The following is a 57485-nucleotide window of genomic DNA, read 5'->3' as shown; positions in this document are numbered from 1 at the left end:
GATCCGGGTGGTCATGCCGACGAGCATCAGCCGGGCGACGAGATCCGGGTAGTGCTGGGCGAAGCGCACCCCCACCGCGCCGCCGTAGCAGGCCGCGATCAGATTGACGCGTGGCACGCCGAGTTCGGTGAGCAGATGGCGGACGGTGGCGGCGAGGAAGTCGATGCCGTAATGCGCGGGCAGGAAGTCGGCGGTCCCGTAGCCCGGCAGATCGACCGTGATCACCTGCCCCAGCGGACTCAGCCATTTCTCGTGCCGCACCCACGAGTTGCGGTCCTGCGAGGATCCGCCGAGCACGAGCATGGGCTCGGTCAGCGGTTCCTCGTGGTGCACGATCCGGCAGGTGTAGCGGAAGCCGTCGAACGTCAGGTCCCGCTCCTCGACCGGGCCGTCCGCTCCGGCGCTCCGCCCGTCGGCGGCCTGCCCCGGGATGACGGGGCGTGCGGCGGGCGGTGTCTGTTCCTGGTCGAGGACGGTATCGATGGACATGCTGACTCCAGAGGCTCCGGTACGTACAGGAACGTCCCTGCCTAGCAGTTGGTCACTTCGGGGCGGACATCAATGACCCGATCGTGGGCGCGTCGCGTCGCGTGGTCCGCTGGCGGATTCGGCCGTCGTACAACCGGACGGGAGAGGTCGGCCGCGACGGCGCCGGGGGAGCGGTGGCCCCGAACCCGGGCCGCACCCGCCGCCCGGAGGGGACCCTGTCCAGGGGCGATCACACGGGTGAAACCCCGGAGAGGCGGTCGGCGCGGTTGACTTCGAGCGCACTCCACTTCGTAGCCTGCGCCACATGACTACTGCTCAGCACAGGATCGGTTCGGGGTTCGGCGCCCGGAGCACGGCGGCGGAGGTACTGCGCGGCATCGACCTCACCGGCCGGCTCGCCGTCGTGACCGGTGGCTACTCCGGTCTCGGCCTGGAGACCACCCGGGCGCTCGCGGGCGCGGGCGCCCGCGTCGTCGTACCGGCCCGGCGGCCCGAGGTGGCGGCGAAGGCGCTCGACGGCATCGAAGGGGTGGAGGTCGACGAGCTGGATCTCGCCGATCTCGACAGCGTGCGCGCCTTCGCCGAGCGGTTCCTCGGCTCCGGCCGCACCATCGACATCATGATCAACAACGCCGGGATCATGGCCTGCCCCGAAACCCGGGTCGGCCCCGGCTGGGAGGCGCAGTTCGCCACCAACCACCTCGGCCACTACGCGCTCGTCAACCGCCTCTGGCCGGCGATCGAGCCCGGCGGCGCACGGGTCGTCTCGGTGTCGTCGTCCGGTCACCGGATCTCCGGCATCCGCTGGGACGACCCCATGTTCGAACAGGGCTACGACAAGTGGCAGGCGTACGGCCAGGCGAAGACGGCCAACGCGCTGTTCGCCCTGCGGCTCGACGCGCTCGGCGAGGAGATGGGGGTGCGGGCCTTCTCGCTCCACCCCGGTGGCATCCTCACCCCGCTCCAGCGTCATCTGACCCGGGAGGAGATGGTCAGGTCGGGCTGGATCGACGAGAACGGTGCCTTGGTGAACACCTCCTTCAAAACACCGGAGCAGGGAGCTGCCACCCAGGTCTGGGCGGCGACCTCCCCCCGGCTGGCGGGCGAGGGCGGGGTCTTCTGCGAGGACTGCGACATCGCGGAACCGCATACTCCGGACGGCCCCGTTCCCGGTGGGGTCAGCGCCCACGCCACCGACCCCGAGCAGGCGGCCCGGCTGTGGCGGATGTCCGCGGATCTCACCGGGGTCGACGCCTTCGCGCCGCCGGCCTGACCCCCCGGCTCGCGGGCGTGCCCGAGCACGCCGCGTCCCGCCGTACGGTGCGTCCCCGTCCCCGTCCGCTCCGTACGGTACGCCCTCGCCCGTACGGAGCGGACGGGCGCGGGCGTACCGTACGACCGGCCCGTCGCGCGCGGACGGCGCCGCGGGGGCCGGCGCTCATGTGGTGCTGCGGTGGGTGAGCGTGGTGGGCAGGGTCAGCGAGCGGTGCGCGAGCGCGGGCTCGTTGATCTCATCCAGGAGCAGCCGGGTGATCGTACGCCCCAGCTCCTCCGTCGGCTGACTCACACTCGTCAGCGGCGGCACCGTGTGACGGGCGACGATGGAGTCGTCGAAACCGATCACCGCCACATCCTCCGGCACCCGCCGGCCCCGCTCCCGCAGCACGGTCAGCGCGCCCGCCGCCATCACGTCCGACGCGACGAAGACGGCGTCGAGCCCCGGCCGGCGTTCGAGAAGTTCACGCATGGCGGCGCGCCCGCCCTCCTCGGTGAAGTCGCCCGGGGCGACCAGCGCTTCGTCCGGTGCGGGCGCGCCCCTCTCGGCGTGGGCGTCGCGCCATCCGCTCAGCCGGCTCCGGCCCACGTCCATGTCGAGCGGTCCGGTGATCGTCGCGATGATCCGGCGCCCCCCGTCGAGCAGATACCGTACGGCCTGCGCCGCGCCCCCCGCGTTGTCGGAGTGCACATGGCTCAGCGCCTCGTCGCTCGTGCGCCGCCCCGCCAGCACCGTCGGTATCCGTGACATCTCCAGGAACGCGGGCAGCGGGTCGTCGCGGTGGACCGCGACCAGCAGCACCCCGTCGACCCGGCGCGCCTCCACGAACCGGATGAGCCGGTCCCGCTCGCGCTGGTCCCGCACGAGGATCAGCAGCAGCTGCATGTCGGTGTCGGCCAGCTCCGTGCTGACTCCCCTGATGACCGCCGAGAAGTACGGCTCGGACGCGAGCCGGCTCTCCGACTCGGGGATCACCAGCGCGATGCTGTCGGTCCGGCTGGTGACCAGGGACCGGGCGGCCGGATTCGGTACGTACTTGAGTTCCGCGATGGCCGCCTCGACGGCGGACCTGGCCCTCGCGCTCACCCCGGGAGCGCCGTTGACGACGCGCGAGACGGTGCCGCGGCCCACGCCCGCCAGCTGGGCCACGGCTTCAAGAGTTGGCCTCTGGCCTGGCTGTTTACGGCTGCTCATCGCGTCTCCTGACTCTTGCTCTCCCACGGCGCCAGAGCGCTCACCAGGAGATTGTGCCGACCGACCGGTGTACCGGCGGCTCGGAGCCGGCGCCCGGACACATTCCCGCAACGGAACCGACTTCGACTCTTGACACGACCCTGTGTCTACGGAGAGTCTTCCACAACCCGTTGGGAGCGCTCCCATTTTCATCCCGGGGCGGGTCTCTCATCCAGTCGATCCTGAGCCGCAGCGGGCGCACGCCGGGGCGCCGCTGCTAGGAGGAAGCACCATGGGCATGGCCCGTCATCGCTTCGGTTCCACCCTCGCGTCCGCGACAGCGGCCGCGGTCTCGCTCGTACTCGTCGCCGGCTGTTCCAGCGGCGGCGACGCGGACAAGGCGACCACCAAGGACGGCAAGACCGTCATCAGCATGGGCCTCTTCGGGGTCATGGGGTACAAGGAGAGCGGCCTCCTCGACCGCTACATGAAGGAAAACCCCACCATCAAGATCGAGGCCGATGTGGCCGGTGACGAGCAGACGTACTACACCGCGCTGCAGACGCACCTGGCGGCCGGCAGCGGTCTCAAGGACATCCAGGGGATAGAGATAGGCCGCGCCAAGGAACTGGTCGACACCCAGGCCGACAAGTTCATGGATCTCTCGAAGACCGAGGGCATCGATCACTTCCTGCCGTGGAAGCTGAGCCAGGTCACCGCCAAGGACGGCAAGCTGCTGGGGCTGGGCACCGACATCGGCCCGATGGCGGTCTGCTACCGCAAGGACCTGTTCGAGCAGGCCGGGCTGCCGACCGACCGCGAGGAGGTGGCGAAGCTGTGGGCGGGGGACTGGTCCAAGTACGTGGAGACCGGCCGGACCTTCAAGCAGAAGTCGAAGGACAAGAAGGTCTCCTTCATGGACAGCTCCAGCGGGCTGTTCAACGCGATGATCTACGGCGCTGAGAAGCAGTTCTACGACGAGGACGGCAAGCTCATCTACCAGGACAACCCGGTGGTGAAGGACGCCTGGAACCTCGCGGTCTCGGCCGGCAAGGACGACCTGACCGCCAAGCTGCCCCAGTTCCAGGCCGGTTGGGACCCGGGGCTGGCCCAGTCGACCTTCGCCTCCACCGTCTGCCCGGCCTGGATGCTCGCCCACATCAGCGAGAAGGCCGGACCGGCGAACAAGGGCAAGTGGGATGTCGCCCGGGCGCCCAAGGGCGCCAACTGGGGCGGCGCGTTCCTCGGCGTGATGGAGAAGAGCCCGGTCAAGGAGGAGGCCCGGAAGCTGGTCGCCTGGCTGACCGCGCCCGAGCAGCAGGCGTACGTCTTCGAGAAGCTCGGAAACCTTCCCTCCTCGAAGACGGCGATCGACCTCCCGGCGGTCGCCGACGCCAAGTCCGAGTACTTCAGCGACGCGCCGATCGGCCAGATCTTCGGCGAGGCGGCGAAGGAGATCCCGGACAAGCAGGTCCTGGGACGCAAGGACGGCAACATCAAGGACACGTTCTCGCAGGGACTTCAGCTGGTCGACAAGGGCAAGGACGCCGACGAGGCGTGGAAGACGACCGACGAGCGGATCAAGAAGCTGACGCGTTGATCTGAGCCTGCCGCCGGAGCCCTCCGGCCGACGCGCTCCGCTCCGGCGGCCGGTGCCCTCCCGGCCCGGCCGCCCGGGCGGAGGCCACCCGGCAGGCTCACCGGGACCCGCGGCCCCCGCCGGTCCCGCGCACCACCGTCACCGCACCACCGTCACCGCACCACCGGTCAACTCCACGGAAGGAAGCCCTTGTGGCCACCTCCACCCCGGCAGCCCCCACGGGCGGGCAGCCGCACCTCGCGCCAGCCGGTCCCCCCGGGAAGGGCGGCGCGGGCGGCGGTTCCTCCCGGCAGTCGCGACGCACCCTCATCCACCGGCTCGACCTCGGGGCGATGCCGTACGGATTCATCGCCCCGTTCTTCCTGATCTTCGGCGCCTTCGGTCTCTACCCGCTGCTCTACACCTTCTGGATCTCGCTGCACCGCGTCGAGCTGTCCACGATGCACACGCGGGAGTGGCGCGGCCTCGCCAACTTCACCGAGCTGATCCAGGACGACCTGTTCTGGAACGCGCTGGCCAACACCTTCACCATCGGCGTCATCTCCACCGTTCCGCAGCTGCTGATGGCGCTCGGCCTGGCCCATCTGCTCAACTACCGGCTGCGGGGCTCGGTGTTCTTCCGGGTCGCCGCCCTCGCTCCGTACGCCACGTCGATCGGCGCCGCCGCGCTGGTCTTCACCATGCTGTTCGAGCGCGACTTCGGGATGGTCAACTGGGCTCTCGGCACGGTGGGGATCGACTCCATCGACTGGTCGAGCGAGAAGTGGCCCGCCCAGTTCGCCATCTCCACCATCGTGATCTGGCGCTGGACCGGCTACAACGCGCTGCTCTACCTGGCCGCCATGCAGGCCATCCCGAGGGACCTCTACGAAGCCGCGGCGATCGACGGGGCCTCGCGCTGGCAGCAGTTCCGTACCGTCACGATCCCGGGCATCAGCGCCACGATCATCTTCACCATCGTGCTCTCCACGATCGGCGCGACCCAGCTGTTCGGCGAACCGCTGATCTTCGGACAGGGGCCGAACGGTGTCAGCGGCGGCGCCGACAACCAGTACCAGACGCTCGGCCTGCTGCTCTACGAGGAGGGCTGGAAGAACTACCAGATGGGTCGGGCGTCGGCGATCGCCTGGGCCATGTTCCTCATCCTCGTCCTCGTGTTCGTCCTCCAGCGCGTCATCGGGCGCGTCACATCCCGCAAGTCCTGACCAGGGAGCCAGCAGCCCATGACCACCGATATCGCACCGGTCCTGGCGGACGCGCAGGACCGGACCTCGCCCTCGCGCCCCGCCGAGCGCCGGTTCGGCCGCGCGCTGCGGCCGGGCGCGGGCCGCCAGCACCACGCCGGTCCGCTCGCCTACGTCCTGCTCGGCTTCGCCGCCCTGGTCTCCCTCTTCCCGCTGTACTGGACGATGGTGGCCGCCTCCACCGACAACACGCGGGTGACCCAGAGCCCGCCGCCCTTCCTTCCGGGGCCGAACCTGTTCAAGAACCTGGGCCGGGCGTGGACCGAGGCCGCCATGGGCCAGGCGATGCTGAACAGCCTGATCGTCGCGGGCGTGATCGCGCTCTCGACGGTCTTCTTCGCCACCCTGGCCGGATTCGCCTTCGCCAAGCTCCGCTTCAAGGGCCGCAACGCCCTGCTGATGCTGGTCATCGGCACGATGATGGTCCCGCCGCAGCTCGGGGTCGTCCCGCTGTTCATGATGATGGCCGACCTCGGCTGGGGGCAGAAGCTGCCCTCCGTGATCTTCCCGACGCTGGTCAGCGCGGTCGGGGTGTTCTTCATGCGGCAGTACCTGAAGGAGGCGCTGCCCGACGAACTGATCGAGGCGGGGCGGATCGACGGCGCGCACTCGCTGCGGATCTTCTGGTCCATCGTGCTGCCGATCGCCCGGCCGCCGATGGCCGTCCTCTTCATGATCACGTTCGTGCAGGCGTGGAACGACTTCTTCTGGCCCTTCATCGCCCTCGACATGACGAATCCGACGGTGCCGGTGGCCCTCACCCAGCTCAGCGCGGGCTATGTCAGGGACCAGTCGGTCATCATGGCCGGCGCGCTGCTCGGCACGCTGCCCCTGCTCGCGATGTTCATGGTCTTCGGCCGTCAGATAGTCGGCGGCATCATGCAGGGCGCCGTCAAGGGCTGACCCGCCGTCAGGGCGTTCGCCCGTCACCTTCTCCCACGCTCCACCGTTCCCCGTACACCGTCACAACTCTGCGGAAGGACCCCTGTGGCCACCTCCACCTCCACCGCCGCGCTCCCCTCCGGGCAGCTCCCGGATCCCGCGGCGCCCCTCACGTTCCCCGCCGGCTTCCTGTGGGGCACCGCGACAGCCGCCTACCAGATCGAGGGCGCCGCCCGGGAGGACGGCCGTACCCCGTCCATCTGGGACGTCTACTCCCACACCCCGGGGCGCGTGCGCAACGGCGACACCGGTGACATCGCCACCGACCACTACCACCGCTGGCCCGAGGACATCGAGATCATGTCCGGCCTCGGCGTCGGCGCGTACCGCTTCTCGGTCTCCTGGCCCCGCGTCCAGCCGACCGGCAACGGGCCCGCCTCGGTGAAGGGCCTCGACTTCTACCGGCGACTGGTCGACGGACTGCTGGAGAAGGGCATCCAGCCCGTCGCCACCCTCTACCACTGGGATCTCCCGCAGGAGCTGGAGGACGCGGGGGGCTGGCCCGAGCGGGACACCGCCTACCGGTTCGCCGAGTACGCGGGTCTCGTCGCTGACGCCCTCGGCGACCGGGTCGCCACCTGGACGACGCTCAACGAGCCCTGGTGCAGCGCGTTCCTGGGCTACGCCTCCGGTGTCCACGCCCCGGGCCGCACCGACGCCGCCGATTCGCTGCGCGCGGCGCACCACCTCAACCTGGGCCACGGTCTCGCGGTCACGGCGCTGCGTGAGCGGCTGCCCGCGGAGGCGCAGGTGTCCGTCACGCTCAATCTGCACCACGTACGCCCGCTGACGCCGAGTGAGCGGGACGCCGACGCGGTGCGCCGGATCGACGGCACCGCCAACCGGATCTTCACCGGCCCCATGCTGGACGGCGCGTACCCGGCGGACCTGATGGAGGACACCGCGTCCGTCACCGACTGGTCGTTCGTCCGGGACGGCGACCTCGCGCTCATCCACCAGCCGCTCGACTTCCTCGGCGTCAACTACTACTCGCCGACGCTCGTCTCCCACCACGAGGGCCCCGCCGTCCACGGCTCCGACGGGCACGGCGCGAGCGAGCACAGCCCCTGGCCGGGCGCCGACCACGTCGCCTTCCACCAGACCCCCGGCAGCAGGACCGCGATGGGCTGGACGATCGACCCGAGCGGGCTGTACGAGCTGCTGACCCGGGTACAGCGGGAGCACCCCGGGCTGCCCCTGATGATCACGGAGAACGGCGCGGCCTTCGACGACTACGCGGGGCCCGACGGCGAGGTCCGCGACCCCGAGCGCATCGCCTATCTCCGCGACCACCTCGCCGCCGTCCACCGGGCCATCGAGGCGGGGGCCGACATCCGGGGCTACTTCCTCTGGTCGCTGCTCGACAACTTCGAGTGGGCGTACGGCTACGGCCGGCGCTTCGGGATGGTGTACGTGGACTACGCGAGCCAGCGCCGCACCCCCAAGGCCAGCGCGCACTGGTACGCCGAGCTGGCCCGTACGGGCACGCTGCACACCCGGTAGCGGGTGGAGCACGGGAGCGGCGGGGCCGTACGCGGGGCTCCGCCGCTCCGGCGCGTCCGGAACAGGGGCGCGCCGGAGCGGCAGGGGGCGGGCGGCGGGCGCGGAAGCGTACCGGGCCCGGAGGTTGATCCGGGCATGACGAGTCTTTGAGTCTCCCTTGGCCAACGCATGTCCCCTTGATGAACGGTTGGCCGAGAGAGTGAACCCTTGCGTGTGGCTGCCAACGACCCTTCCCGCCGCACCCGTTCACTCACACCGCAGGGGGTTCCATGAGATCCAGCCGACCGCGCCCGCGCGCCGGACTGACCTGGGCGGCGACACTGCCGATGGTCGTCGGCGCTCTCGCCCTCGCCATACCGTCCGCGGGCGCCGACACCGGCCCCGCCGGACGTGACACGCTCGTCGGCACCAAACCGCTGTGGGCCACCGCGCAGGCCGACCGGGGCAGCGCGCCCGACTCCGGCCGGATCACCGCCCGCGTCCATCTCGCCGGCCGGGACGCCGCCGGGCTCGCCCGGTACGCCGAGGCGGTGTCCGACCCCGCTTCCGCCTCGTACGGCGAGTACCTGACCGCGCGGCAGGCCGAGGCCCGCTTCGGCGCCACGGCGGCTCAGCGGGCCCGCGTCACCTCCTGGCTGACCTCGGCCGGGCTGAGGGTGACCGGCTCCGCACGGCACCACCTGACGGTCAGCGGCACCACCGCCGCCGTGGAGAGGGCGTTCTCCACCCGGCTCCACACCTACGCCAAGGACGGCCACACCTACCGCGCGCCCGAGACCACGCCCTCGGTGCCCGCGTCACTGGACGGCGCGGTCCTCACCGTCACCGGTCTCGACAACGCGCCGCACAAGGCGCGCCACGACGACACGCTGCCCCCGCCCGACGAGGTCTTCCGCAACGCGGGGCCCTTCTCCACCTACTACGGCTCGAAGACCGACAAGAAGCTGCCGTCGGCCTACGGCACCAAGGCCCCCTACGCGGTCAAGGGCTACACCGGCAGGCAACTGCGTTCCGCCTACGGCGCGAAGAACTTCACCGGCAAGGGCGTCACCGTCGCCGTCACCGACGCGTACGCCTCGCCCACCATCGCCCGCGACGCCGCCACCTACGCCCGGCGCAACGGCGACCAGGCGTACCGCAGGGGCCAGTTGACCCAGGTGCTGCCCGCCGACTACCGCGAGACCGAGGAGTGCGGCGCCGCCGGCTGGTACGGCGAGGAGACCCTCGACGTCGAAGCCGTCCACGCGGTCGCGCCCGACGCCGGCATCGTCTACGTCGGCGCGGCCTCCTGCTACGACGACGACCTGCTGGACTCGCTCTCCGGAATCGTCGACGGCCGGCTCGCCGACATCGTCTCCAACTCCTGGGGCGATCTGGAGTCCAACGAGACCCCGGCCTCCGCCGCCGCCTACGACCAGGTCTTCCAGCTCGGCGCCGTCGAAGGCATCGGCTTCTACTTCTCCTCGGGCGACGACGGCGACAACGTCGCCTCCACCGGCACCAAGCAGATCGACATGCCAGCGAACTCCGCGTGGGTGACCGCCGTGGGCGGCACCTCGCTCGCCGTCGGCAAGCACGACACGTACCGGTGGGAGACCGGCTGGGGCACCCTCAAGGCCGGCCTCTCCGCCGACGGCCGCGCCTGGAGCGGCTTCCCGGGCGCCTACACCTCCGGAGCCGGCGGCGGCACCAGCGCGACCGTCCCGCAGCCGTACTACCAGCGGGGCACCGTCCCCGACGCCCTCGCGAAGGCGAACGGCGCCACTCCGATGCGGACCACCCCCGACATCGCCGCCGTGGCCGACCCGAACACCGGCTTCCTCGTCGGCCAGACCCAGACACTGCCCGACGGGACCCAGGGGTACGACGAGTACCGCATCGGCGGAACATCACTGGCCGCACCGGTCGTCGCGGGCGTCCAGGCGCTCGCCCAGCAGGCCCGCCGCGGGCTGCCGATCGGCTTCGCCAACCCCGCGATCTACCAGCGATACGGCACGTCGGCCTACCACGACGTGACGGACCGGCCGCTGGGCGCGGGCCGACGGCTCGCGGTCGTACGGAACGACTTCGTGAACGGTCACGACGGCGCGGACGGGACCGCCACCTCGCTGCGCAGCCTCGGACAGGACAGCTCGCTGTCCGCCGTCGTCGGATACGACGACGTGACAGGCGTCGGCAGCCCGGCACCGGGATACGTGACCTCGTACCGCACCCGCTGACCGGACCCGGGACGGCCGGGGGCCCCCGGCCCCCCCCCCGGGGGCCCCGCCCCCCCCCCCCCCCCCCCCGCCCCGCCCCCCCCCCCCCCCCCCCCCCCGGGGCCCCCCCCCCCCCGGCGCAGGAGCCGCCCCCGCCCTGGCCCCCCCCGCCGCGCGCGCCCCCCCCCCCCCGCGCCCCGCCCCCGCGGGCCCCCCCGCCCCCCCCCCCCCCCCCCACGGCCCTGCCCACAGCCCCGCCGGGCCTGCCCCGCGCACCCGCTCTACGCTGGTCGGACCGGACAGCGAGAGGAAGAGGCAGACCTGTGACCACGACCCCGGTCCATCCGCTCAACGACGGCAGCGCACTGCCCGCCATCGGCCTGGGCACCTACCCGCTCGACGACACCGAGGCGGAGAAGGCCGTCGCCGGCGCGCTGGGGCTCGGCTACCGGCTGATCGACACCGCGCTGAACTACGGCAACGAGACGGGCACCGGACGCGGCGTCGCCGCGAGCGGGGTGGCACGCGAGGACATCGTCGTCACCACCAAACTCCCCGGTCGCCACCACGGCTACCAGGAGACCCTCGCCTCCTTCGAGGAGTCCCGCGCGCGGCTCGGACTCGACTACGTCGACCTCTACCTCATCCACTGGCCACTGCCGCGCCTGGACAAGTACGTCGCGTCCTGGAAGGCGATGATCAAACTTCGCGAGGACGGACTCGTCCGCTCCATCGGGGTCTCCAACTTCACCGCCGAGCACCTCGCGCGGCTGGAGGACGAGACCGGCGTGCTGCCCTCCGTCAACCAGATCGAGCTGCATCCCGGCTTCCCGCAGGAGGACCTGCGCGCCACGCACGACGCCAAGGGCATCCGCACCGAGAGCTGGGGCCCGCTGGGCCGGGGCCGGGGACTGCTGGAGCGGCCGGAGATCGTGGCGATCGCCGCCGCGCACGGTGTCGCCCCGGGACAGGTGGTGCTGCGCTGGCACACCCAGCTCGGCGCGGTGCCGATCCCGAAGTCCGCCGATCCCGGCCGGCAGCGGCAGAACCTCGACATCTTCGGCTTCCGGCTGAGCCGGGACGAGATGGAGACGATCTCGGCCGGTCCGCACCGCAGGCTCGGCGGGGACCCCGAGGAGCACGAGGAGTTCTGACGCCACGGGGGTCCGGCCCTGCACCGCCCCTCACCGCCCGCGCCGCTCCCAGGCGCGCCGCTCGTCCTCCCGGGGGGCGCGCACCAGGGCCGGCCCGTCGGGGCCGTACGTCATGACGGGCCGCGAGCCGTCCCAGGCGGGCCAGCCGGGGTCGCCCGCGACGGCGAAGTCCACCCAGGCGCGGTGCATGGCGGCGGCGAGCGCCTCCGGCGCGTCCGGGCCGGTCAGCCGCCGTGTCGCCGGGGCCCGCAGGGTGTCGAAGACGAAACCGATCTCCAGCCCGTGGCAGGCACCGAGCCCCTGGACCGGCGACGGCCAGCCGAACTCGTAGAACCAGGTGGCGGCGGGGGCCGTACGGCGGGCGTCGGCGAGCCGGTTGAGCGGGACACGCAGCAGCAGATCGGTGGCGAGCGCGCCGAGGATCTCGCCGGGCGTCGCACCCGGCCGGCCGGCCCGGTAGACGGCGGCGGTCCGGCCGCTCACCCCGAACCTGAGCAGGGCGAGACGCAGGGTGAACGGGGTGATCCGGTCGACCAGTCCGCCGGGGACGAACCACAGCCGGTACTCGTCGGTGTTGGTGCCCAGCAGCAGCTCCACCTCATGGCCCCGCCCCTCGCACAGCGCCCGCGCCGGGTCCTCGGGGAGCACCTCCCCGTCCACCACCAGATCGAAGGCCGCGCCGCCGCCCAGCGGACTTCCGCCGACCGCGTCGGCCTGGGCGCGCAGCAGCCGCGCGCGGTCCACGGCGGCGAACGCGGCGGCGGTGGCCGGGACACCCAGCCGCGCGGCGATACGACGGGTGGTGCGGCGGCCCCGCGCAGGGGGCACGGCCGAGGGGACCCCGCTCTGGAGCACCGCCCGGCGCAGCAGCCCGGCCGAGTGCGGCGAGGCCAGTATCCCGGCCGTGGAGAACGCGCCGGCGGACTCCCCGAAGACGGTGACCAGGCCGGGATCGCCCCCGAACGCCGCCACATTGCGCCGTACCCAGGCGAGGGCCGCGAGCTGGTCGCGCAGCCCCAGGTTGGCGGGCGCGTCCGGGAACAACCCGAAGCCCTCGATCCCGAGCCGGTAGTTGACGGAGACCAGCACCACCCCGTCCCTGGCGAAGGCGGCGCCGTCGTAGGTCTCCACGGCCGACGAGCCGTACCGCAGCGAACCCCCGTGGATCCAGACCATCACCGGCAGCCCGGCTCCGCCCGGATCGGGCGTCCACACGTTGAGGTTCAGACAGCCGTCGCCCGCCACCTCCGGATCGGGCAGCAGCCCGTCCAGCGGAGGCGGGTACGGGTTCTTGGGCGCGGTGGGACCGAAGACGGCCGCCTCCCGTACGCCGTCCCAGGGCGGCGGCGCGGCCGGTGGGCGGAACCGGTGCGGCCCGACGGGCGCCGCCGCGTACGGGATGCCGCGGAAGACGGCGACACCGCCCTCCGTCCGCCCGCGCACCCGCCCGTACTCGGTGGTGACCGTGGGTTCCATGGCGCTCCTCGACTGTCGCGCTGCCGGTGCCGTCGGCCGCCCGGGGGAGCGGACGGGCCGACGCGCCCGCCGCTCGGGCGCGCCCCTGACGCCACCCTTTCCGCCCGCGGCGCCCGCGACACGTGCCGGCCGGGGTCTTCCGTCCGGATCGGGCCGGACCGGGGCACGACGCGGGCCCCGCGCGCCCGGCGGGATCCGGACGCGGGGTGCTACGCCCGGGTCACCCGGGCGCTGGCGCCGACCGGGCCGCCGGGCCGGGGCCGGGGCGAGCGCCACTCGATGAGCAGGAGGGTGGCGTCGTCGCGCAGCACGTTCCGCTGGAGGTCGAGGATCGAGTGGATGATCCGGCGCAGCGCCTCCGGCGCCAGTTCGCCGGCGGCCGCGCCCCGGATGATCGAATCGGTGAAGCGGTGGAGTCCGAACTCCGCGCCGCCCTCGATCCGGGACTCGGTCACCCCGTCCGTGTACAGCAGCACCCGGTCGCCGGGTTCCAGCGCCACCTCGTAGGCCGCCCGCGGCTCGGTGGCGAACTGGGCGGGCAGCCCCATCGGCGGCTGCGGAGTACGTTCCAGCGCCGCGTCCACCACCTCCTTGCCGCGGATCAGCAGCGGCGGCGGATGGCCGCAGTTGCACCAGCGGAAGATCCCCTCCGTCAGGTCCAACTGGGTGACGATGCCGGTGCAGTACTGGTCGGGCAGCCACTGGCCGAGTGCCTGGTCGATGGTGTCGACCAGCTCCGGCAGCTCGGCGCCGGCGCGCCGGGCGTTGCGACAGCCCGCCAGCGCCACCGCCGTGGTCAGCCCCGACGCGAGGTTGTGGCCCATCGCGTCGAAGATGGCGGCGTGCAGGGTCGACTGGGTCAGGGAGTGGTCGAAGGCGTCGCCGCCGATGTGGTAAGCGGGCTCCAGCACGGCCGTGGAGACGGCGTGTTCGCTGCCGATGGTGCGCGGCGGGAGCAGGGCGCGCAGCATCTCCGCGGGGACATCCATCGGTTCGGTACGCGAGTGCCGGGCGAAGCTGTCGCTGTACGCGCGTTTCGAGGTGATCGCCATGGCCAGCACGGAGCCGAGCATCCGGCAGCGGCGCAGCCTCACCGGGTCGAGCAGGACCGTCCGCACACCGAGGATCCCGAGCCGTTCCACCCCGTCCACCAGCGGCAGCCAGGCGGTGAGCACCCCGTTGCCGTGTTCCTCGACCCGCATGTCGAGCGTGCGGTAGGCCCAGCCCGCGGTCGAGGCGTCCAGGTCGATGGTCGGCAGTCCGTGGGTCAGCGGCACCAGATGCCGCTGCTGGATGTCGACGAGATAGACGACGACGCTGTCCACACCGATGGCTCTCGCGCACCGGTTCACCAGTTCGGGCAGGTCCATCGGGGCCGCCGTGTGTGCCTCGGCCAGCAGCTTTTCGAGCAGCCGCTCGTCGAGGTCCTCCCGTCCGGCCGCGTCGGAAGATTCGCTCGCCATGCGATCAACTCCTCAACAGAAGTCTCACACCACCGCGCCGGAAACGCCCGCCGTCAGAGGCACGGATCGGCTCCGGATGCCGTCTTCGTAAAGAGAGCGGACGCTCTCCGTATATCGGGTTATAGGTGCGCCCGGGTATACATGCGACGTGGAGGGGCAGGTGGACGGTATGTCCGATCACTTCCAGATTCCCAGGACGGCATCCCAGGACGCGCAGGAGGGGCCGGAGATCCAGGCGGTCCCACGAGCGGCCCGGTCCCCGAGAACCGGCCGGGCATGGCGCGTGAGCACGATGGCGGTGACCGCGACGGTGCTCGCCGTCGCCACGGCCGCGTGCGGCGCCGGTGGCGGCACGTCGGGTGACGGCGCGGCGGCAGGCTCCGGCAGCCCGCCGGCCGCGAGCGGGACACCCTCGGCGGCCGACCCGACGGGCGCGGCCGAAACGCCGTCCCCCTCCGGCTCGTCCGGCGCCTCCGCGCAGTCGGCGGCCAGCCCCGGCACCGAACCGGGCGGCGGCGCGGCGAGCGGCGGGGCGAAGGGCACCACCGTGTCGCGGTGCGCGGCGGACCGGCTCGGGATCAGCCTCGGCGCCCCGGACGCGGGCGCCGGCAACATCCGCTACGACCTGCGGCTCGTCAACAAGGGGTCGAGCGCCTGCACGCTCCAGGGCTTCCCCGGCGTCTCGCTGCTCGCGGGCGACGGGACCCCGATCGGCAAGCCGGCCACCCGCGAGGGCGAGCAGGAGGGTGTCGTCAGGCTCGCGCCCGGGGGCAGCGCGCAGACCACGCTCCACACGCTGAACAAGGGCATCAAGGGGTCGTCCTGCTGGGCCGCGCCGAGCCTGATCAAGATCTACCCGCCGGGCTCCAAGGACGCCATGACACTGAGTGCGTCCAAGCCCGTCGTCTGCGGTGACACCTTCACCGTGACGGCGATGCGCGCGGGCTGACGGACGGGCGCGCGGACCGGGGCCGCGGGCCCCCGCCCGCGCGCCCTCGTCCGCGCGTTCCCGCGCCCGTCAGTGGGAGCAGGACTCCCGGGCCATTTTGCCGGGGTTGCTGTCGGCACTGCCCCAGGCGGCGGCGTTCGCGTCGAACTTCCGCTGGAGGGCGCTGTCCTTGGCGACCTCCACCAGACCGCCGCCCTGGTCGGCCCAGGACGGGTAGTCGGCGTGCCGGTACTCGTCGGTGTAGGCGGAGATGACGTCCTTGCGGCCGCCCTGGTTGTTGTACATCGAGTGGCTTCCGTATCCGACGAAGATCCGGGGGTGCTCCAGCCCCTTGGCCGCGTGTCCCCGGTCGCGGTTCCAGCTTTCCGCGTCGGCCCACGACACGACGCGGTGGCCGCCGTGCGCGCTCAGCAGCAGCCGGTCCCTGGTCCAGTCGGTCCCGTTCCTGCGCCAGACCACCTCGACGTGCTCGAAATCGTGCCGGTGGCCGGACGGCTGGAAGCCGCTGGTGGCCTGATAGATGGTGAAGACGACGCGTATCTCGTCGGAGGCGCACTTCTGGACGGTGTAGTACGTGGGGAACGGCGCCCCGTGCGGAGCGCAACCGCCGTCGCTGTTGGGCCAGTTCTGCACGCTGCCACCGGCGGCGGGAGCACCGTCGGAGCCGAATGCCGACTCGGGCCAGCACGGGTCGTTGCTGTTGGCCCGGGCGAAGTTCCACTGCGGTACGGACGCGGCGGCGAAGTCCTGGAGTGTGGCCGGGCCCTCGGGAAGGGGTTCGTTGGCCGAGGCGCCGGGCGCCGGCAGGAGGAGCAGACCCGCGATCAGTGACGCGGCGGTGAGCGAGCCGGTCAGAAAGCGGCGGGGGCGGTGTGACATCGAATCTCCTCGTGCTCGTGGGGAAGCATGCGGCCTGCGACGCGGCCGTGCCTGGAGCGGCACCGGCAACAGCGTAGGGATGTCGAACGCCCGTAACCAGGGCCCCCCTTGGGGCGGTCGAGCCCCGGGCCGGCGGGGGACGGGGGGAGCCGGCGAGGAGGAGTCGTGACATCGGCGGAGGTTCGGGCCACCCGGTCGCGCCGCGGCAGGCGCCTTCACCGACAGGTGATCGCGGCGGTGGGTGTCCGGACCGGTGGCGGCCATCCTGTCGCCACCGTGAACACACGACTTTCGCACATGAGAACAACCGCGGACGGGCGCCCTCGACGGCCGGCCCCACCGAGTGCCCCGGCCACCGGCGCGGGGCGCGGAACCGACCTGCCTCCCCTTCGTCGGTCTCCCGGTCGGCGGCTTCGCCGGCGCGGCCGGTCACCGGCCGCGGGTCAGCCGGCCGGCGGCTCGTCGGCGTCGATGGACTCCCGCAGCCGCGCGTTGGCCATGCGCATGTGCTCCGCCATGGCCTCGTTGGCCGTGTCGGGGTCACGGTCGCGGATGGCGGCCAGTACGGCGTCGTGCTCGCACAGGGTGCCGCTCACCGTCCCCTCCAGATCGCTGACCCGTTCCATCCACACCTGCAGCAGTGCCCGGATGCTGTGCAGGATGTCGCTGAGCACCGAGTTGCCCGCGATGGTCGCCGTCTCCAGATGGAAGGCGATGTCCGCGTCGATGAACGAAGCGGCGTCCGTCCCCGCGTCCCGCATCCGCCGCAGATGGTCCTCCAGCCGGGCGATGTCCTCGTCGGTGGCGCGCTGCGCCGCCAGCCGCGCCGAGACCCCCTCCAGGTGCGTCCGCACCTCGACCAGGTCCTGGGTGCGCCGCTGCCCCAGCATGAGGCCCCAGTTGATGGCGCGCGGCAGGAACTCCGAGGTCCCCTCGCGCACGTACGAGCCGGAGCCGGGGCGGATCTCGACGATGCCCAGCACATCGAGCGCCGAGAGGGCGCCCCGCACGCTGGAGCGCGCGACTCCCAGCGCCTCGGCGAGCTGACGCTCGGCGGGCAGCCGGGTGCCGGGCTTTATGTCGCCCGCGGACAGATGGTCGAGGAGCCGCTTGGCGACCTCGCTGACCGAGGACTCGCGTACGACGGGGCGTAGCAGCTGGGCGAGATCCGGCGAGGCGGACGCGGACTGATCAGGCTGACTGGTCACGGTCACCAGTACACCAGATGGGTGTTCCCGCTGTTCAGGGGCGCCCTGAGTCGTCTCATTCTCGACCGTCCGGCGTTGTTGTCAAGAGAGATCCAGGTCACATCGAAAGTGACTCTCGCCACATTGGTCAATTGGTGACCAATTTTCTTCTGGGGGTTACGTTGAAGACACATCAGCCGGTCGAGCGGGTGCCGCTCTCTCTGTGAGCCACGATCGCTGCCGACTATGACCCGAGTCCGGACAGAGCTGTCCGGCGCAGCCGAGGGAGTCACCATGGGTGCCACCACAGCGCCTCCATCCGCCGTGGAGAGATCAGCCATCAGGAAGGTCTCGATCCGGCTCGTGCCCTTCGTGGCCCTGATGTTTTTTGTCAACTATCTGGACCGCACGGCCGTCTCCTTCGCGGAACCGAACGGCATGGGGCAGGACCTGGCGCTCACCGCGGCGCAGTTCGGATTCGCCTCCGGGGTCTTCTTCATCGGATACATCGTTCTCGAAGTCCCCAGCAACATGGCGCTCCACCGCTTCGGTGCCCGCCGCTGGCTCGCCCGCATCATGGTGACCTGGGGCATCGTCTCCCTGCTGTTCACCTGGGTGCAGAGCAGCGAGCAGCTCTACTCGCTGCGCTTCCTGCTCGGTGTCGCCGAGGCGGGCTTCTTCCCGGGCGCGATCCTCTTCCTGAGCCAGTGGGTGCCCACCCGGCACCGTACGAAGGTGCTCGCCCTCTTCTACCTGGCGCAGCCGCTCACCACGGTGATCGGAGCACCGCTCGCGGGCTGGCTGATCGGCCACCACGGGCTGTTCGGCCTCGAAGGCTGGCGCGTGATGTTCCTGTTCGTGTCGATCCCCGCGATCCTGCTGGGCGTCATCGCCTGGTTCTACCTGATCGACCGTCCCGCCGACGCCAAGTGGCTGGACCCCGCCGAGAAGGAGTGGCTGACCTCCGCGCTGGCCGCCGAGAACGCCACCAAGACGGGCAGCACGGCGAACAGCCACGGCCGTGAGGCGCTGAAGGAAGCCTTCCGCAGCGGCCGGGTCTGGATCCTCGCGATGGTCTACTTCGGATTCATCTACGGCCTGTACGCGCTCGCCTTCTTCCTGCCGACGATCATCGAGGGATTCCAGGAGAGCTTCGGCACGTCGTTCAGCGTGATGGACAAGGCGCTCATCACCGCCATCCCCTACCTCCCGGCAGCCGTCGTCCTCTTCTTCTGGTCACGGCACGCCACCCGGCACGGCACGCGGACCTGGCACGTCGCCGGCCCCGCCGTCATCGGCGGTATCTCGATCCCGCTCGCCCTCTACATGGACTCACCGGCCGCGACCATCGCCGTGATCACCGTGACGGCGTGCTCGATCTTCGCCGCGCTGCCCGTCTTCTGGTCGATCCCCTCCCGGTTCCTGACCGGCGCGGCCGCCGCCGCGGGCATCGCGCTGATCAACACGGCCGGCAACATCGCGGGCTTCGCCGCCGGCTACATCACGGGCTGGCTGAAGGACTTCAGCGGAAACTACACGCTCTCCATGTTCGTCGTGGGCGGCTTCATGCTGCTGTCCGCCGTGCTCATGGTCGTCCTTGCCAGGCGCCGGCCCGCCGACCCCTCCAACCCCGCGGACCAGCCGCTTCTTGAGGTGCACTGAGATGACCCGCTTGTTCAACGACCCCGCCGCCTTCGCCGACGAGGCGCTGGAGGGCTTCGCCCTGGCCCACCGCCGCTGGGTGCGGCCGGTCTCCGGCGGTGTCGTACGGTCCGTACCGGCCGCCGCCGGGCAGGTCGCCGTCGTGATCGGCGGCGGCTCGGGCCACTACCCGGCCTTCTCCGGACTGGTCGGCCCCGGCCTCGCCCACGGCGCGGCCGTCGGCAACGTCTTCGCCTCCCCGTCCGCCCGGCAGATCCGCACCGTCGCCAAGAGCGCCCACACCGGCGGCGGCGTGCTGCTGATGTACGGCAACTACGCGGGCGACGTGCTGCACTTCGGGCAGGCCGCCGAGCAGTTGAACGCGGAGGGCGTCGAGACCCGCTGCGTCGCGGTCAGCGACGACATCTCCAGCGCGGCCGTCGGGGACCTGGACAAGCGGCGCGGCATCGCCGGTGACCTCCCGGTGTTCAAGGCCGCGGCGGCGGCGGCCGAGGAGGGCCGCTCGCTGGCGGAGGTGGTACGGGTCGCCCGGCACGCCAACGCCCGTACCCGTTCCTTCGGGATAGCCTTCGGCGGCTGTACGCTCCCCGGCGCCGACCACCCCCTGTTCACCGTGCCCGAGGGCAGGATGGCCGTCGGTCTCGGCATCCACGGCGAGCCGGGAATCGGTGAGCGCGAGGTGCCCAGCGCGGACGAGGCCGCCGAACTGCTGGTCTCCTCCCTGCTGGCCGAACTGCCCGAGGGCGTGGCCGAGGCGCGCGGACAGCGGGCCGCCGTCATCCTCAACGGCCTCGGCAACGTCAAGTACGAGGAACTCTTCGTCGTCTACCGGCAGGTCGCCCAACTGCTGACCGAGGCCGGCGTCGAGACGGTCGACCCCGAGGTCGGCGAACTGGTCACCAGCTTCGACATGGCCGGGGTGTCGCTCACCCTGTGCTGGCTCGACGAGGAACTCGAAACCCTGTGGACCGCCGGGGCCGACACCCCCGCCTACCGCAAGGGCGACGCCCTCGCGAGCGCCGGCCCGGCCGACGCCGCCGAACAGACCGACGAGGCCGCCGAAGCCGTGCCCGAGTCCACCGACGCCTCCCGCACGGCCGCCCGTACCGCGGTCGCCGCGCTGACGGCGATCCGGGACACGGTCGACGAGAACGCCGAGGAGCTCGGCCGTATCGACGCCGTCGCCGGGGACGGCGACCACGGCATCGGCATGCGGCGCGGCTCCGAGGCCGCCCATCGGGCCGCCGTCGCGGCCGCCGGGGCAGGTGCCGGCGCCGGCACGACCGTCGGCGCCGCCGCCGACGCCTGGTCCGACCGGGCGGGCGGCACCTCCGGCGCACTGTGGGGAGTCCTCCTGCACGCCGTCGCCGCCGCGCTCGGCGACACCGACAAGCCCGGCGCCCGGACCGTCTCCGACGGCGTCGGCGAGGCGTCCGCCGCCGTACGGCGGCTGGGCGGCGCGGAGGTCGGCGACAAGACGATGGTCGACGTCCTCGTCCCCTTCGCCGAGACCCTCGCCACCGCCACCGCCGAAGGCGAGGCACTCGCCCCGGCCTGGGACCGCGCCGCCACCGCCGCCGAGGCCGCGGCCAAGGCCACCGCCGATCTCGTACCGCGCCTGGGCCGTGCCCGTCCGCACGTCGAGCGGTCGCTGGGCACCCCGGACGCCGGCGCCCACTCCCTGGCCCTGATCGTCCGCGCCGTGCACGGCGTACTCGCCGCGCCCGCCGGCCACTGACACCCCACCCACCGAGGAGCACCACCCATGAGCGACAAGCTGCGGATCGTCGTCGGCTCGGACGACGCCGGCCACGACTACAAGGAAATACTCAAGAAGGACCTCGGCGAGAACGCGCTGGTGGCCTCCGTCACCGACGTCGGCGTCGACGCCGACGGCCACACCGCCTACCCGACCATCGCGATCGCCGCCGCCGAGATGGTCGCGCGCGGCGAGGCCGACCGCGCGCTGCTGGTCTGCGGCACCGGCCTCGGCGTGGCGATCGCCGCCAACAAGGTCAGGGGGATCAGGGCCGTCACCGCCCACGACTCCTTCTCCGTCGAGCGCGCGGTCCTCTCCAACAACGCCCAGGTCCTCACGTTCGGACAGCGCGTGGTCGGCGTGGAGCTGGCCCGCCGGCTGGCCGCCGAGTGGCTGACCTACCGCTTCGACGAGTCCTCCGCCTCCGCGGCCAAGGTCCAGCTGATGAACGACTACGAGACCGACGAGGAAGCCGCCGCCTGATGTCCGCACCCACCCTGCTCGGGGTGAGCCTCAAGATGTACTTCGGACATCACGAGACGCTCAACTGGGCGCGCCGCATCGGTGAGATCGCCGCCGGACACCCGGCCGTCACCGGTGGCCTCACCGAGGTGTTCGTGCTGCCCGCCTTCCCCGCGATCGTCCCGCTCGGCTCCGTCCTCGCCGGTACCGGCGTACGGGTCGGCGCGCAGGACCTCGCCACGGACGACCGGGGACCCTTCACCGGCGAGGTGTCCGGCCCGTACCTCAAGGAGATCGGCTGCTCCTACGCCGAGGTCGGCCACGCCGAGCGGCGCCGCCTCTTCGGCGAGGGGGACACCGTGGTCGCCGCCAAGACCGCCGCCGCGCTGCGCAACGGGCTCACCCCCGTGCTCTGCGTCGGCGAACTCGACCGGGTCGGCCCGGCCGAGGCCGCCACCCGCACCGTCGCCGAGCTGGAGCGGGTCCTGGCCACCGCCGCGCACGACGGCGGAGCGGGCGGCGAGGTCGTCGTCGCCTACGAACCCCAGTGGGCCATCGGCGCACCGGAACCCGCCTCACCCGAGCACATCGGCACCGTCTGCGCGGCCCTCGCCTCCTGGCTGGAGCGGCGCCCCCGGTACGCCGGCAGCCGGGTGATCTACGGCGGCAGCGCGGGCCCCGGACTCCTCGGCCGCCTCGGCCCCGGCGTGGACGGGCTGTTCCTCGGGCGTTTCGCCCACGACCCGCGGGCCGTCGAGCGCATCCTCGACGAGATGAGCGACCGGGCCGCCGAGAAGGAGAACGCCTGATGGCGTACGGACTGAGCACCTACGCGTACTTCTGGCGCCTGTCCTCCCGGGCGCCCGAGCCCCTCACCGTGGAGCAGATGCTCCACAACACCCGGGAACTGGGCGGCGACGTCTTCCAGATCTGCGACTACCCGCTGATCGAGACCTTCGACGACGCCCGTCTCGCCGCCATCCGGCGCACCGCCGAGGACCTCGGCATCACGCTGGAACTCGGCACCCGCGGCATCCGGCAGGCTCACCTCACCACCTATCTCGACCTCGCGGACAAGCTCGGAGTCACCCTCGTCCGCTCGATGTCCCACACCGCCGACCACCGGCCCGGCACCGCCGAGGCGACGGAGCTGCTGCGCGCGAGCGTCCCCTCCTACGCCGCCCGGGGAGTGACGCTCGGCCTGGAGACCTACGAACAGGTCGCCACCGACGACCTCCTCACCGTCGTCCGCGCCGTCGACAGCCCCCACCTGGGCGTCGTGCTCGACCCCGGCAACTGCGTCGCCCGGCTGGAACGTCCCAAGGACGTCGTCTCCGCCACCGCGCCCTACGTCGTCAACATCCACGTCAAGGACTTCGCCTTCACCCGCAAGGACGGCTGGGTCGGCTTCACCTACGCCGGCTGCCCGCTCGGCGAGGGCCTCCTCGACTACGCCCACCTGGTGGAGACCGTACGGCCGGAGCAGCGCGGCATCAACCAGATCGTCGAGCACTGGCTTCCTTGGCAGGACGCCGGATTCGAGACCACCGCCGGGCTCGAGGACCAGTGGACCCGGCACTGCATCAGCACACTTCAGAGGAGCAAGTAATGGCCACCGAGAACAAGACCGTCGCCGTCATCGGCGCCGCTGGCAAGATGGGCCAGCGCGTCTCCAACAACCTCGTCAAGAGCGACTTCCGGGTGCTGTTCTCCGAGAACTCGCCCCAGGGCCAGGAGCTGATCCAGGGACTCGGACGCGAGCTGACCGGCTCCGAGGAGGCCGCCGGGCAGGCCGACGTGCTCATCCTGGCCGTGCCCGACATCGTCCTCGGCAAGGTCTCCGAACTGCTCGTCCCGTTGATGAAGCCCGGCGCGGTGCTGCTCACCCTCGACCCCGCCGCCGCCTACGCGGGCCTGCTGACCCGCCGCGACGACGTGCACAACGCCGTCGCCCACCCCTGTCACCCCTCGGTCTTCCTGGAGCGCACCACCAAGGAGGAGTACGCGGACACCTTCGGCGGCATCGCCGCCCCCCAGGAGGTCGTCGCCTCCTTCGAGGGCCCGGACCCGTCCGTCCAGGAGCTGGCCGAGGCCGTCATCCGCACCATGTACGCGCCCGTCGTGGATGTGCACTGGGTGACCGTCAAGCAGCTCGCCGTCCTGGAGCCCACGCTCGTCGAGACCATCGCCTGCATGGTCGGCGCACTGCTCACCGAGGCGCTGCACGAGACGGTCCACACCGTCGGTGTCCCGGAGGCCGCCGCCCGCGCGATGCTCCTCGGCCACACGCAGGTCGCGCTCGCCAACACCCTCAAGGGCGACAACCCGTTCTCCGACGCCTGCCTGATCGCCATGGACTACGGCCGTGAGTCGATCGTCAAGGACGACTGGAAGAAGGTCTTCGAGGACGACGAGCTGGACAAGGTGATCACCCGGATGCTGCGGATCAAGGAGATCAAGCGCTGACGCGGCTCCCGTCCCGGACCTGCGGCCGCCCCGGACCGGCTCCGGGGCGGCCGCACGCGCGGGCGGTGGGCGGGCCCGGCGGACCTCGTGGCGATGCGCTTCCCCGACGCGGTACCTGTTAGGTACCGTACGGTTATGCCATCACTCAACATCAGTTTCACCGAGGACGAACTGGAAGCGGTGCGCGCTGCGGCGGCGGCCGAGGGCAAGTCGCTCAAGCAGTACGTGCACGACCTGCCCCTGCGCGAGCAGCAGCGGATCCAGTTCGTCCGCTACGCGGTCACCTGGGGCGAGCAGCACCGGGGCGAGTTCGACGAGGCGTTCGCCAACGAGGTGCCACCCGCGCCGCACGGCAGGCGGCAGGTGGAAGCCGCCTGATGCCCGTGCTGTACATCGACGTGGCCTGGCTCCTGGACGTCCAGGAGCAGGCGGTTCCGGAAGACGTGTCCGTCGCCGACTACTCGGCGCTCGTCGCCGCCGTCGCGCGGCACAAGACCCGCATCCCCCGTCCGGCCACCAGTGAACCCGACGGGGCGTGGCGCGCCGCCGCCCTCATCCACACCCTGGTGCGGCTGGAGCCGCTGCCGTACCGCAACAGCCTGTTCGCCTGCCAGGTGGCCGCCGCGTACATGCACGCGTCCGGCGAGGGGATCGACCCGCCGTACGGCGCCCTGGTCGAGCTGGTGCGCGCCATCCAGTCGGGCAAGTCCAGTGTCTACCAGGCGGCGGACCGGATTCGCGGCTGGCGCATCTGACCGGCCGCCGCGCGGACGGGGGCGCGTCGAGCGCCGTCCGCCACGCCCGCAGCGCGCCGTTGGTGCGCTCTTGACGTTCCCTTGACTTGTTTTTTACGCTTTGTGGTCAAGCGGTTACGGGGTTGACGCGCGCGTCGCGCGTCGATGATCACGGACGGTTCCCGGGCGACCGGGGCGGGCCGTGGTCCGCACGCCCCGTCGGGGGGATGGTGACCGGGATGGGCTGGATCATAGACGTGGACGGGTCGCGCTGCCGGGCGTCGGGGCAGTGCGCCGCGATGGCGCCCGAGCATTTCGCCCTGGGCGACGGAGGGGCCCGGTCGCTCGCCCCGGAGGTCGAGCCCCACACCGCCGTACTCGACGCCGCCGACTGCTGCCCGGCGCTGGCGATCACCGTCACCCACGGACAGCGGGAGATCGCCCCACGCCCCTGACCGGCGGCCGCCCGCCGCCGCGCGCACCGCGCGGGTCCGGTGCTGGGCGTCCGCCGGCACCCCTGAGCGTCCGCCGTCGCCGGAAGTCCGTGGCCACCGGAAATCTGTGGCCACCGGGAATCCGCAGCCACCGGGACAATGCGGTCACCGGAAAATTCGTCCGCTCTCTGGCGCGATCCCGCACCCCGCCGCCGTCACCGGCCGAGGCCCCGATCTGCGGGTTTTCCCGCTCCGTAACACGCTCGTTGCCGGAGAGCACAGCTGTGACCTGTGCCGACGCAGGATTCCTTCATTGACGGGGCGCCGACGTGATGATTACCGTCGCGCCCCATGAACACCCGAGCCCACGCAGGCATGATCGATGATCTGGACCGCCGCGTCATCGCCGCGCTCCAGCTCAACGGCCGTGCCCCGTGGAGCGCGATCGCCCGCTGGGTGGGTGCGAGCGAGACCACCGCGCAACGCCGCTACCAGGCACTGCGCGAGCGCCGGCTGCTGCATGTGACCGGCACGCTGGAGCTGGACCGGATCTGGGCCGGCTCCTCCATGCTCGTACGGGTGCAGGCCATGCCGGGCAAGGGGCTGGAGCTGGCCGAACTGCTGGCCCGCTGCCCGCAGGCGCGATTTCTGGCCGTGGTCACCGGCACGGCCGACCTGATCGTGGACTTCGTCGCGGCCGACAACGACCAGCTGATGCGGCTGCTCTTCGACGACCTGCCCGGCGCGCACCTGATCACCACTACGGAGTGCGTCGCCGTCATCCGTACCTTCACCTCCGCGGCGCTCTGGGACACCGGGCTGCTGTCGCGCGAGGCGGCTGCCGACCTGCGGCCCGCCGCGCTCGCGCCCTCCTGCGAACGCGAGGACTGGGACCGGGCGCCACAAGCGCTCTCCGACCTGGAGCAGGCGGTGGCCGGCGTACTCGCCGAGGACGGCCGGACGCCGGTCAGCACCCTGGCCCGGCGGCTGGAGCGCAGCGAGTCCAGTGTGTCGCGCGCCCTGGACCGGCTGGTCTCGCGCGGTGTCCTGCACTTCCGCACCCTGGCCGACCCCGCGCTGCTCGGCTACCAGGTCGAGTTCATGGTGTGGCTGTCCGTCGAGCCGGACCGGCTCGGCGAGGCGGGCCGGTCACTGGCGCGCCACCCGGGCACCAAGTTCCTCTCCGCCGCCACCGGCCGGTTCAACCTGGTCGGCCATATGGTGCTGCCGCGCCGCGCCGACCTGTTCCGCTACTCCGTCGAGGTCATCGGCGCACTGCCGGGCCTGATCGCCTCCGACGTCACCGTGCACCTGGCCACCGTCAAATACGCCTGGACCCGGATGGACCAGTTCGGCTGAGCCCGTCCGCGTTCCACGTACCTCCGCACCCCCGGAACGGGCCCGGCGCCGCCGCCGCACCCCGACCGCCCTTTCCACCGTCCCCGAACCTCCCGTGGAGATCCCCCATGCCCGGAACCGCCCCACAACCGCCCCTGGAGAGCTGGCGCTGGCCGGAGAGCGAGTGGCGCCGGCACGTCGACGCCGTACGGGCCGGCCGGCCGCTGACCCCCGTGCGCTGGCCGGACGGAGCCAGGGTCGCCGTCGCGCTGTCCTTCGACTCCGACCACGAGACGATCCCGCTGCGCGACGGCGAGACCAGCCCCGGCCGGCTCGCCCAGGGCGAGTACGGAGCCCGGGTCGGCGCCCCGCGCATCCTGGAGCTGCTCGCCCGCTACGGGGTCCCCGCGACCTTCTTCATGCCCGCCGTCTCCGCGCTGCTCCACCCCGAGGAAGCCCGCTCCTACACCCGGGACGGGCACGAACTGGCCGTCCACGGCTGGATCCACGAGCGCAACACCCTGCTCGCCGGGGAGGACGAGCGGGAGCTGATCGGCCGGGCGCTGGACGCCCTGACCGAGCTGACCGGACAGCGGCCCGTCGGCATCCGCACCCCTTCCTGGGACTTCTCGGAATCCACCCTCGCCACCATCCTCGAACTCGGTTTCGCCTACGACTCCTCGCTGATGGCCGACGACGAGCCCTACGAGATCCTCGCCGAGGGCCGCCCCACCGGTCTCGTCGAGATCCCCGTCGACTGGATCAGGGACGACGCGCCCTACTTCACGATGGACCGCTACGGCTCGGTACGTCCCCACACCAGGCCGCGCGACGTGCTGGAGATCTGGACCGACGAGTTCGACGCCGCCCACCGGGCCGGCGGTGTCTTCCAGCTCACCCTGCACCCGCACGTCATCGGGCACCGCTCACGCCTCGTCGTCCTGCGCGAACTCCTCGACCACATCGCCGCCCACCCCGGCGTCTGGTACGCCACCCACGCCGAACTGGCCGAAGCCGCCCGCGGCGCGCTTCACCACGAGACCACGGAGCACACGCCATGAGCACCGAGTCCCCCCAGGCGGGTCCCGCCGCGACCGCCGCGACCGCCGCGCACAGGCTCTCCGGGAAACAGCGCAAGGCGATCATCGCCGGCACCATCGGAAACACGGTCGAATGGGTCGACTGGGCCCTCTACTCCATCTTCGTCAAGATCATCGCCGATGAGTTCTTCCCCCGGGGCGACGGCGCGGTCGCCCTGCTGTCGACCCTGGCCGTCTTCGCCGTCGGCTTCGTCATGCGGCCCGTCGGCGCCGCCGTGCTCGGCGTCTACGCCGACCGCCACGGACGCAAGAAGGGCCTCACCCTGACCGTGGGCCTGATGGCGGGCGCCGCCTTCGTCATCGCCCTCACCCCCAGCTACTCCAGCATCGGGGTGATCTCCCCGCTGATCCTGCTGCTGGCCCGGCTGATCCAGGGGTTCTCGGCGGGCGGGGAGTTCGGCTCGTCCTCCGCCTTCCTGGTCGAGTCCGCCGCGCGCGGCCGGCGGGCCTTCGCCGGATCCTGGCAGCAGGTCTCCGTCGCGGGCGGTGTGCTGATCGCCTCGCTCCTGGGCACCGTCGCCACCTCGGCGCTCAGCGAGGAAGCGCTGCACTCGTGGGGCTGGCGGGTCGCCTTCGTCCTCGGCGGACTGCTCGGGCTGATCGGCCTGTGGCTGCGTGTCTCGGTGGAGGACACCGAGTCCTTCACCGAGGCCCGGGGCACCGGCCGTACCCGTTCCAACCCCCTCAAGGCGATGTTCGTCGAGCACCCCGGCGCCGCGCTGCGCGTCGCGGGGATCACCATCGCGGGCACCCTGACGTACTACATCTGGGTCAACTACCTGCCCACGTACGCCAATCTCACCACCGGCATCCCGCTGAAGACCGCGCTGCTCTCCCAGACCCTCTGTCTGGTGGTGTTCGTCGTCGCGCTGCCCTTCGTCGGGCTGCTCTCCGACCGCATCGGGCGCAAGCCGACCATGGCGGCGTTCGCCGGCGGGTTCGTGGTGCTGGCCTGGCCGCTGCTGCATCTGCTCGACGGCAGCTTCCTGAGCCTGTTCCTGGTCCAACTGACGGGCATGCTGCTGGTCCTCGGCTACTCCGCCAACTGCGCTGTCATCATGGCCGAGCAGTTCCCGCCCGAGGTGCGGGCCACCGGCATCGCGCTGCCGTACGCGCTGGCCGTCGCCGTCTTCGGCGGCACCGCCCCCTACCTCACCACCTGGCTCCACGAGAGCGGCCACAGCGACCTGCTGTGGGTGTACGTGTCGGCCGCGTCGCTGATCTCCTTCCTCGTGTACATCACGATGCCCGAGACGAAGGACAAGGAGTTCCACTGATGACCCATGTCCTTGTCACCGGAGCCGCGGGCGGAATCGGCCGGGCGATCGCCGCGGAGTTCGCGGCCCGCGAGGGCGACGGCCTGGTCCTCACCCTCGCCGACCTCGACGGCCCGGCCCTGGAGGAGACCGCCGCCGGGCTCGGCGCCGCCGCCAGGGCCGTCGACCTGACCGGCCCGCGGGCCCCCGCCGAACTGATCCGGTGGGCCTGGGCGGCACGCGGCCCCGTCGACGTGCTGGTCAACGCGGCGGGCGTCTACCCCTCCCTCGACATGGCCGATGTGCTCGCCGAGGAATGGGACCGGCTGTTCGCGGTCAATCTGCGCGCGCCGGTGCTCGCCACCGCCGCCTACGCCCGGCTGGCCGTCGAGCACGGGGTGCCCGGTTCGGTCGTCCACATCTCCTCCGGTTCCGCGCTGCGGGCCAGACCCGGCGGTGGACCGTACGCCGCCTCCAAGGCCGCGCTGGAGATGGCCACCCGCGCCGCCGCCCTCGAACTCGGCCCGCACGGCATCCGCGTCAACGCCGTCAGCCCCGGCTTCGTCCCGGTCGACAGCGACTGCAACCCGGTCGCCCCGGGATACGCGGCGGCGATCGGCGCCAACCCCCTCGGGCGCCCCGGCACCCCGAGCGATGTCGCCCGCGCCGTCCACTGGATCTCCGGGCCCGACGCCTCCTGGATCACCGGCGAGATCCTGCGCGTGGACGGCGGATCGAGCACCGGGGCGCTCCACCTGCCGCGCATCTGGCCACCCGAGCCGGCGGACCCGCGCGAGGACCCGGGGCCCGCCGACGGCCCGGCCGCGCACCACCCCCCTCACCCGTCGGCGGACGCCCCGGAAGGACACCCCGCATGAGCGGCACCCCGCACGAGACCGACCACCACGCCCCGACCGCGGGGACCGGCTACACCGTCGTCGGCGGCGGCGCCATCGGCGGCACCCTCGCCTTCGCCCTCGCCAGGGCCGGCCATCCGGTCCGCGTCATCGACACCGACCCCGCGCACGTCGCGGCGATCCGGGCCCACGGCCTGACCGTCGCCCGGGGCGAACACCGCGAGAGCGTACGGGTGGCAGCCGCCACCCCCGACGAGTTCGACGGGCCCGTGCACCGGGTACTGCTCGCCGTCAAGGCACAGGCCACCGGCGGCGCGATGAGCTGGATCGCCCCCCGGCTCGCCGAGGACGGTTATGTCGTCTCGGTGCAGAACGGCTTCAACGAGGAACTGATCGCGGAGCGGATCGGAGCGGACCGCACCGTCGCCGCGTTCGTCAACATCTTCGCCGATGTGATCGAGCCGGGAGTCGTCCTCGACGGCGGCGCCGGCGCCCTGGTGATCGGCGAGCCGGGCGGCGCGCCCGTCTCCGAGCGGGTGCGCCGCCTCGTCGCGGACCTGCGCAGCTGGGGCCCGGCCGAGGCCAGCGCCAATGTGGAGGGATATCTGTGGGCCAAGGCGGGCTTCGGTGCCATGCTCGCGGCCACCGCGCTGGCCGACGCGCCGATGGCCGACCTCATCGACCGGCACGCCCCCGCCATGGCGGCGCTGACCGCCGAGATATTCGACGTCGCCGACGCGCTGGACATCATCCTGGAGGCGTTCGACGCCTTCGAACCGGACGGCTTCCGGCGCGCCGCCGCCCCCGCCGCGCGCCATGACGCCACCGCCCGGCTCACCGGCTGGCTGCGCACCCAGGCCAAGGACCGCAGCGGCATCTGGCGCGACCTGGCGGTACGTCACCGGCCCGTCGAGGTCACCACGCACTACGCGGACGTCTTCGAACAGGCGGCGCGCCACGGGGTGGCGACGCCCGTGCTGCGGGCCGTCATCGCGGGCCTGCGCGAGCTGGAGGGCGCTCCCGAGCTGATGTCGGAGGAGCGGCTGGACGCGCTGGACCGGCTCGCGGACGCCCCCGCCGGCAGTCCCGCCCCCGACGGCCCGCCCGCGGCCGCCGGCGCCGGGCCGGAGGGCGCGGCGGCCGAGTCGGCCGGGGCGGTACGGGCCTGGCTCGCCGCACACCAGGAGGACATGGTCGCCGATCTCGACGCCTACACCTCCCGGGAGAGCTCCAGCGACGACCGGGCCGCGCTCGAAACCTGTCTGGCCTGGCTGCGCGGCTGGCTGGACGCCTCTCTCGGCGCCCCGGCCGCCGAGGAGATCCTCCCGCGCGAGGAGACCGGGGACATTCTGGTCCGCCGCTATCCGGCGACCGGCGCGGCCGCTCCCGGCGACGACCGGCCGGTGCTGCTGCTGGGCCACTACGACACCGTGTGGTCCACCGGCACCCTGGCCGAGTGGCCCTTCCGGCGCGACGGCGATCTGATCACCGGGCCCGGCGTCTTCGACATGAAGGCCGGTCTGGTGCAGGCGGTGTGGGCGCTGCGCGCCCTGGACGCCCTCGGGCTGCCCCGTCCGGCCTGCACCCTGATGCTCAACGGGGACGAGGAGACCGGCAGCCTCACCTCGCGGGACGCCATCGTCGCCGAGGCGCTCGACAGCCGGGCCGCGCTGGTCTTCGAGGCCGCCGCCGACGGCGCCGTCAAGACGGCGCGCAAGGGCGTCGGCCTGTTCACCGTCACCGTCACGGGGACGGAGGCGCACGCGGGGCTCGACCCGCAGGCCGGCGCGAGCGCGGTGGAGGAGCTGGCCCACCAGATCCTGCGGCTGTCCGCCCTGCGCGACCCCGCCGCCGGCACCTCGCTCAATGTCGGTGTGATCGAGGGCGGCACCCGCAGCAACGTCACCGCCGGGCACGCGCGCGGACGGCTCGACATCCGGGTCGCCACCGACGCCGAACGGCGCCGGATCGGCGAAGCGCTGGCGGCGCTGCGTCCCGTCGACCCCCGTACGTCCGTCGAGGTGTCGGGCGACTGGAACCGGCCCGTGTTCGAACGGACCGAGGCAGTGGCCGAGCTGGCCGAGCTGGCCAGGGGCTGCGCGGCGCTGCTCGGGTTCGAGCTGCGCGAGACCTCGGTGGGCGGCGCCAGCGACGGCAACTTCGTGGTCGCCGCCGGGGTCCCGGTGCTGGACGGCATCGGGGCCGTGGGCTCCGGCGCCCACGCCCGCTCCGAACACACCACCGTCAGCGGCCTGGTGGAGCGCGCGGCGCTGACCGCGACGGTGCTGACCTCGCTGGCCGGTCGCTGACCCGCGCCCGCCCGGCACGGCAGCCGGCCCCCCGACGCGTGTCGGGGGGCCCGGTCAGCCGGTCGTTTGACCTCGCGGTCACTTGACCTTGTCGACGAACTCCGTGGTGTAGGTCTTGCTCAGGTCGACCGTCGCGTTCTTGAGGTTCGGGTTGAACGCCTTCAGCACACGCTCGACGGTCTCGGGCCCGTCGGCGGGCATGACACCGTCCGTCGTGAACATCGGCAGTGTGCTCCCGATCGCCTTGGCGTAGAGCCCGGTGCCGCCCTGCGCGTAGTCGGTGGGCATCTTGGCCGCGATCTCCTCGGGGGAGTGCGAGGACATCCACTTGAGGGTCTTCACGAAGGCGTTGGCCAGCTTCTGCACCGTCTCCTTGTTGTTGTTCACCCAGTCGGTGTTCATGTAGAGACTGGAGGAGGGGTACGGGCCGCCGAGCGCCTCCTTCGAGCCCTCGGGCGTGCGCATGTCGACGAGGACCTTGCCGAGCTTCTTGTCGATGATCTGCGCGACCGTGGGATCGGTCGTCATACCGCCCTGGATCGAGTTCTGCTGGAGCGCCGAGATGAATGTCTGCCCGGCGCCGACCGCCACCGTGCTGAACTCCTCCGTCTTCACACCGTTCTTGACGGCCAGGTACTTGGTGAGGAAGTCCGTGGACGAGCCGAGCCCGGTCACCCCGAGCTTCTTGCCCTTGAAGTCCTTGGCGGAGGTGATCTCGGCCGCCGCCTTGTTGGAGACGACCTCCACCTCGCCGGAGGCGTGCGAGAACTGCACCACCGACTCCACCTGCTTGCCCTTCACCTGAAGGTCAAGCGTGTGGTCGTAGAAGCCGACGACGCCCTGCACGTCCCCCGAGACCAGCGAGGTCGTGGCCTGCACACCGGCCGGCTCGGTCAGGAGCTGGACGTCGAGCCCCTCGTCCGTGAAGTAGCCGAGCTTCTGGGTGAGCATCGCCGGCAGATAGATGACCTTGTCCAGGCCGCCCACCATGATCTTGACCTTGCCGCCGGAGCCGGCGGACGAGGAGTCGCCGCCGCAGGCGGTCAGGGTGGAGAAGGCGAGCACCGCGGAGACCGCGGCTGCCGGGATTCTGAGATAACTGCGCATGTCACGTCCTTGTGAACGGGGCCGGGCGGGTTTGCGGTGGCCGAGGGGGAGCGAGCCGGTGATCAGCGGTCGGAGCCGGCCTCGGCCGGCTTCCAGCGGAAGAGGCGTTTCTCCAGGAAGGTCAGCAGGGCCTCGGCGAGCAGCGCGACGACCGCGAGGATCACCATGGCCGCGTACACGCCGGCCGCGTTGAACGTGCCCTGCGAGGCCGAGACCAGCAGCCCGATGCCCTTCGTCGCGCCGATGTACTCCCCGACGATCGCGCCGATCAGCGCGAAGCCGAAGCTGACGTGGAGGCTGGTGAAGATCCACGAGGTGGCGGACGGGATCACCACCTGAAGGGTGACCTGCCGGTTGGTCGCGCCCAGGATCCTGGCGTTGGCGACCAGATTGCGGTCCACCTCCCTGGCCCCCTGGAAGGCGTTGAAGAAGACGGGGAAGAAGACCAGCACGACCGCGGAGGCGACCTTCGAGGCCGGGCCGAGACCGAACCAGATCAGGAAGATCGGCGCCAGCACGATCCGGGGCAGCGCGTTGAGCACCTTGATGTACGGTCCGAGCACATCGGCCAGGAAGCGGATCCGGCCGAGGGCGATCCCCAGCACCACACCGCCGACCACACCGATGACCCAGCCGAGCAGCGCCTCGTACAGCGTGTACCAGATCTGCTCCCACAGGGACCCCTGCGGGGTGCCGTGCACCGCCCACTGGACGATCTGGTCCCAGATCTTCGAGGGCATCGAGAAGTTGAAGGGATCGATGACGGCCGCCCTGGCCAGCCACTCCCAGACGCCGATGATCGCGATGAGCAGCAGCACCCGGGCGCCGTAGACCACGAACTGACGGTTACGGGCGGCCCGCGCCCTGGCCTGGGTGCGTTCGCCGCCCCCGCCCGGGACGGGAGCCGTGTCCCCGCCGTCGCCGGCAGCCTTCTGCCCGGCGGACGCCGAAGCGGTGACGGTCTCAGGCGGCATGGGTCGCACCCCTCTCGCGGGTGATCCGGACCTCTTCGCCGAGCGAGGACCAGATCTCCCGGTAGATCTCGATGAACCGCGGTTCGAGCCGTACGGACTCGACCTTGCGGGGGCGCGGCAGGTCGATCCTGAAGACCTCCTTGACCGTCGCGGGACCGGCCGTCATCACCACGACCTTGTCCGCGAGGGCGATCGACTCCTCCAGGTCATGGGTGACGAAGACGACCGAGGCACCGGTGCCCGCCCACAGGTCCAGGAGTTCGTCCGACATCAGCGCCCGGGTCTGCACGTCGAGCGCCGAGAACGGCTCGTCCATCAGCAGCAGCTCGGGATCGTTGACGAAGGTCGCCGCCAGAGCCACACGCTTGCGCTGGCCGCCCGACAACTGGTGCGGGTAGCGGTCCTCGAAGGACGAGAGCCCCACCCGGGCGAGCCACTCGCGGGCCCGCTCCTTCGCCTCGGCCTTCTCCACCCCGCGGAAGCGGGGGCCCGCCATCACGTTCGACAGCACGGTGCGCCAGGGGAAGACCGCGTCCTGCTGGAAGACGAAGCCGATCTTGTCGCCGATACCGTCGACCGGTTCACCGGCCACCAGCACCTCGCCCTCGGTCGGCTCCTCCAATCCGCTGACCAGCGTGAGTGTGGTGGATTTGCCGCACCCGGTGGGGCCCACCACCGCGACGAACTCGCCGCGCTCCACCGTCAGGTCGAGATCCCTGACGGCGGTATGGAGGGCCCCCGACGGGGTCCGGAATGACTTGCTCGTTCCCCGCAGCTCGATGGCGGGGCTCGTGTGACTGCTCATGGACCGGGAGGCTAGGAGTGACCCGCACCACAGCGGCAGCCTTGTGGGCGCAACCCGTCTTTCTGCGCGCAAACCCCGTTGTGCTCGTTTTGCTCACGCCGGAACGACAAAAGAGCCGCACAGGGCTGTCCTGCGGACCCCCGGCGGCTTACGTTGCGTTCACAACGACGTCAAACGGAAATGTGTGACGCCGGGGGCGCGCGGTCCGGCCGGACCGGAGCGGCCCCGGCCGACGGAAGACGGAGGGACGAGATGCGAATACGCCGGCCCCGCCGCGTCTTCGCCCAGGTCCTGGCGGCGCAGCTGGTCCTCACCACCGGGGTGATGGTGCTCGCCACCGCGCTGTTCCTGGCCCCGCTCGGCTCCGAGCTGGACGACGCGGCCACGCACCGCGCCCTGTCCATCGCCCAGACCACCGCCGCCGATCCCGACATCGCCAGGGAAGTGCTCACCACCCGGCCGAGCCCCGGCGGTCCGGTGCAGCGCGAGGCGGAGCGCATCCGCCGGGCCACCGACGCGCTGTACGTGGTGGTGATGGACACCCGGGGGGTGCGCTGGTCGCACACCACCGCCGCGGAGATCGGCCGGCACGTCTCCACCGACCCGAGCGCCGCGCTCTCCGGCCGGGAGATCCGGCAGATCGACGACGGCACCCTGGGCCGCTCGGCCCGCGCCAAGGTGCCGCTCTACGACGACGGGGGCGGGCTCGTCGGCGCGGTCTCCGTCGGCATCGCCTACGACAGCGTCCGCGAGCGGCTCCTCGACGCCGTCCCCGCGCTGCTGCTCTGCGCGGGCGCGGCCCTCGCCGTGGGCGCGCTGGCCGCCGTCGCGGTCTCCCGCAGACTGCGCCGCCGTACCCATGGGGTGGGCTTCGCCGACATCTCCGCGCTGCTCGACGAGCGGGAGGCGATGCTGCACGGCGTACGGGAAGGGGTCGTCGCCTTCGACCGGCAGGGCCGGATCCGGCTGGCCAACGACGAGGCCCTGCGGCTGCTCGGCCTGGACGCGACCGCCACCGGCCGCGACCTCGACGAGGCACTGCCCCCCGGACGCACCACGGACGTGCTCGCGGGACGCGTGGACGGCACCGACCTGCTCACCGTCAGCGGCGGCCGGGTGCTGGTCGCCAACCGGATGCCCACCAGGGACGGCGGCGCGGTGGTGACCCTGCGCGACCGTACCGAGCTGGAGCAGCTCGGCCGCGAACTCGACAGCACCCAGGGCCTGCTGGACGCGCTGCGCGCCCAGGACCATGAACACGCCAACCGGCTGCACACCGTCCTGGGGCTGCTCGAACTGGGCCGGCACGACAAGGCCGTGGAGTTCGTCGCCGAGATCGCCAGCTCCCGGCGCTCCTCCGCGGAACAGATCGCGGAGCGGGTCCGCGACCCGCTGCTCTCGGCGCTGCTGGTCGGCAAGGCCGCCATCGCCGCCGAGCGCGGAGTGACGCTGGCGCTCTCCGACGCGACCCGGCTGCACCACCGGGTGATCGACGCGCGCGATCTGGTGACCGTACTCGGCAATCTCATCGACAACGCGCTGGACGCCGTCGCCGAGCGCCGCCGCACCGACCCCTCGGCGGAGCCCAGGGTCGAGGTCGAGCTGCGCGCCGAACACACCACCGCCGTGCTGCGGGTCTCCGACACCGGTCCCGGCGTGCCGCCCGAGGCCCGCGAGCGGATCTTCGTGGAGGGCTGGTCCACCAAACGGCCCGCGCCGCTCCTGCCGGGACCGGTCCCCTTCCACCGGGGCCGCGGGCTGGGCCTCGCGCTGGTGCGCCGGCTCGCCGAGCGGTACGGCGGCATGGCCCGGGTGACCGCCCGGGCCGGCGGGGGAGCGGTCTTCACCGTCGTTCTGCCCGAGGCGCTCGCCTCGGACGCCACCGCCGGGGACGACCTCCCGGCGCGTCAGCTCATGGCCGCAGGGGAGCCGCAATGATCGATGTTCTCGTCGTGGACGACGACTTCCGGGTCGCCGAGATCAACGCCGCGTATGTGGCGCAGGTCCCCGGCTTCCGGGTGGCGGCGCGGGCCCACACGGCGGCCCAGGCGCTGGCCACCCTGGAGCGCGGACATGTCGATCTGGTCCTGCTCGACCACTACCTGCCCGACGAGACGGGCCTGACGCTGATCCGGCGCATGCGCCAGCTCGGCCACCACGCCGATGTGATCATGGTGACGGCGGCGCGCGACGTGACGACCGTTCAGGCCGCCATGCGCTACGGCGCCCTGCAGTACCTCGTCAAACCCTTCAGCTTCGCCGGGCTCTGCGCCAAGCTCGACGGCTACGCGGCGCTGCGCCGTACCCTCGACGGCGTCGGCGGCCGGGGCGAGGCCGGCCAGGACCAGGTGGACCGGATCTTCAGCGCCTTCAGGACCGCCGACGCGCCCCGCTCCGAACTTCCCAAGGGCCACTCCGCCGCCACCGTCGACCTGATGCGGCGCGTCCTCACCGGGGCCGAGCAGCCGCTCTCGGCCCACGAGGTCGCCGAGCGGACGGGCGTCAGCCGCTCCACCGCGCAGCGCTATCTCAAGTACCTGGAGCGCACCGGACGCATCAGCCTCACTCTGAAATACGGCGACACGGGCCGCCCCGAACACCGCTACACCTGGGCGACGGCGAACTGACCCCGGCGGGCGCCGTCCACGGGGGTTCCGCGCCCCGCCGTAGCGGCGGACCTCACGAAGATAGCCGAAAGCGGACTCTTCAACATTTACTATGTCCAGGCGATCACTTATGTGACTACCGAGTTGGACCTTGGACAAGGGGCCAGTACTGCCTGACGTACGCATCGCCCGCGCGGTCGGTTGCCGCCCGCCGCCGTACTCCGGCGCGCTGCCCGCCGGCCTCTCCTCCCGGCCCGCCGAAAGGACCTCCGCGCCGTGAACCACCTCTTCCTCCCCGAAGCCGAACCGGTCGACGTGTCCGTACGCGGATTCGCCCGCGCGCACCCCGGACTGGTCGCCCTGCACGAGGACCCCCTCTTCGTCACCGCGATCGACACCGACCCCGCACGGCGCGTCGGGCTCGTCTCCGGCGGCGGATCGGGCCATGAACCGCTGCACGCCGGATACGTGGGCCGCGGCATGCTCGACGCGGCCGTCCCCGGACGGATCTTCGCCTCACCGCACAACCGGCAGGTGTACGAGGCCAGCCGCGCGGTCGCCAGGGACGCGGGCGTCCTGCACATCGTCAAGAACTACACCGGTGACCGGATCAACTTCGGCATCGCCGCCGAACGCCTCCGGGCCGACGGCATCGGCGTGCGCCGGGTCCTGGTCGACGACGACCTGGCGACCGAGAGCGATCTGACGGCGACCGGCCGCCGGGGCACGGGAGCCACCGTGATCGTCGAGAAACTGCTCGGCGGCGCCGCCGACAGCGGACTGGACCTCGACGAACTCGCCGCCCTCGGGGCCGCCTTCTGCACCGCCTCGCGCAGCGTCGCCGTCGCGGGCCGGGCCCAGACCTCGCCCTCCAGGGGCGGCGAGGCGTTCGCTCTCAGGGACCAGGAGGTCGAGTACGGCGTGGGCATCCACGGGGAGCGCGCCGCCCGGACGATCACCAGGCCGCCGTTCGAAGAACTGACCGAACGCATGGCCGTACAGGTGCTCGACGCGCTGCCCGACGCGGGCGACGGCGTCATCCTCCTCGTCAACGGTCTCGGCGCCACCACCCAGCTGGAGCTGTACGCCGTCCACGAGCGCATCCGGCACGTTCTGGACCAGCGCGGCGTCCCCGTACTGGGCCAGCTCGTCGGCACCCACGTCCCCGCACTCGACATGAGTGGATTCTCCGTCACCATGACGGCGGTGCGGCCCGGCTGGCTCGGGTGGTGGCAGGCACCATCGCGTACGCCGGCCTTTCCCTCCCAGGAGTCACAGGAGCTGAACCGATGACCATCGACCAGGCGCGCGTGCTGCGCCTCTACGCCGAAGCCGCGCACACCGCCCACGAGGCGCTGACGGCGCTCGACCAGATCTCCGGTGACGGGGACTTCGGCGACAACCTCTGCGAGGGCCTCGACCTGACCGTCGCTGCGCTGGACGCGAGCCCGTACGAACCGGCCGTGGCCGTCGCCGGATCGGTCTTCCTCGACCGGGTCGGCGGCACCAGCGGCCCGCTGATCGGACTTCTCCTCAGCGCGATCAGCCGCGCGCTCGCCGAGGAGCCGGACGAGCGGGACGGCTGGGCCAGCGGGGTTCGGGAGGGGCTCGCGGCGATCCAGCGCGTGGGGGAGGCCGAGCCGGGCGACCGCACGATGGTCGACGCCCTGCTACCGGCACGCGACGCGCTCGTCGACGGCGAGAAGTTCGCGGACGCCGCGCGCGCCGCGCTGGCCGGCGCCGCCGCCACGGCCGGCATCAGGGCCCGCCGCGGCCGCGCGTCCTACGTCGGGGACCGCGCCCTGGGCACCCCGGACCCGGGCGCCACCGGTGTGGCGCTCCTCTTCTGGGCGCTCGCCCGGGTCGCCGAACCGGAGGCGGTCCTCGGCGAGGTGGCCGAGCTGGTCCCGCTGCCCGGCGCCACGCCCTGACCCGCCGCCGCGCCGGGCGGCCGGCGGGGGCCCGGACCCTCGCCCGGCGCCGCGGCCCGGCCCGCGCGGGCGCCCGGCGGCCACCGGGGCGGCTCGGCCCCGGTGGCCGTGGGGTCCGTGGTCTCAGTTCACGAAGACGGAGGGACTGCCCGACTGGCTGGTGTCCTTGACGGGGGCGTAGGTGGCGGAGAAGTAGCTGGAGGCCGGGCAGGTGGCGGGCCCGGACGACTTGGTGAACAGCTGGTTGGCGAACGTGATCGAGTTGCCGGTGTTGGACGTGGTGCCGTTCAGCCCGGTGGAGGTGTAGACGCAGGTCGTCAGGCCGAGGATGGTGTTGAGCCGGACCGTCGTCTGGACGGAGCCCGTGCTCCCGGCCGCCACGGTGAGCGCCCCGGCCGAGGTGGCCGACGCGACGTAGGGCAGCTGGTCGACCGTGATGCCCTGGACGCCGGTGGTGCCCAGGATGTTGCTGGTGCAGCTGCCGAACGTGTGGGCCGTCACCGACTCCGTGGCGGTGCCGGGGGCGGTCGGGTTGCCGGTGACGGTCGCGGTGAACTGCGAGGCGGTGCAGGTGATTCCGGTGGATCCGCCGGCGGTCGTGCGGATCGCCACGGTCGTACCGCTGCTCAGCGCGGAGGTGAGCACGTCACCGACCGCGACGGCCGAGCCGGCGGCGCTGCCGTAGGTGAGTACGTTGCCGGCGGCGGCGGCGGAGTCATGGGCGGCGGCGGTGCCGGAGGCGAGGAGTGCGGCGACGGCGGTGAGACCGGCGGCCGTGAGGACAGTACGTCGTGCACTCATGCGAAGTCCCTTTCGCGAGTGGCGGGATGAGGCGTGCGGGTGGGGCGTTGTGGAGGCGGCCCGGCGGGCGCGGCTCGGCCGCGCGAGTCGTCGTGGGGGGCGATCGTCGGCTCGCCCGTGCACCTGTTCCTGGGGGTATGGACCGGGCCCAGCGCCATGGACCCGGCCCGCGACGCGAGCGAGCGCGGTTCAGAAGGAAACCCAAGAGGGTTGTAGACCCGGCCCGCAGCCGGAGTCAAGGGTCCAAGTGCCAAGTGGCCCACGAAAGTTACCCACGGTACGCTCACGTCAGGGCGGTGCGGCGAGCGCCGTCCACATCAGCCACACACAATTGCCACAGAGTGGTTGACCCGGCTGATACCTGGGAGTAACTTGACGGCCACTCCCATGGCCGCGCCGGCGCCGTTCTCCAGGAAGCCCGTCGGCGCCGGGAGTGTCCGCGCCAGGGCATCGCCGCGCAAGCTCGTTCCGGTCAACACACCTTCGGGAGCAGCTCATGGCAACGTCCGAGAACACCGGTGGTGAAACACCCCAGAGAGCCGCGCCGCGAGGGCGGGTGCGGCTGCGCCGGGCCGCTCTGATGGGGGTGCCCGCGTTCGCCGCGGCGGCCACCCTGGTCATCCTCACGGCACAAGGCGCCATCGCCGCGCAGTTCGCCATCTCCGGCATGCCCTTCACCGTCACCGCGGAGCGCCTGGAGGGCCAGGGTTTCGAGCAGTTCGGCTCCCTGGACAACATGGCGGAGGGCAGCCCCAACGCCGGTGACACCGGCGGGCAGGTCCTCACGGTCGTGTCCGCCATCAAGACCGCCAAACTCACCAAGTTGTGCCAGAGCGTCGAACTCGGCGGCACGTACCTGCACATCACCGCGGGCGACAAGGGCACCCCGGTCGCGGCGTCCGACCTCACCACCGACTCCACGGTCCTGACGGGCGGCGACGCCTCCTTCGACAACATCGAGATCGGCGGGGACGCCAGCACCTTCACCAAGGCCGGCGTCAAGGGACCACTGGGCGTCTTCGGCCAGCAGGCCGACACCGTCACCATCACCAAGCTGCGGCAGACCAACTGGGCCACCACAGCGGCCAAGTTCAGGCTGCCCAACCTGCATCTCAGCTTCACGTCGAAGGGCTGCTGAGCGTGGTTTCCGCCGCGTCGCGTCCCCCGGCCGGGACAGCCGTCCCGGCCGGGGGACGGCGCCCACCGCGCGCCTTCGCCGTCTGGCGCCGAGGCCGGCCCTTCTGGGGCGGGCTTCTGCTGCTGCTGGGCGGCGGAGAGATCCTGCTGACCGAGCAGGCGTCCATCTCAGTGGTGCTCCAGGCGGGCGCGGGAGGCATCGCCGCGTATCTCCTGCCCCTCGTCATGACCGTGTGCGGGCTGCTGCTGATCCTCAACCCGGCGCAGCGGCTGTTCTATTCGGTCGTCGGCGTGCTGGTCTCGCTCGGCACCTGGGTCACCTCCAACCTGGGCGGCTTCTTCGTCGGCCTGCTCCTCGGCGTCATCGGCTCGTCCATGGCCTTCGGCTGGCTGCCCGACCAGGAGCCGCGCCGCTGGCGACGGCGCGCGGCGGGGCAGGCCCCGGAACCGGCGGACCCCGGCCCCGGCTCCTCGGAACCTTCCGGTCCGGTGGGCCCTTCGGGCCCTTCGAGTCCGAAGGACCGTGCGGATTCGGCCGGTTAGCGTCTGTCCGACGGCCGCGTCGGAGTACCGGCCCGACCGGCTGCGACCGGTGCGCGGCGCCGCCGGTTCCCGGACGGCGCCCTCGGTCTCAGGCCGGGCGCTCGGAGCCGGACGCGCGCATCTGCCGCGCGTAGCCGTCCACGAGTTGCCGGAGCACGGCGACGGTGGTGGTGACGTCCGCCTCCGTGAAGCCGTGCAACGCCCGCTGGAGACTGGCCCGGTTGGCCAGCCGGAGCCGGGTCAGCAGCGCCGTACCCGCCTCCGTGATCGCCACCCGGCGCGCCCGGCCGTCGAGCGGGTCGGGGGCGCGCTCGACCAGTCCCTGTGACTGGAGCCGTGCGATCTGCCGGGTGACGTGGGAAGGCTCGACCATGAGCCCGGTCGCGAGGTCTCCGACCCGGCAGACACCGTCCCGCTGGTCGAGCGCGAACAGCAGATACACGTCCGAGCGGTGCGCGTTGACCCCGGCCCTGGACATCTGCTCGCCGTGCGCCTGGGCGCGGGTGAGCAGATAGGACAGCGAGGTCAGCGTGTGTTCCAGCGCGGCGGTGGGTTCCTGGGCCGTGGCGGCATCCGGCGGGGAGTAACTGGTGGCGTCCGGCATGGGGGAACTCTAGCGGCATCGCCGCGCAAGAGCGCCGGTGCGCGGCGGCTCGCATCCGGCCAACCTGGGCCTTCGCCCGCGTACCTCTTCCGCTCGCCACGGAGTGCGCGTTACCGTGACCGTGCGTTAGTTGCTTTTGTCAAGGTAATCCAGGTCCGCTCAGCGCGCGAAGGAGCACCCCCTCGTGACCGTCACCGAACACACCCCGCAACTCACCGCGCCCGCCTCCCGGGGCGGCTGCCCCTTCGATCCGCCGCCCGCCTACGAACGGGCCCGTGAGGAATCCCCGGTCACCCGCGTGCGGTTGTGGGACGGCTCCCCGTGCTGGCTGATCACCCGGCACGAGGACGTCAGGACGGTGCTGGGCGACCCGCGGTTCAGCGCCGACGCCACCCGTCCCGGCTTCCCCTTCCTCACCGCGGCGCGCAAGAGCCTGCCCAAGGGCAGGCCGAGCCTCATCGGCATGGACGACCCGGGCCACGCCGTACTGCGCCGGATGCTCACCGCCGACTTCATGGTCAAGAAGGTCGAGACGTTGCGCCCGGAGGTCCGGCGTATCACCGACGACCTGCTGGACCGGATGACCGCCGGGTCCCACACCGCCGATCTGGTGCGTGAGTTCGCGCTGCCGCTGCCCTCCCTGGTGATCTGCCGGCTGCTCGGAGTGGACTACGAGGACCACGGGTTCTTCCAGGATCACAGCGCCGTCCTGCTGGACAGCCGCTCGACGCCGGAACAACTCGTCAACTCTCGTGACGAGTTGCTGCGATATCTGACCGATCTGGCGAGGCGCAAGGAGAGCCGCCCCGACGACGGGATCATCAGCCGGCTGATGGAGCGCGGTGAACTGAGCGTCGACGAGGTGGCCGGCACGGGGCTCCTGCTGCTCATCGCCGGCCACGAGACGACCGCCAACATGACCGCGCTGTCCGTGCTGGCCCTGCTGCGCCGCCCCGACCAACTCGCCCTGCTGCGCGACGATCCCGCGCGGATCAAGGGCGCCGTCGAGGAGCTGCTGCGCTATCTGAGCATCGTCCACAACGGGCTCGGCCGGGCCGCGACCGAGGACGTGACCGTCGGCGGCCGGACCATCCGGGCCGGCGAGGGCGTGCTGTGCCTGCTCAACACCGCCAACCGCGACGAGGAGGTCTTCCCGTCCGGCGCCGATCTCGACGTGGAGCGCGACGCGCGCCGCCATGTCGCCTTCGGCTTCGGCGTCCACCAGTGCCTGGGGCAGCCGCTGGCACGGCTGGAACTCCAGGTCGCCCTGGACGCCGTGCTCCGCAGGCTGCCCGGCCTGCGGCTCGCGGTGCCGTTCGAGGACATCGAGTTCCGCACCGACATGATCGTGTACGGCGTGCACGGGCTGCCGGTGGCCTGGTGAGCGCACCGGTTCCGTGACGGACGGACCCTCCCGCAGGGCGTGATGCGATGAGGCCGCGGCTCCCGAGCCGCGGCCTCATCGCGTATGTCCGGCCCCGCACGGACATCAGGGCATCAGTCGAAGCGCTTCGATCCGCCTATGGACAGGTCACAGCGCGGGAGATTACGCTCGGAGGCCGGTGCGTCGAAGCGCTTCACCCCCCAAGGCCCGCTTTTGGAGAGCCGTATGGTCACCCTCGCCGATGTAGCCCAGCATGCCGGAGTCTCCGCCAGCACGGTGAGCTATGTCCTCAGCGGCAAGCGGTCCATCTCCGCCACCACACGGGAACGGGTCGAGCGCAGCATCGAACAGCTCGGCTACCACCCCAACGCCGGGGCCCGCGCCCTGGCCAGCAGCAGATCCAACATCATCGCGCTCATGGTGCCCCTGCGGACCGACATGTACGTACCGGTGATGATGGAGATCGCCATCGCGGTCGCCACCACCGCCCGCACCTTCGGATACGACGTCCTGCTGCTGACCGGCGAGGAGGGCCCGGCCGCCGTCCGCCGCATCGAGGGCAGCGCCCTGGCCGACGCGATGATCCTCATGGACGTGGAGCTGCACGACGACCGGCTGCCGCTGCTGCGCGAGGCGCGCCGTCCCGCCGTCCTGATCGGACTGCCCGCCGACACCACCGGACTGAGCTGTGTGGACCTCGACTTCGCGGCCGCCGGCGCGCTGTGCGCCGAGCACCTCGCCGGGCTCGGCCACCGCGAGATCGCGGTCATCGGGGAGGCGCCCGGAGTCTACGAGCGGCTCACCGGCTTCGCCGAACGCACCCTGAGCGGGCTGCGCGAACGCAGTGGCGAACTCGGGCTCAGACTGCTGCACCGGCCCTGCGAGGGCAGCTACGCGGCCGTCTCCGCCACCGTCGGCAGGATCTTCGACGAGCGCCCGGGAACCACCGCCTTCGTCGTGCAGAACGAAGCCGCCACCGATCCGCTGCTCGCCCTGCTGCGCCAGCACCGCAGGGCCGTGCCCGAGGACGTCTCGGTGGTCGCCATCTGTCCCGACCAGGTCGCCGTCCACGCCTCGGTCCCCCTCACCTCCGTCGCCGTCCCCGCCCAGGAGATGGGGCGGCACGCCGTCGAGCAGGTGGTCGCCAAACTCGCCGGACGCGGCACGGACGAGGTCGTCCTGATCAGGCCCGAGCTGACCGTACGGGAGAGCGCGGGCCCCCGGGCCGTCGCCGGGGACCCGCTGTAGCGGGGTGATGGACCGTCAGCCGCCGGACACCGAGAAGCTGTTGGTGGTGAAGTCCAGACCGCCGGCGGACGAGGTGATCTCGTAGCCGAACTGGACGTCACCCACGGTCACATTGCCCCACCAGCCCTTGGTGTCCTTGATCCACTTCAGGATCGGCAGCACATCGACCGTCCCCGAGGTGGAGTTCGAGGTGCGCAGGAACGAGAAGACCTCGTTGGAGCCGTTGGTCCCCTTGTAGACGGTCCAGGTGTGCCCGCCCAGCGTCAGGTTCCCCTGCGAGGTGCCGAGCGGACCGACCGCGCCCCGGTAGTTCACCCAGAGCATGATCTCGTACTTGTAGTCGCTGTCCCAGATGTCGTACGACGTGTTGTACGCGCCCGACGACGGCACGGTCACGTTGTAGCCGCTCTTGAGGGACGAGAGCGAGTCGAGGCTCTTGCCCACCACCTTCTTGGCGTTGGGGTACGACTTGATGCCGCCGGTGTTCGGGTGGTTGGCCCACACCCCCCAGTTCGAGGAGGAGTTGGCCCAGATGGTCTGCGAGCCCGCGCCCGAGCCCCAGATGTTGTTGTAGAGGATGTAGTTGTCGGAGGTGGTGTAGTTGCCCCACTGGTCCGACGAGGACCAGATGGCGGCCTGGGCGGGCGCGGCGGCGAAGCCGACGAGCGCGGCGAACGCGGCCACGGGGGCGAGCAGCAGTCTGCCCGGGGTGCGGAGTTTCATGGCGTCCCTTCCATGGGGGGAATCGTGGGGGGGATGGTGCGGCTCTGTGTCAGGGCGCGGCCTCCCGCAGGACGGCCACGCCGTGGCGCTCCAGCTCGACCGGGCCGTCCACCGGCCGGTCGGCGAGCACATCGTGAGGGACCCCGGCGATCGGGAGGACGACGGCCTTCGCCCCGTGGTTGAGCAGGAACAGCAGGTCGCCGCGGCGTACGGCCTCCACCCCGGCCGGCAGCCCCTCCAGGGTGGGCGACACACCGGCACCGTCCGCGATCCGCGCGAGCAGACCCCGCAGGGCCTCGGGCTCCGGCAGGGTCGAGACGTACCAGGCGCGCCCCGCCCGTACCACCGCCGGGAAGCCGGCCAGCTCCCCGCCGCGGTACGAGGCGACGGCCTCGCCCGTCGACAGCTCCAGCTCCTCCGACCACAGGGAGGCGTGGAAACCGTCGCACTCCACGCGCGCGCCCGCGTCCAGCGGCCACCACTCGTGGACCGTGCCGATACCGAAGAGGTCGCGCAGCCGTATGTCCATCCCGCCGGGCCGCACCCGGTCGTCCTCGTCGGCCACCCCGGTCAGGAAGCCGGAGACCAGAGTGCCGCCGCCCCGCACGTACCCGACCAGATTCTCGATCGCCGCGTCCCCGAGCAGATACAGGTGCGGCACCACGACGAGCCGGAACCCGCTCAGATCGTGGTCGGGGCGGGCGAAGTCGACCGGCAGGTTCGACTCCCACAGGGCCCGGTGCCAGGCGCGGACGACCTCGGTGTAGTCCAGCAGCGCCGAGGGCCGGCCGTCCTGCTGGTCCGCCCACCAGGAGTCCCAGTCGTGCAGGACGGCGATCTCGCTCTTGACCTGAGTACCCGTCACATACGGTCCGAGCCGGTCGAGATCGGCGCCGATCCGCTTGATCTCCCGGAAGGTGCGGCCCTGTTCGCCCGCGTGGGTCAGCATTCCGGAGTGGAACTTCTCCGCCCCCTGGCGGGACTGGCGCCACTGGAAGTAGCACACCGCGTCGGCGCCCCTGGCCACCGACTGGAGCGACCACAGACGGTTCAGCCCCGGCGGTTTGGGATGGTTGACCCCCCGCCAGTTCACCGGACCGGCGGCCTGCTCCATCAGCACCCACGGGCCGCGCGCCTGCGAGCGGGTCATGTCGCCGACCATCGCGTTGTACTGACCGCCGAGCGGGTCGGTGGGGTCCGGATAGATGTCGACGGAGACGACATCCTCCTCCTCGGCCCACCGCCAGGCGTCCTGGCCCGACCAGAGCGGCATGAAGTTGCTGGTCACCGGAGTGTCGGGAGTGTGCCGCAGCACGATGTCGCGCTCCGCCGTGAAACACTCCAGCAGCGCGTCCGAGGTGAAGCGCCGGAAGTCCAGCACCTGCCCGGGATTCCTCATGTACTGCGCGCGGCGCGGCGGGATGATCTCCTCCCAGTCGTCGTAGCGCTGGCTCCAGAAGGCCGTGCCCCACGCCTCGTTGAGCGCGTCGAGGCCGCCGTGCCGCGCCCGCAGCCAGCGCCGGAAGTGGCGGGCCGTCTCGTCGCACCAGCAGTGTGTGCAGTACTCGTTGTTGATGTGCCACATCCGCAGCGCCGGATGGCTCCCGTAGCGCCGCGCCAGATCCTCGGTGAGCGCCGCCGCGTAACCGCGGTAGACCGGTGAGCTGGCGCAGAACTGCTGCCGCGAGCCCCACCACACCGTGCGGCCGTCCTCGTCGCGCGGCAGGGTCTCGGGGTGGCGCGCGCCCATCCACGGTGGCGGCGAGGCGGTCGGCGTGGCCAGCAGCACGCCGATCCCGGCGCGCTCCATCATGTCCATCAGCCGGTCCAGCCAGCCGAAGTCCCGCGCACCGGGGCGTGGTTCGATTCTCGCCCAGGAGAAGACGCCCAGGGTGACGGAGTTGACGCCGGCCTCCTTCATCAGCCGTATGTCCTCGGACCAGACCTCCTGCGGCCACTGCTCGGGGTTGTAGTCGCCGCCGAAGAGCACACGGCCGCGGGTGGCGTCGTTCAGGGAGGACATCAGGCGGGATCTCCGTACTGGATGCCCCGGCCGTTGGTGCCGAGGTAGACGCGGCCGTACACCCGCGGGTCGCCGGTGATCGTCTCGCCGGTCCACCCCCACTGACGGGCGTCGTCGTTGATCCGGGTCCAGCTGCCCCCGGTGTCGTCGGAGCGGTAGACCCCGACGAAGCTCTCGGTGGCGCCCGTCTGGTACACGGCGGGGTACGAGGCGCCCGGGGCCGCCTTGCCGAAGCCCAGGGCGTACGAGCCCCAGCAGCTGGTCACCCGGGCGAAGGACATAGCGCCGTCGGTCGACCGGTACAGTCCGTTCCACTTGGCCGAGAGCCACAGATCACCGGTCCGGCCGGGCGCCGCCGCGATCCGGAACTGCGCGTCGCCGGCCGGCAGCCCGCTCGCGCCCCGCACGAAGGTGGCGCCCCCGTCCGTGGAGCGCAGCACCGCTCCCGCGGCCGTGTCGTACACGTAGAACCGCCGGGGGTCCACCGGATCGGCGACGGGCACCCCGCCCCGAGGGAAGGTGGTCACCTCGCTCCAGCTCGCGCCGCCGTTCACGGAGCGGAAGCCGGGGTGTCCGGTGCCGTCCCAGTGGACGAACGACCAGAGCAGCGTCGCTCCGTCGGCGCTCACCGCGATCGGGCCGGGCGCGGAGGAGGCGATGGCGGGCTGCGCGGGGAAGGGGCGCCAGCTGCGCCCGCCGTCCGTCGAGGAGGCTCCGTTGCCCGCGTCGCCCCAGCCCGCCCGCACCACGTACGTCGGGTTGAGCGTGGCCAGGGCCAGCCCGGTCGCGGAACCGAAGACCGGATGGGTGGCCATGCCCCGGGACGGCGAGGCGGTCAGCGACTCGTGGTACATCACGCCGATGTCGCCGAGCCCGCTGAGGAGTTGGGCGCCCCCGGACGGCGGTGCGACGAGCTGGCGCACCGCCGACTCCTCCAGACCGCGGATCTCCGGCGCCCAGCGCACCAGGTCGCGGGTGCCGAAGAGGGTCGCACCGGTCCCGAACACCAGGTGCTTCGAGTCGTACGGATCGAGCGCGACGGCCTGGATCCACCAGCCGAACTTGGCGGTGGCGCCCCAGTTCAGATACGGCGTCTCCCGGACGTCCAGCGTCGCGGAGTCCTTGAGCGAGGTCCAGTTGCGTCCGCCGTCGGTGGACCGGTAGAGCGTGTCGACCGGGCCCCAGCGGTTGTTGGTGGAGACCACGACCGTACCGGCGACCCGGGCGTCGACGGCCACACCGCCGTAGCCGAACTGATCGCCGCCCGACGGTTTGACGGGCGTCACGTCCGTCCAGGCGCCGGTGGCGGTGTCGAGCCGGTGGACGGATCCGTCGGTCTGGTTGTTGGGCCCCGGTGTGTCGGAGTACGTGACGTACAGGGAGCGGGAGCCCGCGTCGTGGGCCGCGCGGATCGGCACCCGCGCCGACACCCCGGACGGCCGGCCCGGGACCGCCTGCCAGGTCGCCCCGTCGGTCGTCCGGTAGAGGGCGCCGCCGCCGTCGCCCCACCCCGCGTACACCACGCGCCCGGCGGCCACCAGGAACGTGATGCCCTGGCCGCCCGCGTCGACGGAGGCGGGGAACGGGGCCGAGGCCCAGGTGGCACCGCGGTCGGTCGATTTGAGCAGCCCGTCGTGCCGGGTCCCGAGGTAGAGGGTGTCACCACCGAGCGGGGACACCAGCAGCCGTTCACCGGTCCCGCGCCCGTCCTCGTTCCCGCCGAGCTTCACCGGGAGGTCCGTCCGGGACCAGGTCGCGCCCCGGTCGTTCGAGCGCAGCACGGCGCCGTTGCCCGCCCACGACTGTGTGTAGGCGCCGAGCGCGAGATAGAGCCGGTCCGGCTGGTTCGGGTCGACGGCCAGGGCCTCGACGCCGAGCAGGTGGTAGTCGTCCCAGCCGAGATGGTCGGTGAGCGCCGTCCAGCGCCGCGCCGCGTCGTCCCAGCGGTAGGCGCCGCCGATGTCCGTACGGGCGTAGGCGAGCCCCTTGACCGCCGGGTGGAACAGCACACCGGTGATGAACCCGGTGCCGCCGATGGCCGCCGTGCGCCAGGTGTACGCCTGCGCCGCGGCAGCGGCCCCGGTGTCCGGGGAGGCCGCCGCCCGGTCCCGCGGCGCGGCGCTCGCGGGGGCGGCGGCCAGGGCGAGCGCCGCGGCGGCCCCGGAGGCCGTGGTGAGGACCGTACGTCTGCCGGGGCCGTGGGCGGGGTCGGTCATGAGGTCGCCTTCCGTCGTGGGGGAGCGGGGAGAGTGCGTGCGGGGCACCGGCCTCGTCAGCCCTTGACCGCGCCGGTGAGCATGCCCTTCTTGAAGTGCTTCTGGACGAACGGGGACAGCACGGCGACCGGCAACAGCGCGATCACCATCACCGCCATCTGCACGGCCAGTTGGGAGAGTTCCCCCGCCTTGATGGCCTGGCCGAGACCGACCGGAGGTTCCTGTTTCTGGACGAGCTGGATCATGACGTTCTGGAGCGGCATCATGTCCTGGTCGCTGAGGTAGAGGGACGCGTTGAACCAGGCGCTCCAGTACCCGACCGCGTAGAAGAGTGTGATCACCGCGATCACCGCGCGCGACAGCGGCAGCACGATGGTCCACAGAATGCGCAGATCACCCGCCCCGTCGATCCGCGCGCTGTCGGTGAGTTCGGCGGAGATGCCCATGAAGAACCCGCGCAGGACCAGGATGTTGAAGACGCTCACCGCGCTCGGCAGGATCAGCGCGAGATAGGTGTCGGTCAGCCCCAGCGTCTGCACCAGCAGATACGTGGGGATCAGCCCCGCGCCGAAGAACATCGTGGCGAGCAGCAGCATCAGCAGCCAGCGGTGCCCGAGCGATCCCGGGCGGGAGAGCCCGTACGCGCCGAGCACCGACACCGTCATCGAGAAGGCCGTGCCGACCAGGGTGACCCCCACACTGATCAGCGCGGCGCGGGTGACCTGGCCGCCGCTGAGGAGTTCCTGGTAGGCGAGGAAGGTGATGTCCCGGGGGATCAGCACCAGACCGCCCGCCTCGTTGATGGTCCGCTTGCTGGAGAGGCTGGTGACCACCACGATCCAGAGCGGGAAGAGCACGGCGAGACACGCCCCCGCCAGCACGACGCCCTTGCCGGCGAGCCCGGCCGCGCCCGGCGCCTCCTCCCACACCGGACGGGGGCCGGCCGCCCACGGACCGGTGCGGGCCGCCCGGGGCCGCCGCGCGGCCGGCTCCGCCGGGGGAGTGGTAAGTGTGCTCACTTCTTGTACACCCCCTGCTCGCCCATGAGATGGGCGATCTTGTTGGCGGCGAGCACCAGCCCGAGGCTGACCAGGCCCTTGACGATGCCGGCCGCCGCCGCGTAGCTGAAGTCCTGGTTGCGCACACCGTTCCACCACACGTAGGTGTCCAGGACCTCGGCGGCCCCCGGCCCCACCGCGTCCCGTTGCAGCAGGATCTGTTCGAAGCCGACGGTGAGCGCGTCACCGACGCGCAGCACCAGCAGCAGGGCGATCACCGGACGCAGCGCGGGCAGGGTGACGTGCCACATCCGGCGCCACCGGTTCGCGCCGTCCATGGCCGCCGCCTCGTACAGATCGGGGCTGACGGAGGTGAGCGCGGCCAGGAAGACGATGATGCCCCAGCCGGCGTCCTTCCAGACGCTTTCGAACGTGACCAGGAATCTGAAGACCTCCGGGTCCGTCATCAGGTCGAAACCCTCGTAGCCGCGCTGCCGCAGGTTCTGCGCGATGATGCCGGCGCCGCCGAAAATCTGCTGGAAGACGGTGATGACCAGCACCCACGAGAAGAAGTGCGGCAGATAGAGCACGGCCTGTGCCACGGCCCGCACCCGGGGCCTGATCACACTGTTGATGACCAGGGCGAGCAGGATCGGGATCGGGAAGAACAGCACCAGCTGGATGACGAACAGCACCAGGGTGTTGGTCACGGCGTCCCAGAACGCGGAGTCCTCGAAGAGCCGCTGGAACTGCTCCACACCGACCCAGGGCGATTCCAGAATGGAGATCACACCGTTGTCGCTGATGTACGGGTCGTAGTCCTGGAAGGCGACCGCATTGCCCAGGATCGGCAGGTAGTTGAAGACCAGGACGAGCAGGACGACCGGCAGCGTCATCAGGATCAGGGCGCGGTCCCGGGCGAATCTGGTGCGCAGCGGAAGCCGTCCGGTGACCGGCGCTCCCGTTCCCCCCGCCCCGGATACGCCCGCGCCGTCGCCGGTGCGGGGTCCGGGCACCGGGACGTCCGGTCCCCGGGCCGCGCGGGTCCGGGCGGCGGAGCCCGCCGCCGGCCGGCCGTCGTTCCCCTTGCCGTCGTCGGGCGTCCGCGCGGTGCCCGGTGCGGTACGGTGCGACACCCCGTCACCCCTGGGGGGCGTTGTCGTCCAGCAGTTGGCGGTACCAGTCGCGGAGCTTGTCGCCGCCCTTGCTCTTCCAGTCGGAGACGGCCTGCTGCACCTCGCTCATCTTCCTGCGTCCGCGCACCACGTCGTCCTCCAACTGCTCGAAGTCGTTGGCGAGATTGGTGTAGCGGGCGGGCTCGACGATCTGGAGCCCGTAGAAGGACGACTTCCTGGTGAAGGCGCCCATCCGCTGCTGCCACTCGACCATCGCCCTGGAGACCTCGGGGAAGTCGGGGTGCGCGATGGTGGGGGCCGGACCGTCGAGCATGACGTACGCGTTGACGACCTCGATGTTGCCCCGGTCGTTCTTGACCGGCAGCCCGTCCTCGACGGTGTAGTGCACGCCCTCCTGGCCGTACTGGGTGAGCATGTACTCCTTGGTGCCGTACGGCGCCGCCGTCACATTGGCGGCGGCCAGCGCGTCCCGCACCACCGGCTCCGGGGCCTTGGCGCTGATGAACGACCAGATCCCGGCGGGGGAGACGGCCCAGAGCGTCGGATCGCCGCCGTCGTGGCCGAAGATGTCCATCCCCCAGATGGTGACCCCGGTCTTCTGGGTGGCCTGCTCGGAGGTCTTGCCGTACCAGGAGGAGAGGTCCTGGTTGTACATCAGTGTCTCGCCCGAGGTGAAACGCAGCGCGGGATCGCCCTGGGTCTTACCGGCCCTGGCGTCGGGATGGACCACCCCGGCCGCGTACAGCTTGCGTGTCCACTCCAGGGCCTCCAGGTAGGCGTCGGTCTCGACCCGGAAGAGGAGCTTGCCGTCCACCAGGTTCCAGCCGAGCGGCTTCTCCTGACCGGAGGGCACCCCGAAGATGTTGAAGGCCGTCCACTTCATGTCGTCGCAGGCCCAGCGCTTGGCCCTGGCGTTGGTGATGTCCTTCGCCAGCGCCATGAACCCGGCAGCCGAGGTGGGGACTTCGTACCCCTCCCGGTCGAAGACGTCCTTGCGGTAGTACGGCACGATGCCCGTGACGTACGAGCTGGGCATCGGGATGCCGCGCAGCTTGCCGCCGAACAGGGAGCGCTGCCAGGCGTCGGTCGGGATCGCCGCGAGGTTCGGGTACTCCTCGACCCGGTCGCCGGAGAGGTAAGGGCCGAGATCGGCGAACTTGCTGATGATGGCGCTCGGGATCTTGCCGCCGAGGTTCCAGCCGGGGACGACCACCATGTCCGGGATCTCGCTGGAGGCGAGCACCGCGCCCAGCTTCTGGTCGTAGGTGTTGCCGTCCTGGTTCTGCCAGACGAGATCGGCGCCGATCACCTTGTTCATCGCGGTGTAGTAGGCGTTCCGCGACTTCGGCGGCGAGCCCCAGAAGGGCGCCATCACCTTCACCGTGGAGCCCTTGCCGAGCGGCGTCGGCACCGACGCCCTGAGATCCGCCGTGGCCAGCGGCTTGACGAAACCCGCCGCCGAGCCGTTCTTCGCGGCGATGTCCGGGGTGACGACGCGCTGCGCCACGAAGGCCGGCAGGATCTTGCGCGCGTCCTTGCCGGAGGTGGTGCCGCCCTTGCTGTTGCTCTCCGAGGAGCCCGAGCAGGCGGTGAGCAGCGGTGCCCCGCCGGCCACCGCGGCGGCGGCGACCGCCGTCGAGGCGAGGAAGCTTCTCCGGCTGGGATCGGAGGAGGACTTCGGCGTCATTGCGTCAACCCTTCGTGGTGCGCAGATCGTGGTGCGCAGGAACACCGGCGGGAGAGCCCGCCGGTCGGCTGCGGTGTGCTGCGTGGAGCGGGTAACCGGCCTGACCGACTGATCCGGTGCGGGTGTGACGGGAATCAGCCACTGCTGAACCGGCCGTGATCTGTCGAAGCGCTTCGATGTTGCTGCGAGGTTAAATGAACGCCTCCGGAGGCACAAGAGTCGATTCCAAGATTCCTTACTGCCGGTGCGTCGTACGTCAACACACCGAAGGAGCAGGGGCATTGACCCGTGACGGCGGATCCGTACTGGTCCCTCGGGACGTCTTGACACCCGGCGAGGAGACTCGGAGCATCGAAGCGCTTCGAAAGGTCGGCGGAAGCCACCTCCACCGGCCGGGACACCCGCGAGCCCGTCCGGGCTCCACCCGAACTCGTGCAAGGGGAAGCCCCGTGACCGCAGACCAGCCGCCCTTCCGCGACCCGCGGCTTCCGCGCGGCGCCCGTGTCGACGACCTGCTCGCGCGGCTGACCCTCGACGAGAAGACCGCCCTGCTCCACCAGTTCGCCCCCGCCGTGGAACGCCTCGGCGTCGCCGCCTTCCGCACCGGACAGGAGGCGCTGCACGGAGTGGCCTGGATGGGCCCCGCCACCGTCTTCCCCCAGGCGGTCGGACTCGGCGCGACCTGGAACGCGGACCTGGTGCGCCGGGTCGGCGAGGCGGTCTCCACCGAGGCGCGCGCCATGCGCTCCCGCGACGACCGGGTCGGCCTCAACGTCTGGGCGCCCACGGTGAATCTGCTGCGCAACCCGCTGTGGGGACGGAACGAGGAGGGGTACGCGGAGGACCCCGCCCTCACCTCCGCCATCGCCGTCGCCTACACCCGGGGGCTGCGCGGCGACCACCCCGACTACTGGCGCACCGCACCCGTGCTCAAGCACTGGCTCGCGCACAACAACGAGACCGACCGGTCCACCACGTCCTCCTCGGTCAGCCCCCGCGTCCTGCACGAGTACGATCTGCTCGCCTTCCGCGCGGCCGTCGAGGCGGGCGCCGTGGCCGGCGTCATGCCCGCGTACAACCTGGTCAACGGGCGACCCAACCATCTCTCCCCGTATCTGCGCGAGCAGTTGCGCACCTGGACGCGGCAGGAACTGCTGGTCTGCTCCGACGCCGGCGCGCCGAGCAACCTCACCGACTCCGAGGCGTACTTCGACACCCACGAGGAGGCCACCGCCGCGTCCCTGCGCGCGGGCGTGGACAGCTTCACCGACCACGGCACCGACCCGACCGTCATGACCGCCCGCGTCAGGGGCGCACTGGCCCGGGGGCTGATCGGGGAGGACGACATCGACACGGCGGTACGGCGCCAGCTCACCGTCCGCTTCTCGCTCGGCGAGTTCGATCCGGGACTCGACCCCTACGCCGGCATCACGGCCGACGGCGGCTGGGACACCCCCGGCCACCGGGCGCTCGCCCGGGAGGCCGCCGAACAGGCCGTCGTCCTCCTCAAGAACGACGGCCTGCTGCCGCTGGCCCCCGGCGGCCGGATCGCGGTGGTCGGACTCCTCGCCGACGAGTGCAAACTCGACTGGTACAGCGGCACCCTGATCCACCGATCCACCCCCCTCGACGGAGTGCGCGAGCGGTTCGGCGCGGACCGGGTCGTCTTCGCGGAAGGCGCCGACCGGGTGAAGCTGAGGACCTCGGCGGGCGAGTGGATCCGGGTCCCTGCCCCGGCCGGGGACACGGGCGCCGGAGCCCCGGCCCAGGAGGGCTCGCTCGACCCGGCGCTGCTCGCGGGCCGTACCGATCTGCCGCCGCTGACCCGCACGGACGATCCGGCCGCCGCGAGCGAACTGGCCCTGATCGACTGGGGGAACGGACTGCTCACCCTGCGCGCGCCCGACGGCCGCTATCTGTCGGTCGCCGAGGACGGCCGGGTGCGCGCCTCGGCCGACCAGCCCGGCGGCTGGGTGGTCCAGGAGTCCTTCCGGCTCGAACGTCATGACCGGGGACACCTCCTGCTGCACCTGGGAACCGGCCGGTACGTGTCAGTCGCCGCTGACGGCCTGAAGGTTGCCGAGAGCGGGGAGCCCTTCGAGATCGTCGTCGTCGAGCGCGGCGAGGAGGCCGTGGCCCGCGCGGCGGCCGACGCCGAGGTGGTCGTCGTGGTGGCGGGCAACGACCCGCACCTGGCGGGCCGCGAGACCGAGGACCGCGAGACGCTCGCCCTGCCCGGCCACCAGGACCGGCTGTGGCGGGCCGCCCACGCCGCCAATCCGCGCACCGCGCTCGTCCTCACCTCGTCCTACCCGTACGCCGTACCCGACGCGCACGCCGCGCTCCCGGCGCTGCTGTGGACCGCGCACGGCGGGCAGGCGGCGGGCACCGCCCTCGCCCGGGTGCTGGCCGGGGACGTGTCCCCGGCGGGGAGGCTCCCGCAGACCTGGTACGCGGACGACACCGGTCCGGCCGGGCTGCTCGACTACGACATCATCGGATCGCGGCAGACCTATCTCTACTTCGAGGGCACCCCGCTCTACCCCTTCGGCCACGGCCTGTCGTACACCGCCTTCGGCTACGACGGCCTGACGGTGGACCTGCCGGACGGACCCGCCGGGTCCACCGTGCGCGCCCGGATCACCGTCACCAACACCGGCGCGCGCGCCGCCGACGAGGTCGTGCAGCTGTACGCGCGCGAGGCCCACCCGCGGGTCCGCGCCCCGCACCGACGCCTCGTCGGACACGCACGCGTCCCGCTGGCGCCGGGCGCATCCCGTACGGTCGAACTGTCCGTACCGACGGCAGCGCTCGGCCACCACGACGTGGCGCACGGGGAGTGGACCGTACCCGGCGGGCCGTACGTGTTCGAAGCGGCGGCCTCCAGCGCGGACATCCGCCGCAGCGCCGAACTCACCCTGGCGGGGAGCGAGCCGAGGGCCAGGCCCGTTCTGACGAAGGGGCTGTCCGCCGCCGACTACGACGAACAGTCCGGCACCGCGATCGTCGACCTGACGAAGGCGGCGGGCGACGCGGTCACCCCCGACGGCGCCGGGACGGGCCGACTGGTCTTCCGCGACTGCGACTTCGGCGACGGCGCCCGCGCCGCGGGGATCGAGGTGTCGGGCGCCGGGACCGTCACGCTCTCGCTGCCCGGAGGCGCCCGGGTGGCCTCCTTCGCGATCCCGGCCGGCGCGGGCGGACCGTACGACTACACCACCTTGCGGGCGGACATCCGCCTCTCCGGCGTGCGCGACCTCCATGTCGCGCTGCGCGGCACCGTACGGCTCGCCCGGCTGGAGTTCCGGGCCTGACCGGGGAGAGCCCCGGCGCGGGGAGTCCCGGAGTCCCGGCCCTCCCCGCGCCGGGAGCGTGGTCAGCGGGCGGCGCCGCGCACCGCCGCGCCGATCTCGGCCCGCAGCGCCGCGTACTGCGGCAGACCGCGCAACGTGTCGGGATCGGTTCCGGTCCTGGGCAGCGGGATCGGGATGTCGAGCACCACGGCGCCCGGCCGGGCGCTGAGCACGACCGCGCGGGTCCCGAGGAACACGGCCTCGTCCACACTGTGGGTGACGAACACCGCCGTGGACCCGGTCTCCGCGCCCACCCGGCGCAGATCCTCCTGCAACCGCTCGCGCGTCAGCGCGTCCAG

At 71.9% G+C, this 57485-nt stretch carries 49 protein-coding genes (2 of these 49 running past the window's edge); 31 read left to right on the top strand and 18 right to left on the bottom strand.

What is annotated here, in order from left to right:
* Positions 1 to 489, bottom strand: partial view of an alpha/beta fold hydrolase gene (locus tag ACFY6S_RS00520; RefSeq protein ID WP_388828880.1) — the start only. The gene continues 522 nt to the left of window position 1, outside the view; only the first 489 of its 1011 coding nucleotides appear in the window; it begins with the start codon at positions 487 to 489; its stop codon lies beyond the left edge, outside the window.
* A 304-nt stretch (positions 490 to 793) separates the two neighbouring features.
* On the opposite strand from ACFY6S_RS00520, the gene ACFY6S_RS00515 reads away from it, so the two are divergent.
* A complete protein-coding gene (locus ACFY6S_RS00515; RefSeq protein WP_388828883.1) occupies positions 794 to 1762 on the top strand; it encodes an SDR family NAD(P)-dependent oxidoreductase in 969 nt (322 codons plus the stop codon).
* 165 nt (positions 1763 to 1927) lie between these two features.
* On the opposite strand, the gene ACFY6S_RS00510 is transcribed toward ACFY6S_RS00515, so the two are convergent.
* Positions 1928 to 2959 carry a LacI family DNA-binding transcriptional regulator gene (locus tag ACFY6S_RS00510; RefSeq protein ID WP_388828886.1) on the bottom strand — a complete coding sequence of 344 codons (1032 nt, stop codon included), beginning with the start codon at positions 2957 to 2959 and terminating at the stop codon, positions 1928 to 1930.
* Between the two features lie 277 nt (positions 2960 to 3236).
* Here ACFY6S_RS00510 and ACFY6S_RS00505 point away from each other — a divergent pair, with 277 nt between their 5' ends.
* From ACFY6S_RS00505 to ACFY6S_RS00480, 6 genes are all read left to right on the top strand, one after another.
* Positions 3237 to 4538: an ABC transporter substrate-binding protein gene (locus ACFY6S_RS00505; RefSeq protein WP_388829170.1), complete on the top strand. Its 1302-nt coding sequence runs from the start codon at positions 3237 to 3239 to the stop codon at positions 4536 to 4538.
* A gap of 191 nt (positions 4539 to 4729) precedes the next feature.
* Complete coding sequence (locus ACFY6S_RS00500) at positions 4730 to 5743, top strand: carbohydrate ABC transporter permease (RefSeq protein ID WP_388828889.1); 1014 nt, start codon at positions 4730 to 4732, stop codon at positions 5741 to 5743.
* Positions 5744 to 5761: 18 nt separating this feature from the next.
* Positions 5762 to 6685, top strand: a complete 924-nt coding sequence (locus tag ACFY6S_RS00495; RefSeq protein ID WP_388828892.1) for a carbohydrate ABC transporter permease — start codon at positions 5762 to 5764, stop codon at positions 6683 to 6685.
* An 84-nt stretch (positions 6686 to 6769) separates the two neighbouring features.
* A complete protein-coding gene (locus ACFY6S_RS00490; RefSeq protein WP_388828895.1) occupies positions 6770 to 8227 on the top strand; it encodes a GH1 family beta-glucosidase in 1458 nt (485 codons plus the stop codon).
* Positions 8228 to 8496: 269 nt separating this feature from the next.
* On the top strand, positions 8497 to 10446 hold the full coding sequence (locus ACFY6S_RS00485; protein ID WP_388828898.1) for a protease pro-enzyme activation domain-containing protein: 1950 nt from the start codon (positions 8497 to 8499) through the stop codon (positions 10444 to 10446).
* Positions 10447 to 10748: 302 nt separating this feature from the next.
* Complete coding sequence (locus tag ACFY6S_RS00480; RefSeq protein WP_388828901.1) at positions 10749 to 11579, top strand: aldo/keto reductase; 831 nt, start codon at positions 10749 to 10751, stop codon at positions 11577 to 11579.
* A 30-nt stretch (positions 11580 to 11609) separates the two neighbouring features.
* On the opposite strand, the gene ACFY6S_RS00475 is transcribed toward ACFY6S_RS00480, so the two are convergent.
* Both ACFY6S_RS00475 and ACFY6S_RS00470 read right to left on the bottom strand, forming a co-directional pair.
* On the bottom strand, positions 11610 to 13055 hold the full coding sequence (locus tag ACFY6S_RS00475; protein ID WP_388828904.1) for a carboxylesterase/lipase family protein: 1446 nt from the start codon (positions 13053 to 13055) through the stop codon (positions 11610 to 11612).
* A gap of 209 nt (positions 13056 to 13264) precedes the next feature.
* Positions 13265 to 14518, bottom strand: coding sequence for a PP2C family protein-serine/threonine phosphatase (locus ACFY6S_RS00470; protein ID WP_388828907.1), 1254 nt, complete (start codon positions 14516 to 14518; stop codon positions 13265 to 13267).
* Positions 14519 to 15065: 547 nt separating this feature from the next.
* Here ACFY6S_RS00470 and ACFY6S_RS00465 point away from each other — a divergent pair.
* Entirely contained in the window at positions 15066 to 15467 is a 402-nt protein-coding gene (locus ACFY6S_RS00465; protein WP_388829173.1) for a DUF4232 domain-containing protein, read from the top strand.
* Between the two features lie 69 nt (positions 15468 to 15536).
* Here ACFY6S_RS00465 and ACFY6S_RS00460 read toward each other — a convergent pair whose 3' ends face one another.
* Together ACFY6S_RS00460 and ACFY6S_RS00455 are read right to left on the bottom strand one after the other, a co-directional pair.
* Positions 15537 to 16346 (bottom strand): NPP1 family protein, encoded by an 810-nt coding sequence (locus ACFY6S_RS00460; RefSeq protein WP_388828910.1) that lies wholly within the window; start codon positions 16344 to 16346, stop codon positions 15537 to 15539.
* Positions 16347 to 16789: 443 nt separating this feature from the next.
* A complete protein-coding gene (locus ACFY6S_RS00455) occupies positions 16790 to 17560 on the bottom strand; it encodes a FadR/GntR family transcriptional regulator (RefSeq protein ID WP_388828913.1) in 771 nt (256 codons plus the stop codon).
* Between the two features lie 267 nt (positions 17561 to 17827).
* On the opposite strand from ACFY6S_RS00455, the gene ACFY6S_RS00450 reads away from it, so the two are divergent.
* The 14 genes from ACFY6S_RS00450 (at position 17828) to ACFY6S_RS00385 (ending at position 31910) form a co-directional block, all read left to right on the top strand.
* Positions 17828 to 19195, top strand: a complete 1368-nt coding sequence (locus ACFY6S_RS00450) for an MFS transporter (protein WP_388828916.1) — start codon at positions 17828 to 17830, stop codon at positions 19193 to 19195.
* A 1-nt stretch (position 19196) separates the two neighbouring features.
* Positions 19197 to 20933 (top strand): dihydroxyacetone kinase family protein, encoded by a 1737-nt coding sequence (locus tag ACFY6S_RS00445; RefSeq protein ID WP_388828919.1) that lies wholly within the window; start codon positions 19197 to 19199, stop codon positions 20931 to 20933.
* 27 nt (positions 20934 to 20960) lie between these two features.
* The gene (locus ACFY6S_RS00440; protein WP_388828922.1) at positions 20961 to 21437 is read left to right on the top strand and encodes a ribose-5-phosphate isomerase; all 477 of its coding nucleotides are present in this window, start codon (positions 20961 to 20963) and stop codon (positions 21435 to 21437) included.
* Complete coding sequence (locus ACFY6S_RS00435; RefSeq protein WP_388828925.1) at positions 21437 to 22225, top strand: triose-phosphate isomerase family protein; 789 nt, start codon at positions 21437 to 21439, stop codon at positions 22223 to 22225. Before ACFY6S_RS00440 ends, ACFY6S_RS00435 begins: the two co-directional genes overlap by 1 nt.
* Complete coding sequence (locus ACFY6S_RS00430) at positions 22225 to 23025, top strand: sugar phosphate isomerase/epimerase family protein (RefSeq protein WP_388828927.1); 801 nt, start codon at positions 22225 to 22227, stop codon at positions 23023 to 23025. Before ACFY6S_RS00435 ends, ACFY6S_RS00430 begins: the two co-directional genes overlap by 1 nt.
* Positions 23025 to 23882 carry a phosphogluconate dehydrogenase C-terminal domain-containing protein gene (locus tag ACFY6S_RS00425; RefSeq protein ID WP_388828930.1) on the top strand — a complete coding sequence of 286 codons (858 nt, stop codon included), beginning with the start codon at positions 23025 to 23027 and terminating at the stop codon, positions 23880 to 23882. Before ACFY6S_RS00430 ends, ACFY6S_RS00425 begins: the two co-directional genes overlap by 1 nt.
* A 135-nt stretch (positions 23883 to 24017) precedes the next feature.
* Positions 24018 to 24260 (top strand): hypothetical protein, encoded by a 243-nt coding sequence (locus tag ACFY6S_RS00420; protein ID WP_388828933.1) that lies wholly within the window; start codon positions 24018 to 24020, stop codon positions 24258 to 24260.
* Positions 24260 to 24637, top strand: a complete 378-nt coding sequence (locus tag ACFY6S_RS00415; RefSeq protein WP_388828936.1) for a toxin Doc — start codon at positions 24260 to 24262, stop codon at positions 24635 to 24637. Before ACFY6S_RS00420 ends, ACFY6S_RS00415 begins: the two co-directional genes overlap by 1 nt.
* Before the next feature lie 218 nt (positions 24638 to 24855).
* Entirely contained in the window at positions 24856 to 25071 is a 216-nt protein-coding gene (locus ACFY6S_RS00410; protein WP_388828939.1) for a ferredoxin, read from the top strand.
* A 354-nt stretch (positions 25072 to 25425) separates the two neighbouring features.
* Positions 25426 to 26409 (top strand): Lrp/AsnC family transcriptional regulator, encoded by a 984-nt coding sequence (locus tag ACFY6S_RS00405; RefSeq protein WP_388829176.1) that lies wholly within the window; start codon positions 25426 to 25428, stop codon positions 26407 to 26409.
* Positions 26410 to 26516: 107 nt separating this feature from the next.
* Positions 26517 to 27449, top strand: coding sequence for a polysaccharide deacetylase (locus tag ACFY6S_RS00400; RefSeq protein WP_388828942.1), 933 nt, complete (start codon positions 26517 to 26519; stop codon positions 27447 to 27449).
* The gene (locus tag ACFY6S_RS00395; protein WP_388828944.1) at positions 27446 to 28765 is read left to right on the top strand and encodes an MFS transporter; all 1320 of its coding nucleotides are present in this window, start codon (positions 27446 to 27448) and stop codon (positions 28763 to 28765) included. The genes ACFY6S_RS00400 and ACFY6S_RS00395 overlap by 4 nt, the downstream gene beginning before the upstream one ends.
* Positions 28765 to 29622, top strand: a complete 858-nt coding sequence (locus ACFY6S_RS00390) for an SDR family NAD(P)-dependent oxidoreductase (protein ID WP_388828947.1) — start codon at positions 28765 to 28767, stop codon at positions 29620 to 29622. Before ACFY6S_RS00395 ends, ACFY6S_RS00390 begins: the two co-directional genes overlap by 1 nt.
* Entirely contained in the window at positions 29619 to 31910 is a 2292-nt protein-coding gene (locus tag ACFY6S_RS00385) for a 2-dehydropantoate 2-reductase (RefSeq protein ID WP_388828950.1), read from the top strand. The genes ACFY6S_RS00390 and ACFY6S_RS00385 overlap by 4 nt, the downstream gene beginning before the upstream one ends.
* A 78-nt stretch (positions 31911 to 31988) precedes the next feature.
* On the opposite strand, the gene ACFY6S_RS00380 is transcribed toward ACFY6S_RS00385, so the two are convergent.
* From ACFY6S_RS00380 to ACFY6S_RS00370, 3 genes are all read right to left on the bottom strand, one after another.
* The gene (locus ACFY6S_RS00380; RefSeq protein WP_388828952.1) at positions 31989 to 33017 is read right to left on the bottom strand and encodes an ABC transporter substrate-binding protein; all 1029 of its coding nucleotides are present in this window, start codon (positions 33015 to 33017) and stop codon (positions 31989 to 31991) included.
* 62 nt (positions 33018 to 33079) lie between these two features.
* Complete coding sequence (locus ACFY6S_RS00375) at positions 33080 to 33991, bottom strand: ABC transporter permease (protein ID WP_388828955.1); 912 nt, start codon at positions 33989 to 33991, stop codon at positions 33080 to 33082.
* The gene (locus ACFY6S_RS00370; protein WP_388828957.1) at positions 33981 to 34796 is read right to left on the bottom strand and encodes an ABC transporter ATP-binding protein; all 816 of its coding nucleotides are present in this window, start codon (positions 34794 to 34796) and stop codon (positions 33981 to 33983) included. The genes ACFY6S_RS00375 and ACFY6S_RS00370 overlap by 11 nt, the downstream gene beginning before the upstream one ends.
* A gap of 252 nt (positions 34797 to 35048) precedes the next feature.
* Between ACFY6S_RS00370 and ACFY6S_RS00365 the strand changes: the two genes are divergently transcribed.
* The 4 genes from ACFY6S_RS00365 (at position 35049) to ACFY6S_RS00350 (ending at position 39333) form a co-directional block, all read left to right on the top strand.
* Positions 35049 to 36734: an ATP-binding protein gene (locus tag ACFY6S_RS00365; RefSeq protein WP_388828959.1), complete on the top strand. Its 1686-nt coding sequence runs from the start codon at positions 35049 to 35051 to the stop codon at positions 36732 to 36734.
* The gene (locus ACFY6S_RS00360; protein ID WP_388828962.1) at positions 36731 to 37423 is read left to right on the top strand and encodes a response regulator; all 693 of its coding nucleotides are present in this window, start codon (positions 36731 to 36733) and stop codon (positions 37421 to 37423) included. Before ACFY6S_RS00365 ends, ACFY6S_RS00360 begins: the two co-directional genes overlap by 4 nt.
* A 255-nt stretch (positions 37424 to 37678) precedes the next feature.
* On the top strand, positions 37679 to 38695 hold the full coding sequence (locus tag ACFY6S_RS00355; RefSeq protein WP_388828964.1) for a dihydroxyacetone kinase subunit DhaK: 1017 nt from the start codon (positions 37679 to 37681) through the stop codon (positions 38693 to 38695).
* A complete protein-coding gene (locus ACFY6S_RS00350; RefSeq protein ID WP_388828967.1) occupies positions 38692 to 39333 on the top strand; it encodes a DAK2 domain-containing protein in 642 nt (213 codons plus the stop codon). Before ACFY6S_RS00355 ends, ACFY6S_RS00350 begins: the two co-directional genes overlap by 4 nt.
* 123 nt (positions 39334 to 39456) lie before the next feature.
* Here the strand turns inward: ACFY6S_RS00350 and ACFY6S_RS00345 are convergent, their stop codons facing one another.
* Complete coding sequence (locus tag ACFY6S_RS00345) at positions 39457 to 40134, bottom strand: Tat pathway signal sequence domain protein (protein WP_388828970.1); 678 nt, start codon at positions 40132 to 40134, stop codon at positions 39457 to 39459.
* A 496-nt stretch (positions 40135 to 40630) separates the two neighbouring features.
* Here ACFY6S_RS00345 and ACFY6S_RS00340 point away from each other — a divergent pair, with 496 nt between their 5' ends.
* Positions 40631 to 41272, top strand: a complete 642-nt coding sequence (locus ACFY6S_RS00340) for a DUF6230 family protein (RefSeq protein ID WP_388828973.1) — start codon at positions 40631 to 40633, stop codon at positions 41270 to 41272.
* A 2-nt stretch (positions 41273 to 41274) separates the two neighbouring features.
* Positions 41275 to 41814, top strand: a complete 540-nt coding sequence (locus tag ACFY6S_RS00335; protein WP_388828976.1) for a DUF6114 domain-containing protein — start codon at positions 41275 to 41277, stop codon at positions 41812 to 41814.
* Between the two features lie 88 nt (positions 41815 to 41902).
* On the opposite strand, the gene ACFY6S_RS00330 is transcribed toward ACFY6S_RS00335, so the two are convergent.
* On the bottom strand, positions 41903 to 42418 hold the full coding sequence (locus tag ACFY6S_RS00330; RefSeq protein WP_388828979.1) for a MarR family winged helix-turn-helix transcriptional regulator: 516 nt from the start codon (positions 42416 to 42418) through the stop codon (positions 41903 to 41905).
* 184 nt (positions 42419 to 42602) lie between these two features.
* Between ACFY6S_RS00330 and ACFY6S_RS00325 the strand changes: the two genes are divergently transcribed.
* A complete protein-coding gene (locus ACFY6S_RS00325) occupies positions 42603 to 43802 on the top strand; it encodes a cytochrome P450 (RefSeq protein WP_388828982.1) in 1200 nt (399 codons plus the stop codon).
* A gap of 225 nt (positions 43803 to 44027) precedes the next feature.
* Entirely contained in the window at positions 44028 to 45050 is a 1023-nt protein-coding gene (locus ACFY6S_RS00320; protein ID WP_388828985.1) for a LacI family DNA-binding transcriptional regulator, read from the top strand.
* A gap of 15 nt (positions 45051 to 45065) precedes the next feature.
* Here the strand turns inward: ACFY6S_RS00320 and ACFY6S_RS00315 are convergent, their stop codons facing one another.
* From ACFY6S_RS00315 to ACFY6S_RS00290, 6 genes are all read right to left on the bottom strand, one after another.
* A complete protein-coding gene (locus ACFY6S_RS00315) occupies positions 45066 to 45773 on the bottom strand; it encodes a hypothetical protein (RefSeq protein ID WP_388828988.1) in 708 nt (235 codons plus the stop codon).
* Positions 45774 to 45822: 49 nt separating this feature from the next.
* Complete coding sequence (locus tag ACFY6S_RS00310) at positions 45823 to 47796, bottom strand: beta-galactosidase (RefSeq protein ID WP_388828991.1); 1974 nt, start codon at positions 47794 to 47796, stop codon at positions 45823 to 45825.
* Entirely contained in the window at positions 47796 to 50012 is a 2217-nt protein-coding gene (locus tag ACFY6S_RS00305) for a WD40/YVTN/BNR-like repeat-containing protein (RefSeq protein ID WP_388828994.1), read from the bottom strand. The genes ACFY6S_RS00310 and ACFY6S_RS00305 overlap by 1 nt, the downstream gene beginning before the upstream one ends.
* A 56-nt stretch (positions 50013 to 50068) precedes the next feature.
* Positions 50069 to 51031, bottom strand: coding sequence for a carbohydrate ABC transporter permease (locus ACFY6S_RS00300; protein WP_388828997.1), 963 nt, complete (start codon positions 51029 to 51031; stop codon positions 50069 to 50071).
* Positions 51028 to 52026, bottom strand: a complete 999-nt coding sequence (locus ACFY6S_RS00295; protein ID WP_388829180.1) for an ABC transporter permease — start codon at positions 52024 to 52026, stop codon at positions 51028 to 51030. Before ACFY6S_RS00295 ends, ACFY6S_RS00300 begins: the two co-directional genes overlap by 4 nt.
* A gap of 124 nt (positions 52027 to 52150) precedes the next feature.
* The gene (locus tag ACFY6S_RS00290) at positions 52151 to 53833 is read right to left on the bottom strand and encodes an extracellular solute-binding protein (protein WP_388829000.1); all 1683 of its coding nucleotides are present in this window, start codon (positions 53831 to 53833) and stop codon (positions 52151 to 52153) included.
* 449 nt (positions 53834 to 54282) lie between these two features.
* Here ACFY6S_RS00290 and ACFY6S_RS00285 point away from each other — a divergent pair, with 449 nt between their 5' ends.
* Entirely contained in the window at positions 54283 to 57147 is a 2865-nt protein-coding gene (locus ACFY6S_RS00285) for a glycoside hydrolase family 3 C-terminal domain-containing protein (protein ID WP_388829003.1), read from the top strand.
* Positions 57148 to 57209: 62 nt separating this feature from the next.
* On the opposite strand, the gene ACFY6S_RS00280 is transcribed toward ACFY6S_RS00285, so the two are convergent.
* Positions 57210 to 57485, bottom strand: the final stretch of a protein-coding gene (locus ACFY6S_RS00280) for an ABC transporter ATP-binding protein (protein WP_388829006.1). It continues 552 nt past the right edge of the window; only the last 276 of its 828 coding nucleotides appear in the window; its start codon lies beyond the right edge, outside the window; it ends in the stop codon at positions 57210 to 57212.

The organism is Streptomyces sp. NPDC012835 (genome assembly GCF_042900885.1).
Lineage (GTDB): Bacteria > Actinomycetota > Actinomycetes > Streptomycetales > Streptomycetaceae > Streptomyces.
The sequence above is the reverse complement of the archived record's forward strand: the minus strand, read 5'-3'. Positions and strand labels throughout refer to the sequence as shown.

Bases quoted from the DNA above. Each gene is read 5' to 3' on its own strand.
- ACFY6S_RS00515 (WP_388828883.1), top strand. From the start codon at position 794: ATGACTACTGCTCAGCACAGGATCGGTTCGGGGTTCGGCGCCCGGAGC.
- ACFY6S_RS00510 (WP_388828886.1), bottom strand. From the start codon at position 2,959: ATGAGCAGCCGTAAACAGCCAGGCCAGAGGCCAACTCTTGAAGCCGTG.
- ACFY6S_RS00505 (WP_388829170.1), top strand. From the start codon at position 3,237: ATGGCCCGTCATCGCTTCGGTTCCACCCTCGCGTCCGCGACAGCGGCC.
- ACFY6S_RS00495 (WP_388828892.1), top strand. From the start codon at position 5,762: ATGACCACCGATATCGCACCGGTCCTGGCGGACGCGCAGGACCGGACC.
- ACFY6S_RS00485 (WP_388828898.1), top strand. From the start codon at position 8,497: ATGAGATCCAGCCGACCGCGCCCGCGCGCCGGACTGACCTGGGCGGCG.
- ACFY6S_RS00475 (WP_388828904.1), bottom strand. From the start codon at position 13,055: ATGGAACCCACGGTCACCACCGAGTACGGGCGGGTGCGCGGGCGGACG.
- ACFY6S_RS00470 (WP_388828907.1), bottom strand. From the start codon at position 14,518: ATGGCGAGCGAATCTTCCGACGCGGCCGGACGGGAGGACCTCGACGAG.
- ACFY6S_RS00460 (WP_388828910.1), bottom strand. From the start codon at position 16,346: ATGTCACACCGCCCCCGCCGCTTTCTGACCGGCTCGCTCACCGCCGCG.
- ACFY6S_RS00450 (WP_388828916.1), top strand. From the start codon at position 17,828: ATGGGTGCCACCACAGCGCCTCCATCCGCCGTGGAGAGATCAGCCATC.
- ACFY6S_RS00445 (WP_388828919.1), top strand. From the start codon at position 19,197: ATGACCCGCTTGTTCAACGACCCCGCCGCCTTCGCCGACGAGGCGCTG.
- ACFY6S_RS00440 (WP_388828922.1), top strand. From the start codon at position 20,961: ATGAGCGACAAGCTGCGGATCGTCGTCGGCTCGGACGACGCCGGCCAC.
- ACFY6S_RS00435 (WP_388828925.1), top strand. From the start codon at position 21,437: ATGTCCGCACCCACCCTGCTCGGGGTGAGCCTCAAGATGTACTTCGGA.
- ACFY6S_RS00430 (WP_388828927.1), top strand. From the start codon at position 22,225: ATGGCGTACGGACTGAGCACCTACGCGTACTTCTGGCGCCTGTCCTCC.
- ACFY6S_RS00425 (WP_388828930.1), top strand. From the start codon at position 23,025: ATGGCCACCGAGAACAAGACCGTCGCCGTCATCGGCGCCGCTGGCAAG.
- ACFY6S_RS00420 (WP_388828933.1), top strand. From the start codon at position 24,018: ATGCCATCACTCAACATCAGTTTCACCGAGGACGAACTGGAAGCGGTG.
- ACFY6S_RS00415 (WP_388828936.1), top strand. From the start codon at position 24,260: ATGCCCGTGCTGTACATCGACGTGGCCTGGCTCCTGGACGTCCAGGAG.
- ACFY6S_RS00410 (WP_388828939.1), top strand. From the start codon at position 24,856: ATGGGCTGGATCATAGACGTGGACGGGTCGCGCTGCCGGGCGTCGGGG.
- ACFY6S_RS00405 (WP_388829176.1), top strand. From the start codon at position 25,426: ATGATCGATGATCTGGACCGCCGCGTCATCGCCGCGCTCCAGCTCAAC.
- ACFY6S_RS00400 (WP_388828942.1), top strand. From the start codon at position 26,517: ATGCCCGGAACCGCCCCACAACCGCCCCTGGAGAGCTGGCGCTGGCCG.
- ACFY6S_RS00395 (WP_388828944.1), top strand. From the start codon at position 27,446: ATGAGCACCGAGTCCCCCCAGGCGGGTCCCGCCGCGACCGCCGCGACC.
- ACFY6S_RS00390 (WP_388828947.1), top strand. From the start codon at position 28,765: ATGACCCATGTCCTTGTCACCGGAGCCGCGGGCGGAATCGGCCGGGCG.
- ACFY6S_RS00385 (WP_388828950.1), top strand. From the start codon at position 29,619: ATGAGCGGCACCCCGCACGAGACCGACCACCACGCCCCGACCGCGGGG.
- ACFY6S_RS00380 (WP_388828952.1), bottom strand. From the start codon at position 33,017: ATGCGCAGTTATCTCAGAATCCCGGCAGCCGCGGTCTCCGCGGTGCTC.
- ACFY6S_RS00375 (WP_388828955.1), bottom strand. From the start codon at position 33,991: ATGCCGCCTGAGACCGTCACCGCTTCGGCGTCCGCCGGGCAGAAGGCT.
- ACFY6S_RS00370 (WP_388828957.1), bottom strand. From the start codon at position 34,796: ATGAGCAGTCACACGAGCCCCGCCATCGAGCTGCGGGGAACGAGCAAG.
- ACFY6S_RS00365 (WP_388828959.1), top strand. From the start codon at position 35,049: ATGCGAATACGCCGGCCCCGCCGCGTCTTCGCCCAGGTCCTGGCGGCG.
- ACFY6S_RS00360 (WP_388828962.1), top strand. From the start codon at position 36,731: ATGATCGATGTTCTCGTCGTGGACGACGACTTCCGGGTCGCCGAGATC.
- ACFY6S_RS00350 (WP_388828967.1), top strand. From the start codon at position 38,692: ATGACCATCGACCAGGCGCGCGTGCTGCGCCTCTACGCCGAAGCCGCG.
- ACFY6S_RS00345 (WP_388828970.1), bottom strand. From the start codon at position 40,134: ATGAGTGCACGACGTACTGTCCTCACGGCCGCCGGTCTCACCGCCGTC.
- ACFY6S_RS00340 (WP_388828973.1), top strand. From the start codon at position 40,631: ATGGCAACGTCCGAGAACACCGGTGGTGAAACACCCCAGAGAGCCGCG.
- ACFY6S_RS00330 (WP_388828979.1), bottom strand. From the start codon at position 42,418: ATGCCGGACGCCACCAGTTACTCCCCGCCGGATGCCGCCACGGCCCAG.
- ACFY6S_RS00320 (WP_388828985.1), top strand. From the start codon at position 44,028: ATGGTCACCCTCGCCGATGTAGCCCAGCATGCCGGAGTCTCCGCCAGC.
- ACFY6S_RS00315 (WP_388828988.1), bottom strand. From the start codon at position 45,773: ATGAAACTCCGCACCCCGGGCAGACTGCTGCTCGCCCCCGTGGCCGCG.
- ACFY6S_RS00310 (WP_388828991.1), bottom strand. From the start codon at position 47,796: ATGTCCTCCCTGAACGACGCCACCCGCGGCCGTGTGCTCTTCGGCGGC.
- ACFY6S_RS00305 (WP_388828994.1), bottom strand. From the start codon at position 50,012: ATGACCGACCCCGCCCACGGCCCCGGCAGACGTACGGTCCTCACCACG.
- ACFY6S_RS00290 (WP_388829000.1), bottom strand. From the start codon at position 53,833: ATGACGCCGAAGTCCTCCTCCGATCCCAGCCGGAGAAGCTTCCTCGCC.